Annotated in this window: 55 protein-coding genes and 5 pseudogenes (1 of these 60 cut by a window edge); 14 read left to right on the forward strand and 46 right to left on the reverse strand. The window is 37.2% G+C overall.

From position 1 onward, the window contains the following. The first annotated feature begins 25 nt into the window (after nucleotides 1-25). Nucleotides 26-469: a DUF1269 domain-containing protein gene (locus NML75_RS00590; RefSeq protein ID WP_223361914.1), complete on the forward strand. Its 444-nt coding sequence runs from the start codon at nucleotides 26-28 to the stop codon at nucleotides 467-469. Nucleotides 470-497: 28 nt separating this feature from the next. Next, a complete protein-coding gene (locus NML75_RS00595; RefSeq protein ID WP_071788307.1) occupies nucleotides 498-914 on the forward strand; it encodes a helix-turn-helix domain-containing protein in 417 nt (138 codons plus the stop codon). Nucleotides 915-1,005: 91 nt separating this feature from the next. On the opposite strand, the gene NML75_RS00600 is transcribed toward NML75_RS00595, so the two are convergent. The 4 genes from NML75_RS00600 to NML75_RS00615 form a co-directional block, all read right to left on the reverse strand. Then, nucleotides 1,006-1,734, reverse strand: a complete 729-nt coding sequence (locus NML75_RS00600) for an ABC transporter permease (RefSeq protein WP_006149384.1) — start codon at nucleotides 1,732-1,734, stop codon at nucleotides 1,006-1,008. Next, complete coding sequence (locus tag NML75_RS00605; protein WP_029689695.1) at nucleotides 1,731-2,480, reverse strand: ABC transporter permease; 750 nt, start codon at nucleotides 2,478-2,480, stop codon at nucleotides 1,731-1,733. The genes NML75_RS00600 and NML75_RS00605 overlap by 4 nt, the downstream gene beginning before the upstream one ends. 5 nt (nucleotides 2,481-2,485) lie before the next feature. Beyond that, on the reverse strand, nucleotides 2,486-3,397 hold the full coding sequence (locus tag NML75_RS00610; RefSeq protein WP_006149382.1) for an ABC transporter ATP-binding protein: 912 nt from the start codon (nucleotides 3,395-3,397) through the stop codon (nucleotides 2,486-2,488). A 153-nt stretch (nucleotides 3,398-3,550) separates the two neighbouring features. Then, entirely contained in the window at nucleotides 3,551-3,691 is a 141-nt protein-coding gene (locus NML75_RS00615) for a type A2 lanthipeptide (protein ID WP_006149380.1), read from the reverse strand. Between the two features lie 180 nt (nucleotides 3,692-3,871). On the opposite strand from NML75_RS00615, the gene NML75_RS00620 reads away from it, so the two are divergent. Beyond that, entirely contained in the window at nucleotides 3,872-4,570 is a 699-nt protein-coding gene (locus tag NML75_RS00620; RefSeq protein WP_006149379.1) for a response regulator transcription factor, read from the forward strand. Nucleotides 4,571-4,572: 2 nt separating this feature from the next. Beyond that, nucleotides 4,573-5,937, forward strand: a complete 1,365-nt coding sequence (locus NML75_RS00625) for a sensor histidine kinase (protein WP_254731198.1) — start codon at nucleotides 4,573-4,575, stop codon at nucleotides 5,935-5,937. Nucleotides 5,938-6,142: 205 nt separating this feature from the next. On the opposite strand, the pseudogene NML75_RS00630 reads toward NML75_RS00625, so the two are convergent. The 3 genes and pseudogenes from NML75_RS00630 to NML75_RS00640 form a co-directional block, all read right to left on the reverse strand. Beyond that, nucleotides 6,143-6,283: pseudogene (locus tag NML75_RS00630) on the reverse strand (ClbS/DfsB family four-helix bundle protein); the annotation flags it as partial. A gap of 69 nt (nucleotides 6,284-6,352) precedes the next feature. Beyond that, nucleotides 6,353-6,970: an SAP domain-containing protein gene (locus NML75_RS00635; RefSeq protein ID WP_006149376.1), complete on the reverse strand. Its 618-nt coding sequence runs from the start codon at nucleotides 6,968-6,970 to the stop codon at nucleotides 6,353-6,355. A 78-nt stretch (nucleotides 6,971-7,048) separates the two neighbouring features. Further along, nucleotides 7,049-7,156 (reverse strand): annotated as a pseudogene (locus NML75_RS00640) (conjugal transfer protein); the annotation flags it as partial. 278 nt (nucleotides 7,157-7,434) lie between these two features. On the opposite strand from NML75_RS00640, the gene NML75_RS00645 reads away from it, so the two are divergent. Beyond that, nucleotides 7,435-7,836 (forward strand): XRE family transcriptional regulator, encoded by a 402-nt coding sequence (locus NML75_RS00645; protein ID WP_254731461.1) that lies wholly within the window; start codon nucleotides 7,435-7,437, stop codon nucleotides 7,834-7,836. 219 nt (nucleotides 7,837-8,055) lie between these two features. Here NML75_RS00645 and NML75_RS00650 read toward each other — a convergent pair whose 3' ends face one another. Next, nucleotides 8,056-8,595, reverse strand: coding sequence for a DUF6609 family protein (locus NML75_RS00650; RefSeq protein ID WP_254731200.1), 540 nt, complete (start codon nucleotides 8,593-8,595; stop codon nucleotides 8,056-8,058). A gap of 543 nt (nucleotides 8,596-9,138) precedes the next feature. On the opposite strand from NML75_RS00650, the pseudogene NML75_RS00655 reads away from it, so the two are divergent. Together NML75_RS00655 and NML75_RS00660 are read left to right on the forward strand one after the other, a co-directional pair. Further along, a pseudogene (locus NML75_RS00655) lies at nucleotides 9,139-9,981 on the forward strand (aldo/keto reductase). 303 nt (nucleotides 9,982-10,284) lie between these two features. Continuing rightward, complete coding sequence (locus tag NML75_RS00660) at nucleotides 10,285-11,430, forward strand: low temperature requirement protein A (protein ID WP_254731203.1); 1,146 nt, start codon at nucleotides 10,285-10,287, stop codon at nucleotides 11,428-11,430. 662 nt (nucleotides 11,431-12,092) lie between these two features. Here NML75_RS00660 and NML75_RS00665 read toward each other — a convergent pair. The 3 genes and pseudogenes from NML75_RS00665 to NML75_RS00675 form a co-directional block, all read right to left on the reverse strand. Further along, nucleotides 12,093-13,181 (reverse strand): AI-2E family transporter, encoded by a 1,089-nt coding sequence (locus tag NML75_RS00665; protein WP_049551477.1) that lies wholly within the window; start codon nucleotides 13,179-13,181, stop codon nucleotides 12,093-12,095. 9 nt (nucleotides 13,182-13,190) lie between these two features. Next, on the reverse strand, nucleotides 13,191-14,480 hold the full coding sequence (locus NML75_RS00670) for a DUF308 domain-containing protein (RefSeq protein WP_254731205.1): 1,290 nt from the start codon (nucleotides 14,478-14,480) through the stop codon (nucleotides 13,191-13,193). 607 nt (nucleotides 14,481-15,087) lie between these two features. After that, a pseudogene (locus NML75_RS00675) lies at nucleotides 15,088-15,771 on the reverse strand (hypothetical protein). A 231-nt stretch (nucleotides 15,772-16,002) separates the two neighbouring features. Here NML75_RS00675 and NML75_RS00680 point away from each other — a divergent pair. After that, a complete protein-coding gene (locus NML75_RS00680; RefSeq protein WP_074324530.1) occupies nucleotides 16,003-16,536 on the forward strand; it encodes a hypothetical protein in 534 nt (177 codons plus the stop codon). 180 nt (nucleotides 16,537-16,716) lie between these two features. Here the strand turns inward: NML75_RS00680 and NML75_RS00685 are convergent, their stop codons facing one another. The 13 genes from NML75_RS00685 to rpsL all read right to left on the reverse strand — a co-directional run bounded on the left by NML75_RS00685 (nucleotide 16,717) and on the right by rpsL (nucleotide 33,725). Then, nucleotides 16,717-17,280 carry an ABC transporter substrate-binding protein gene (locus tag NML75_RS00685; protein ID WP_254731208.1) on the reverse strand — a complete coding sequence of 188 codons (564 nt, stop codon included), beginning with the start codon at nucleotides 17,278-17,280 and terminating at the stop codon, nucleotides 16,717-16,719. A gap of 187 nt (nucleotides 17,281-17,467) precedes the next feature. Then, nucleotides 17,468-18,505 carry a tRNA preQ1(34) S-adenosylmethionine ribosyltransferase-isomerase QueA gene (gene queA, locus NML75_RS00690; protein WP_254731211.1) on the reverse strand — a complete coding sequence of 346 codons (1,038 nt, stop codon included), beginning with the start codon at nucleotides 18,503-18,505 and terminating at the stop codon, nucleotides 17,468-17,470. Nucleotides 18,506-18,533: 28 nt separating this feature from the next. Continuing rightward, the gene (locus NML75_RS00695) at nucleotides 18,534-19,442 is read right to left on the reverse strand and encodes a LysR family transcriptional regulator (RefSeq protein ID WP_036756668.1); all 909 of its coding nucleotides are present in this window, start codon (nucleotides 19,440-19,442) and stop codon (nucleotides 18,534-18,536) included. A 141-nt stretch (nucleotides 19,443-19,583) separates the two neighbouring features. Beyond that, nucleotides 19,584-19,814 (reverse strand): GlsB/YeaQ/YmgE family stress response membrane protein, encoded by a 231-nt coding sequence (locus NML75_RS00700; protein ID WP_006153144.1) that lies wholly within the window; start codon nucleotides 19,812-19,814, stop codon nucleotides 19,584-19,586. A 9-nt stretch (nucleotides 19,815-19,823) separates the two neighbouring features. Beyond that, complete coding sequence (locus NML75_RS00705) at nucleotides 19,824-21,065, reverse strand: aminopeptidase (protein ID WP_254731214.1); 1,242 nt, start codon at nucleotides 21,063-21,065, stop codon at nucleotides 19,824-19,826. Between the two features lie 128 nt (nucleotides 21,066-21,193). Continuing rightward, nucleotides 21,194-23,104 carry a DUF262 domain-containing protein gene (locus NML75_RS00710; RefSeq protein WP_254731217.1) on the reverse strand — a complete coding sequence of 637 codons (1,911 nt, stop codon included), beginning with the start codon at nucleotides 23,102-23,104 and terminating at the stop codon, nucleotides 21,194-21,196. Next, nucleotides 23,098-24,408: a DUF262 domain-containing protein gene (locus NML75_RS00715; RefSeq protein WP_254731220.1), complete on the reverse strand. Its 1,311-nt coding sequence runs from the start codon at nucleotides 24,406-24,408 to the stop codon at nucleotides 23,098-23,100. Before NML75_RS00715 ends, NML75_RS00710 begins: the two co-directional genes overlap by 7 nt. A gap of 7 nt (nucleotides 24,409-24,415) precedes the next feature. Beyond that, nucleotides 24,416-25,366 carry a helix-turn-helix transcriptional regulator gene (locus NML75_RS00720; RefSeq protein ID WP_254731223.1) on the reverse strand — a complete coding sequence of 317 codons (951 nt, stop codon included), beginning with the start codon at nucleotides 25,364-25,366 and terminating at the stop codon, nucleotides 24,416-24,418. Nucleotides 25,367-25,381: 15 nt separating this feature from the next. Next, entirely contained in the window at nucleotides 25,382-25,885 is a 504-nt protein-coding gene (locus NML75_RS00725; RefSeq protein ID WP_254731225.1) for a DnaA ATPase domain-containing protein, read from the reverse strand. A 69-nt stretch (nucleotides 25,886-25,954) separates the two neighbouring features. Then, on the reverse strand, nucleotides 25,955-30,349 hold the full coding sequence (locus NML75_RS00730; protein WP_254731228.1) for a PolC-type DNA polymerase III: 4,395 nt from the start codon (nucleotides 30,347-30,349) through the stop codon (nucleotides 25,955-25,957). A gap of 113 nt (nucleotides 30,350-30,462) precedes the next feature. After that, entirely contained in the window at nucleotides 30,463-32,544 is a 2,082-nt protein-coding gene (gene fusA / locus NML75_RS00735; protein ID WP_254731231.1) for an elongation factor G, read from the reverse strand. Between the two features lie 277 nt (nucleotides 32,545-32,821). After that, entirely contained in the window at nucleotides 32,822-33,292 is a 471-nt protein-coding gene (gene rpsG / locus NML75_RS00740) for a 30S ribosomal protein S7 (RefSeq protein ID WP_004250722.1), read from the reverse strand. Nucleotides 33,293-33,311: 19 nt separating this feature from the next. Then, nucleotides 33,312-33,725 (reverse strand): 30S ribosomal protein S12, encoded by a 414-nt coding sequence (gene rpsL, locus NML75_RS00745; protein WP_001142332.1) that lies wholly within the window; start codon nucleotides 33,723-33,725, stop codon nucleotides 33,312-33,314. 342 nt (nucleotides 33,726-34,067) lie between these two features. On the opposite strand from rpsL, the gene NML75_RS00750 reads away from it, so the two are divergent. Continuing rightward, a complete protein-coding gene (locus NML75_RS00750; protein WP_024054283.1) occupies nucleotides 34,068-34,508 on the forward strand; it encodes a LytTR family DNA-binding domain-containing protein in 441 nt (146 codons plus the stop codon). Then, the gene (locus NML75_RS00755; protein WP_254731234.1) at nucleotides 34,505-34,963 is read left to right on the forward strand and encodes a DUF3021 domain-containing protein; all 459 of its coding nucleotides are present in this window, start codon (nucleotides 34,505-34,507) and stop codon (nucleotides 34,961-34,963) included. The genes NML75_RS00750 and NML75_RS00755 overlap by 4 nt, the downstream gene beginning before the upstream one ends. Nucleotides 34,964-35,002: 39 nt before the next feature. Here NML75_RS00755 and mutS read toward each other — a convergent pair whose 3' ends face one another. After that, nucleotides 35,003-37,537: a DNA mismatch repair protein MutS gene (gene mutS, locus NML75_RS00760; protein WP_254731237.1), complete on the reverse strand. Its 2,535-nt coding sequence runs from the start codon at nucleotides 37,535-37,537 to the stop codon at nucleotides 35,003-35,005. 46 nt (nucleotides 37,538-37,583) lie between these two features. After that, nucleotides 37,584-38,030, reverse strand: a complete 447-nt coding sequence (gene argR / locus NML75_RS00765) for an arginine repressor (protein ID WP_247913194.1) — start codon at nucleotides 38,028-38,030, stop codon at nucleotides 37,584-37,586. A 153-nt stretch (nucleotides 38,031-38,183) separates the two neighbouring features. On the opposite strand from argR, the gene argS reads away from it, so the two are divergent. Together argS and NML75_RS00775 are read left to right on the forward strand one after the other, a co-directional pair. After that, entirely contained in the window at nucleotides 38,184-39,875 is a 1,692-nt protein-coding gene (gene argS / locus NML75_RS00770) for an arginine--tRNA ligase (RefSeq protein ID WP_254731240.1), read from the forward strand. A gap of 279 nt (nucleotides 39,876-40,154) precedes the next feature. After that, the gene (locus NML75_RS00775; protein WP_004250711.1) at nucleotides 40,155-40,403 is read left to right on the forward strand and encodes a hypothetical protein; all 249 of its coding nucleotides are present in this window, start codon (nucleotides 40,155-40,157) and stop codon (nucleotides 40,401-40,403) included. A gap of 34 nt (nucleotides 40,404-40,437) precedes the next feature. Here NML75_RS00775 and NML75_RS00780 read toward each other — a convergent pair whose 3' ends face one another. The 13 genes from NML75_RS00780 to NML75_RS00840 form a co-directional block, all read right to left on the reverse strand. Beyond that, a complete protein-coding gene (locus tag NML75_RS00780) occupies nucleotides 40,438-40,647 on the reverse strand; it encodes a hypothetical protein (protein ID WP_004250709.1) in 210 nt (69 codons plus the stop codon). A 70-nt stretch (nucleotides 40,648-40,717) separates the two neighbouring features. After that, on the reverse strand, nucleotides 40,718-41,185 hold the full coding sequence (gene nrdI / locus NML75_RS00785; RefSeq protein WP_004250707.1) for a class Ib ribonucleoside-diphosphate reductase assembly flavoprotein NrdI: 468 nt from the start codon (nucleotides 41,183-41,185) through the stop codon (nucleotides 40,718-40,720). Nucleotides 41,186-41,260: 75 nt separating this feature from the next. After that, nucleotides 41,261-41,791 carry an ABC transporter permease gene (locus tag NML75_RS00790; protein ID WP_004250706.1) on the reverse strand — a complete coding sequence of 177 codons (531 nt, stop codon included), beginning with the start codon at nucleotides 41,789-41,791 and terminating at the stop codon, nucleotides 41,261-41,263. Nucleotides 41,792-41,852: 61 nt separating this feature from the next. Then, nucleotides 41,853-43,139 carry a response regulator transcription factor gene (locus tag NML75_RS00795; protein ID WP_254731243.1) on the reverse strand — a complete coding sequence of 429 codons (1,287 nt, stop codon included), beginning with the start codon at nucleotides 43,137-43,139 and terminating at the stop codon, nucleotides 41,853-41,855. 2 nt (nucleotides 43,140-43,141) lie between these two features. After that, the gene (locus tag NML75_RS00800; RefSeq protein WP_254803997.1) at nucleotides 43,142-44,815 is read right to left on the reverse strand and encodes a sensor histidine kinase; all 1,674 of its coding nucleotides are present in this window, start codon (nucleotides 44,813-44,815) and stop codon (nucleotides 43,142-43,144) included. After that, on the reverse strand, nucleotides 44,793-45,407 hold the full coding sequence (locus NML75_RS00805; protein ID WP_006153070.1) for a YesL family protein: 615 nt from the start codon (nucleotides 45,405-45,407) through the stop codon (nucleotides 44,793-44,795). The genes NML75_RS00800 and NML75_RS00805 overlap by 23 nt, the downstream gene beginning before the upstream one ends. A gap of 630 nt (nucleotides 45,408-46,037) precedes the next feature. After that, nucleotides 46,038-46,244 (reverse strand): CsbD family protein, encoded by a 207-nt coding sequence (locus tag NML75_RS00810; protein WP_004250682.1) that lies wholly within the window; start codon nucleotides 46,242-46,244, stop codon nucleotides 46,038-46,040. A 36-nt stretch (nucleotides 46,245-46,280) separates the two neighbouring features. Next, entirely contained in the window at nucleotides 46,281-46,910 is a 630-nt protein-coding gene (locus NML75_RS00815) for an Asp23/Gls24 family envelope stress response protein (RefSeq protein WP_254731246.1), read from the reverse strand. An 11-nt stretch (nucleotides 46,911-46,921) separates the two neighbouring features. After that, nucleotides 46,922-47,092 carry a DUF2273 domain-containing protein gene (locus tag NML75_RS00820; RefSeq protein ID WP_004250679.1) on the reverse strand — a complete coding sequence of 57 codons (171 nt, stop codon included), beginning with the start codon at nucleotides 47,090-47,092 and terminating at the stop codon, nucleotides 46,922-46,924. An 11-nt stretch (nucleotides 47,093-47,103) separates the two neighbouring features. After that, nucleotides 47,104-47,667, reverse strand: coding sequence for an alkaline shock response membrane anchor protein AmaP (gene amaP / locus NML75_RS00825; RefSeq protein WP_254731249.1), 564 nt, complete (start codon nucleotides 47,665-47,667; stop codon nucleotides 47,104-47,106). 85 nt (nucleotides 47,668-47,752) lie between these two features. Beyond that, on the reverse strand, nucleotides 47,753-47,992 hold the full coding sequence (locus NML75_RS00830) for a GlsB/YeaQ/YmgE family stress response membrane protein (RefSeq protein WP_006149342.1): 240 nt from the start codon (nucleotides 47,990-47,992) through the stop codon (nucleotides 47,753-47,755). Between the two features lie 426 nt (nucleotides 47,993-48,418). Further along, nucleotides 48,419-48,757, reverse strand: a complete 339-nt coding sequence (cadX, locus tag NML75_RS00835; protein WP_225749960.1) for a Cd(II)/Zn(II)-sensing metalloregulatory transcriptional regulator CadX — start codon at nucleotides 48,755-48,757, stop codon at nucleotides 48,419-48,421. 11 nt (nucleotides 48,758-48,768) lie between these two features. After that, nucleotides 48,769-49,383, reverse strand: a complete 615-nt coding sequence (locus NML75_RS00840; protein WP_302851143.1) for a CadD family cadmium resistance transporter — start codon at nucleotides 49,381-49,383, stop codon at nucleotides 48,769-48,771. Between the two features lie 28 nt (nucleotides 49,384-49,411). Here NML75_RS00840 and NML75_RS00845 point away from each other — a divergent pair, with 28 nt between their 5' ends. Then, nucleotides 49,412-49,597, forward strand: coding sequence for a FanG protein (locus tag NML75_RS00845; RefSeq protein WP_134805420.1), 186 nt, complete (start codon nucleotides 49,412-49,414; stop codon nucleotides 49,595-49,597). 190 nt (nucleotides 49,598-49,787) lie between these two features. Here NML75_RS00845 and NML75_RS00850 read toward each other — a convergent pair whose 3' ends face one another. The 7 genes and pseudogenes from NML75_RS00850 to NML75_RS00880 form a co-directional block, all read right to left on the reverse strand. Then, entirely contained in the window at nucleotides 49,788-51,053 is a 1,266-nt protein-coding gene (locus tag NML75_RS00850) for a tyrosine-type recombinase/integrase (protein WP_254731255.1), read from the reverse strand. 89 nt (nucleotides 51,054-51,142) lie between these two features. Continuing rightward, nucleotides 51,143-51,403: a helix-turn-helix transcriptional regulator gene (locus NML75_RS00855; protein ID WP_070494005.1), complete on the reverse strand. Its 261-nt coding sequence runs from the start codon at nucleotides 51,401-51,403 to the stop codon at nucleotides 51,143-51,145. After that, nucleotides 51,400-51,615, reverse strand: coding sequence for a hypothetical protein (locus NML75_RS00860; protein ID WP_254803999.1), 216 nt, complete (start codon nucleotides 51,613-51,615; stop codon nucleotides 51,400-51,402). The genes NML75_RS00855 and NML75_RS00860 overlap by 4 nt, the downstream gene beginning before the upstream one ends. Nucleotides 51,616-51,621: 6 nt before the next feature. Next, nucleotides 51,622-52,188: pseudogene (locus NML75_RS00865) on the reverse strand (replication protein); the annotation flags it as partial. A gap of 879 nt (nucleotides 52,189-53,067) precedes the next feature. Next, nucleotides 53,068-54,144, reverse strand: a complete 1,077-nt coding sequence (locus NML75_RS00870) for an AAA family ATPase (protein WP_254731257.1) — start codon at nucleotides 54,142-54,144, stop codon at nucleotides 53,068-53,070. After that, nucleotides 54,144-54,458 carry a hypothetical protein gene (locus tag NML75_RS00875; RefSeq protein WP_139658322.1) on the reverse strand — a complete coding sequence of 105 codons (315 nt, stop codon included), beginning with the start codon at nucleotides 54,456-54,458 and terminating at the stop codon, nucleotides 54,144-54,146. The genes NML75_RS00870 and NML75_RS00875 overlap by 1 nt, the downstream gene beginning before the upstream one ends. Before the next feature lie 81 nt (nucleotides 54,459-54,539). Continuing rightward, the gene (locus tag NML75_RS00880; protein WP_254731260.1) at nucleotides 54,540-55,076 is read right to left on the reverse strand and encodes a hypothetical protein; all 537 of its coding nucleotides are present in this window, start codon (nucleotides 55,074-55,076) and stop codon (nucleotides 54,540-54,542) included. Nucleotides 55,077-55,258: 182 nt separating this feature from the next. On the opposite strand from NML75_RS00880, the gene NML75_RS00885 reads away from it, so the two are divergent. Next, nucleotides 55,259-57,671, forward strand: partial view of a DNA methyltransferase gene (locus NML75_RS00885; protein WP_254731263.1) — the 5' portion only. It continues 371 nt past the right edge of the window; the window shows 2,413 of its 2,784 coding nt (coding positions 1-2,413); the start codon lies at nucleotides 55,259-55,261; its stop codon lies off the right edge, out of view.

Below are 57,671 nucleotides of genomic sequence, written 5' to 3' on the forward strand. Positions count from 1 at the left end.
TAACGTCAAAGATAGCTTTGATTTGATGAATTCCCTAGGAGATGATTATTTCGAAGGCGGATTAATTGGTAGTTTAATCGGAATTTTAGGTGGACCACTAGGTGTTCTCTTTGGTTTTGCTACTGGTGGAGCAATTGGCGCCTCCGTTGGTTCAGACAAAGAATTGATCAATTCGGCATTAATTACAACCGTTAGTAAAAAGTTGACTAATGGCGAAGTAGCTATTATTGCACTTGTACAAGAAAATGATGAATCTGTTTTAAATGCTATTTTTGAAAAGTATCAGGTTGACATTGCTAGATGGGATGTCGCTACTGTTGCGGCAGAGATAGAGTCAGCTCTCAAAATTCAAGAAGATTTAGAGCATCAAGCTAAAGCTCGCTTAATTGCGGATAAAAAAGAAGCTCGTCGTGAAAAATTTGATAAATTGAAAGCTAGTATTAAAGAGAAATTTTCGAAAAAAAATTAACAGACTGAAGAGACTGAGGTAATTAGGAATCGGTAAACAGTCCATCTCTGATTACGAAAAACAAAAAAGCTATCCTACCTTTGCAAATTTGGATAAGATAGCAGAATATTTTAATGCAACTCCAACCCAACTCTTTGGAACGAGTAAAGAGATTGAGTTAGAAAAGAGTGTTCTTGAATCTAATGAATACTCTGATAAAGTAAGTGAAATCTTAAAAGCTGTTAAATACATCGAGCATTTCCTACATACTGATGGACAGTACTTAGAGGATTTACTTTACCTAACAAGAGGCAACCAACTATACACAGAAGATGGAAAAGAGTTGTATATTGATCCAACTTCTCAGAAAAGAACACTTCATACCCAATATGAACCTGGTTTTATTGAAGCAAGAGATAAATCTCCACTAGAACTCTTAATTGAAAATAAGGAGCTATTAGATTAAATAAAAAAAGCGAGTTTTAGGCTCGCTTTTTCTATGAAGTATAACTTCTAAGGACTTTGTCTTCAATCTGAGACCCCTAAGAGTCTTCGCATTACTTATGCAATTCTTTATTACTCAATGTATGAAAAATCCCCCACAGAAGAATATTTACAATGATAAACAGCAATATTTCCACTAAATTAAAGTCTATCAAATTCCGTGACCGCATTGCCACCATAGCTTGGGAGTAGGGATAGATTAAAGATAATTTATCAGATACAAAAATCATCATGAATCCTACGAAAGTACCAATAGAACCAATTCCCACAGATTTACTAAAAACACGAGTTTTAGCTGTCACAAAAAACTGTACTGCCATCATACTAATTGTTCCAAAAATCCCCAATAAATCCCACTTAAGGTAGGTGAACAAATTAGAAATTTCTAAATGAATTAGGTGAGCACTGACATAAAAAATACCAAACAAGAACAACTGTAAAACAGCAATAAACAAGATAATTACTATTTCTTTTGCCAACAATAATTTCCCAAGACTGACATTATTAGCTCTGAGAAATTCAATATTTTTCCTATCAAACTCTTTTCCTAACATCATGGCTACATAAATGCTGACCAAAATCGGAAAGAAAAGCTGGCTATAATAGAAGGTCAATTGTCCCCATAAAACAGGCACTTTTTCACTTTCTGCAACCATAGAATAAGCTGCACCTAAGTAAATACCAAGACCAATCAGGCTACAAAAAGCTAAGAAGAAAATACCAATCATCAACATGGAAAATTTTTGGGTTTTCCGCCATTCTACTGATAGATAAGACATCATAGCTTGCCTCCTTTCTTTTCAACTAGATAGAGAGATAAGAAGAGATAGATTAGGGCTATTGGCAAATATGTAAAGAGTTTAAATCCTAGGTTTGTCGCCAAAACATAACTCACTTGACTGGCGACTTTCTGGTAATCCACCAGAGACAGATATGCTATACCACCAAATGGGAAAATCAGCTGTAGAAAAGCTGTTGCATGACCAAATCCAACTCCAAGAAATCCTCCGAAAATCCCTAATGCCATTATCAATGCCTGCTTTTTCAGTAAAAACTGCAAAGTCAAAAACAGACAGGTTAAGACAAAAGATGCTAGCAAGAAAATGACGATTTGCCAGAGGATTAGGCTAACAGGCATTTCTAGACCAGAAAAGTTTGCAATCAACTGGACTACTACTCCCTCCAAAATAGCGAGAAAGGTCAAAACGAACATAGTCAGGCCAAGCTTACTCAGAAAGATATGCCGTACATTTTCACCATTTGCCAAAAGCAGTTTGAAAGTGTTGCCCTCCTTCTCGTTCTTGACAATCCGGGATACAAAGAGAGCAATCACGATAGGGAGAATCAAGCCATTTACTTCTTTTATCATATAGAAAATTAGGTTAATCTGGTGCATGTCTGGATTACTTAGGTAACGTGTAGCGGCTGCAATTGCCCAAGCAAATCCGACTCCCATAACTAGTATGATAATGAAGAAGGATTTGGTTCGTTTTGCCTTGAGCAATTCAATAGACAAATTATTCAACATAAGACTCACTCCTTGGTTAAGTTGAGGAAGATAGATTCCAAGGTTTCTTGTTCTTGCTTCACTTCATAAATTGGAACTTCCTCGACTATTAAATCTCGTAACAAACTAGAAATCTGCTGGTCGGCAAGGTTAGTCAGCTTGAGTTTATCCTCATGTATTTCTAACATCTTGCACGGATAACCAAATAACACTTGGCTAATGGCTTCACGTCGACCTCTAAAATCCCCACGCACTTCCAGCCATTTATTGGACTGAATTTTACGAATTTCTCCCTCGTAAACCAGTTGACCATGATTGATAATCCCTACACGGTCAGCGATATGCTCTACTTCAGAAAGGATATGGGTAGAGATGAAGACAGTAATGCCCTGTTCTTTTGCCAACTTGATAATCAGTTCCCGAATTTCATGAATCCCTGCTGGGTCTAGCCCGTTAGTTGGTTCATCCAGTATCAACAAACGCGGTTTCTTGACTAAGGCAAAGGCTAAAGCCAAACGCTGTTTCATACCCAGAGAATAATCTTTAACCAATTTTTTCTTGTTTTTAGGTTGATCTAACCCAACAATTTTCAAGGTTTCCTGAATATTTTTCTTATCAAATCCAAGGATTTTTTGGAAAACCAAGAGATTTTCATAGCCTGTCAAATTAGGATAATAAGACGGTTCTTCAATCATAGAGCCAATCTGATTAAGATACTGCTTGTCCGTACCTATGGATTGACCGAACACTTCAATATCCCCAGCTGTACGAGAAATCAAAGACAAAATCATCTTCATGGTGGTTGTTTTCCCAGCTCCATTTGGACCTAGAAAACCATAAATCTCACCTTGTTGAACTGATAAGGAACTAAGGTTAACTACCTGAGTGTCCTTAAATTCCTTTTGTAAGTTTTTTATCTGTAAAACATTACTAATCATTATGAACTTCCTCCATTAAACTAAAAAATTTTCTATAATTTTGATTTCCATGAATCAAATTATCATGAGTATCTTTGATAACATCTCTACTACTCTTATCAACAAAAATGATAGAATCAACATAATTCACAATATCTAATTGGTGAGTCACTATTACCATTGTTTTGTCTGAATAAAATGGATTTGGATTACTCCACCACCAGCACCAAGAACGTTATCAAGTTCTTCAAGAGTCAATTCTTGAAGAGAATTCATTGCTTCAATCTCAACGAGATTCATTTGTTGTTTAACCATTTGGAAATACCTCACTGATTAAAATTAATTTGAGAAGTATCTCTATCTAGGTTATGTCTTTATTATAGACATGCTAGATTAATTTTAAACTAAGCTAACCTTAATTTTACATTAAGATTAAAGTATTTTTCTTTTTTTCACTCTTTTAAATGGTATAATTTAAATAAGCGAGGTAAGATTATGAGTTTCGAACAACAACTCCTGAATAAGCACATCCTTATCATTGATGACGACAAAATTTTAAACTCTTCCATAAGAGATATTCTCACTGCCTACGGATTTTCCAATCTAACATCAGCCTATGATATAGAATCTAGTTTGGACATGATTGAAATAGAGCAGTTCGACCTTTTCCTTTTGGACATTATGCTACCCGATGGGGATGGCTACACATTAGCAAAACATATCCGAAAAAAAGGCGATACTCCTATCCTCTTTCTGACTGCCAAAAATAATCCTGAAGATGAGATAGCTGGTTTCAATGCTGGTGGTGATGATTATATCATGAAACCCTTCATTCCAAAAAATCTTATCTATCGTATTATGGCTCTGCTCCGTAGAAGTTATAAATCAGAACAGGAAACAATACAGATTGGACAGACTTTGGTGAGTTTTCGGAATGCAACAGTACAAAAAAATGGAGCAGAAATTTCTATTACGCCAATTGAAATTCAGATTTTGAAAAAACTTTACGATAATAAAAATTACATCGTTTCAACCGAATCTCTCTGTGATACGATTTGGGGAGTGGATAGCTTTGGTTATGAAAACTCTTTGACTGTACATATTCGGAAAATTCGAGAAAAAATAGAAGAAAATCCTTCAAAACCTCAATATTTAAAGACAGCTAAAGGGCTAGGATATAAATTGTTATCATGATTATGAATCAAACCAAAATTTTAAGGTATTCACTAAAGAAATTTATCTTTTCTTCCATCATTATCTTTATTACCAATATTATTCTAATTGCCAGTTTTGTTTTCTACATTAGTAAAAAGCAAACTGCTACTGAGACTGTGAAAATAATTTCTGAACACATTACCATCACAAATAATAACGTCCACATACCTGAAAATGATATTTCTAGTCTAAAAGAACAAAAGTTATGGCTCATGGTATTGGATAAGCAGACTGGAAAACAAGTGTACGAACAGTATAAACCTACAGAAGTTCCTTCGCAATTTGACTACGGGGACATTTTACAGTTTTCTCGCTATTATCTTTCAGATTATCCTGTTTTTAGTCAGATAAAAGGTGGATACATCATTGTTGTTGGTTTTCCAAAAGATAAAATTGCTCGTTATAGTTTTAATTACTTAGATATAGATAGTCTCCGCCTGTTTCCACTAATAGCATTTGGAGTATTGCTTTTCAACTGCCTTTATTTCGCTTTTCTTTACTACTATGGCGTGACGCATATCAATCGTAAAATTGTGCCTCTTGTAACTGCTATTCAGAATCTCCCATATGGTTTAAAAAATCCAATAAATTCTATATCAGAACTAGAATATCTTACAACTGCAATTAATCAAACCGATACTCTACTCAAAGAGAATGAAGTCTTTAAAGAGCAATGGATTTCAGGTATTGCACACGATATCAAAACACCTCTTTCTGTCATCATTTCTAACGCGTCCTTGTTAAATGATTCTGAACTAGATACACAGTTTAAAAAACATATTCGTCCAATATTGACGGAATCCTATTACATCCAAAATGTTTTAAATGACTTAAATATAGTAGCTCGCCTTTCATCCGGTCATCTTCAATTAAATCAGACTGAAACAAAAATTATCCCCTTCTTCAAAGACATTCTCATCCATATTTTAAATCAAGAAATCTGGAATGAATTTGAATTTGAATTTGATTACGATTATTCACTTGTTAATCAATCTATCATGATTGAGCAGTTTTTAATCACAAGAGTTATCCATAATATCATCTACAACTCTGTTTTACATAACGAAAAGGGTTGCACAATAAGAATCCACTTATACAAAAAAGATACAAATGTAATTGTCGAAATCAAAGATAATGGACAGGGAGCTTCACCAGAAAAAATTGCTGAACTTAATGAATTATCTTTTAAAAACATTGATATTTCTAAAATTAGAACGACTGGAATTGGGCTAAAAATTTCAAAACAAATTGTTGATTTGCATCAGGGTTCTATTTCGTTTGCTAGTATCCAAAATGAATTCTTTGAAAGTATCATTTCACTTCCAATTTTCAACATTACCAATTAGCCAAAAAATGGAGAAGAACCATTAGAGTTTTCTCCATTTTATTCATCTTTAGTCTAATCATTGAGTATTATAGGCTTTTAAACCAAATTCCGAGAATACATTTGAAATAAAAAAGAATGCTGATAAATCAACATTCTTTTTAAGTATTATTTGCAAAAAACAAGATATTTTGTCTGTTTAGCTACCAAAAAGATACCATATCTGCTTATTTTTTCTTACAATTTTTTTGATGTGCTTTTAATTTCTTCATCGCCCAATCATAATGACTTGAAGTAGTGCTTACAAAATACGAACCAAGTACACTTCCTCCTACCCACTTATAGACATCTTTTGAAAACAATTCTTCTCCTAACCTACAATATTTGTACAAATTTTATAGGTTTCATCTAATAGAAACTTATAACTTGGGATTTGTTTACTTACAGTACGCCTCTATTTTATCCTCATATTTTTTCAAAAGTTCCCGTGAATATATTTTTTCATTTTTTGAATCTCTAACTTCTTTCCAAAGGATAGCTGCAGCTTTTAACTTGTTAGAATAGTATTCGCTAAATTCATCTGCACAAAAATCTTTTAAAAATTGGTTCCATTGGCAAACTGAATTATCATATTTGGCATAGTCTGATTCTCCATAGTATATTTTAATCATATCTTGGATTGTAAATTTTATATCGTTATCCCTTTTTACTTTTCGCCAAGCTGTTGCCATATCAGCATTAAATTTAAACGAATTAACGCCTATTACCTCTGAAAAATATTCTCGAAATTTTTGGTTAAAAGAAAATCCGCATTCAAGTAACGGTGTATCTAATGTTATAACTTCGGATTGATTTTTGTTTCCTTTGCTCAAAAATTTTTCTATCCTATTTCCCTTAAAATATTGTTCTATAATATGATTCAGCTCCTGTTTTGTACATCTATACTCCAATCCAAGAGATTTACAAATTTGTGAAAGTTCATCTCGATACCAGTAGTATCTGTTAAATTCTTCAAATGATTTTATATCTCGAAAATCAGGTCTATTCTCTTTCAAATGCTTACCTCTACACCTTCAAATTTGTCTTATTATACCATATTTATCCCTGTCACATAAAGCTATAACAGAAAAATATTACAATCTTGTAATTACTGTATTTCTATTAAGCTTAACTTTGCCTTTTCTCTTGATATAGTCTTCAATATCAAACACATTCTTTTTATCTAATTCTTCAAGCAACTTCTAATTGAGTAAATCCTGTTTCTAATAGGAAACCTTTATGAGTCATTCGTTTTTGCCCCACTTTTGCCCCATTTTTAAATTCTGACATTGAAAATACCTAAAAGTATTTCCCTAAAATCAGCTATATTTCAACATTTTTGTTTATTTTCAATATGAAAAGTTCTTACAAATCCATGTAGGGGGCATATAAACAACAGGAAAAAGCCTTGAAATCAAGGCTTTTTTGTTGTTCTAAAGTAGGTTTATCCCCCATTTTTTTATGAACTGCCTTTCCAGACATCTCTGATTATGAAAAACAAAAAAGCTATCCTACCTTTGCAAATTTGGATAAGATAGCAGAATATTTTAATGCAACTCCAACTCAACTTTTTGGAACTAGTAAAGAGATTGAATTAGAAAAGAGTGTTCTTGAATCGAATGAATACTCTGATAAAGTAAGTGAGATCTTAAAAGCTGTCAAATACATCGAGCATTTCCTACATACTAATGGACAGCACTTAGAAGATTTACTTTACCTAACAAGAGGCAAACAACTATACACAGAAGATGGAGATGAGTTGTATATTGATCCAACTTCTCAGAAAAGAACATTTCATAACCAATATGAACCTGGTTTTATTGTAGCAAGAGATAAATCCCCACTAGAACTCTTAATTGAAAATAAGGAGCTATTGGATTAAATAAAAAAGCGAGGATAACCTCGCTTTTCTGTTGTATAATCTTATCTTCGAAAGCCGTTTTCCCGACGGCTTTTTTGTTAGACTAAATATGTCAGAAGGAGGGAGAAATATGATTTCACAAGCTAAGTATTTTGAGCAAAGAAAAACAGTAAACCTTTTTCCGATTTACTGTTCCTCTGTTATTCTTATTAAGTTGCTAGTTCAACAAACAATTGGGATTTATTGCTTCGTTGCTTTAGAAAAAAATAACAAATAAACTCCAAATATAAATTTAATTATTGCATCAATATAGGCAAATAGTACCAAAGGGACATCAGAAAAAATATACCCCATGATAATATTAATAGTGCACATAATTCCTAATAAAATCATTGATTTTCCATGTACAAAATATAATGGGAAAAAATGCAATGCTGTGACTAATAATGCCCCCAACCATATCAATCTCCAATTCTCCGTAACAAAAAATGAACCGCCTAAAAAAACCATTAATATAAACAGAAATATTATTGAGTATTGAGAAACCTTATTTTGAAATTTAGTCGATGGTCCAGTGGATAGTTTTTTTAGTAAGTCTTTATTCATATTAATCGTAAAAAAGAAGACTATATAACCACTAGTAAACACTTGCATATTTATAATTTGTTGTCCACCTATTAAGGTAGCAACTGCGATAACTACGGCAACCGCAATTAACCACAAACCGCAAGATTTTTTATTATTAAATTCTAACTTTTCGTTTTTTTCATATCCTAACATTCGCCGAAAAACCTCTCTAAATTCTAATTTATTTGTCTATGTTACTTAATATTATAGTATGTTTTAGGCATTTTTTCTACTGCCAGATTTCATACTCACTCGCTACTACTCCCCATTAGAATGTATTGGCATTTACTATAAAAGGGAACAGAGGTTCATACGAAGTCTTCTGGCAATATCCGTTAGTGATACCTTCTCAGTTAGAAGTTGAGCATCCTTTTGTCGGACAAGGTTAGAGATTAGGAAACCTTTATGAGTCATTCGTTATTTTTGCCCCACTTTCGCCCCATTTTGAAATATTTACATTGAAAATACCTAAAAGTATTTCCCTAAAATCAGCTATATTTCAATATTTTTGTTTATTTTCAATATGAAAAGTTCTTACAAATTCATTCTCTTCCCAAGTAATAATATCTCCAAAGGCTGTTACGAACAGAGGAAAAAGAAGTAAGGAACTATTCATAATAATAGCCGTAGCAAATTTTTGCATTTTTGCCTTATCTTTTTTAAGATAGTACTATTAAAAAAGGAAAGGTGAAAATCATGGAAACATATACACTTGCAAATGGGGTTGCTATTCCTAAAATTGGTTTTGGAACTTGGCAAATTGCTGAAGGCGAAGAAGCCTATAACAGCGTTAGCTTCGCACTTAAGGCGGGTTACACACATATTGATACCGCACAAATTTACGGTAACGAGGTTTCCGTAGGTAAGGCGATTGCTGATAGTGATTTGGCACGTGAGGATATTTTCCTAACCACCAAACTTTGGAATGATAAGCACGATTACGAGTTGGCTAAGACTTCTATCGATGAGTCTCTCGAAAGACTTGGTGTGGATTATTTGGATCTTTTGCTTATCCATTGGCCTAATCCAAAGGCGCTTCGTGAGAATGATGCTTGGAAGGCTGGCAATGCGGGTGCATGGAAGGCTATGGAAGAAGCTTACAAAGAAGGTAAGGTGCGTGCTATCGGTGTGTCTAACTTTATGCAACATCACCTAGAAGCTCTTATTGAAACAGCTGAAATTTTTCCACATGTCAATCAAATCCTCTTGGCTCCAGGTTGTGACCAAGAAGACTTAGTTGCCTATTGCCAAGAGCGCGATATCCTTCTTGAAGCCTATAGTCCACTAGGTACAGGTGGCATTTTTGGAAATGAAGATGTTGAAGCAGTGGCTGAACGTAACGGTAAATCTGTGGCACAAGTTGCTCTGCGTTAGAGCCTTCAAAAAGGTTTCTTGCCACTACCTAAGTCTGTGACACCTAAAAATATAAAAGCTAACTTGGATATCTTCGGCTTCGACTTATCAGAGGAAGATATGGCGGTCTTGGATAAGATTCAAGGCATCAAAACTCAGGATGATCCTGACACAGTTAATTTTTAATAGGATTTTAAGCAACTCGTCAGGGTTGCTTTTTAGCGTGTTTCTTTAGATTTGCTATGATGAAACTATCATTTTTTATTTATAGATGGGAGTTACGTAATGGAGTCTCGAAATCTTTTGCCTCAGAATACACGTACTTCATTATCAATCGTCAAACACTCCGCCTGTAATCTGGTACATGAGGTAAATGTGCTCCAAGGTTTTGACAATTCGCGCCACATAAAGTTATTTAAGCATCTCCTTTTCTCTCATTACCATTTTCTGTTATAATAAATTGTACTTCTAAAATAGAAAGGTCTTAAGATGACAACTCTTATTAAACATAAACGTGTAGAATTTTCAGAACTTTTTTATGACTTAGTTTTTGTTTTTGCAATTTCAAAAGTAACTACTTTAATCGACCATCTTCATAACGGTATTTTGACTTGGAATTCTTTCCTTGATTTTTTCATTGCTATTTTGTTTCTCATCGATTCCTGGATGATTCAAACCGATTATACCAATCGCTATGGAAAGAACTCTTTATTTAACATAGTAATCATGTTTATCAAAATGGGAATTTTACTCTTTATAGCCAATATGATTGGACCTGATTGGCAACAATATTTTCATTATCTCTGTTGGGCTATTGGTACATTAACCCTTACCTTATTTTTTCAATATTTGGTTGAATTTTTTAGAAAATCAACCGATGATGCTAATCGGGAAAGTATCAAAAGTTTTCTATGGATAACAGGTCTAGGAAGTTTAGGAGTCTATCTAGCAGCTCTTCTTCCTATTTACCTTAGAGTCTATATCTTATTTGCTAGTATTCTGCTAACATTTATTATGCCAAGTATCTTGCTTAATAAAGATAAGCATTACCAGGTAAATCTCCCCCATTTAATCGAGCGCATCTCCCTTCTTGTCATTATTATGTTTGGAGAGATGATTACGGAGCTAGCTAACTTCTTTACAATCGAGAATTTCTCGATTTATTCGGTTCTTTATTTCATTATTATGATTTCTCTGTTCTTGTTTTATTTTGGTCAATTCGACCATGCTATTGATGAAAAATCTAATCAAAAGAGACTATTTCTAATTTACAGTCACTATCCTATTTTCATTGGACTTCTTATGATGACCGTTTCGATGAGTTTTCTTCAGAATCCTGAAGCTAATCGTCTCTTTGCAACCAGCTTCTCTTATATCGGATTTGGCCTCTTTCAAGCTGCTGTCCTAGTAAATGGGCCCTATAACAAACACTATCTTCGCTATTCGAAAAGTTACTACTGTGTCCAAGCGACACTCTATCTGGCTGCCTTGATTCTCTCTTTGCTTTTCGCTTCTAATCCTATAACAGTGTTGAGTATTGCAACCATTTTAGCTCTAGCTATAGCCATTCATTTTATTTATTTTTATATGACACAGAATAAAAAATATTCCAAATCTAACTGGGGGATATTTTAATGAGTTTATAACATTAAAAAGCTTTGGGAACCAAGGCTTTTTTTTCATTAATTTGTTTTTCCATTTTATCCTCCGATTTGAACTCGCACTGACATTTATTTATAACAACACTATATATCTAGTATGGCATAATCATTAGGTATTATAGGTTTTCAAACCAAATGTGAGTCATTCGTTTTTGCCCCACTTTTGCCCCATTTTTAAATCCTGACATTGAAAACACCTAAAAGTATTTCCCTAAAATCAGCTATATTTCAACATTTTTGTTTATTTTCAATATGAAAAGTTCTTACAAATTCATGCAGGGGGCATCTAAACAACAGGAAAAAGCCTTGATTTCAAGGCTTTTTTGATGTCAAATAACTTTTTGTAGCAAATCATTATAAAGGTTTTCCAACCTTATCAAACTTATCATTTATTCTCAATCAATTGCTAGCAATATTTGATAAGACCAACTGTTTTTTACAGTACAGAGCTAGTCTATAATTAACTAAACTATACTAATTTGTGCCCATATTACATGGCCAATCCGCATAGAGATTAAAATGGGCTATTATGAATTCATAAATTTTCGCAACAGAACAAGAGCAAGTCATTTAGAAATAAAAGAGAAGAGAATCTTTCACTCTCTTCTTAGTATATCTTATTAAATTCAGTCTTTCTCAATCTACCTGATTTTCCTTTGCAACGACAAATTCTTTAACCAATCGATAGATAACAGCAAATATCGGTGTAAAGAATATCATCCCAAGTAAGCCAAAGAGATTGCCTCCAATACTAGCAGCCGCAAGCGTGAAAATAGCTGGCAAACCAATAGACTGACCTACAACTCTAGGATAAATAAGGTTTCCTTCAATCAGCTGTATAACTTGATATAGAAGAAGAGAAAGTAAGGCTTGAGTAGGACTCACTGTGAAGATAAAAATCGCTCCCACAACACAAGCAATCATAGGCCCTACATAAGGAATGAACGATAGCACTCCTGCAAAGATACCTGTCATTACTCCATAGGGTATCCCAAACACGCTGTAACCAACCGCTATCATAACTCCTATGATAACTGCTTCAATCAGCTGACTCATCAAAAATTGGTCATAAGTCTCTAGTGCTACTTGTCCAATGTAAGTCAACTTTATCACCACCTTCTCTGGAAGAAAAACTTTTAGAAGTCGACTCGTCATCGCTGCCAAATGTTCCTTACTGGATAAAAATAAAAAGGTGAAGACTATAATCAAAAAGGCATTCATCAAACTTGAAAAAATATTGCCGATATTACTAGTCAGACCTGATAAAAAACCTATCAAAGCTTGGCTAATAGAACTAGATTGTCCCTGTATGCCTGATACGATAGTTGACAACATGTCTTTGGTTACAAATTCCGAGCTGCCTAGCAATTTCCCAAGTTGAGTCAGGACTGTTGAAAGGACTGTTCCCAGCTGACTAATAGTCTGGGCTAGGGTTGGCAGCACCAAAACCAAAAGAGCAATCACGATTAAGATAAGAGCTAGGAAAACAAGTACCATGGCAATCGGACGACGCAACTCTGCCTTTACCTTCAATTTAACTAAGTACTGTTCAATTTTTTTCATAGGAACATTAAGCACAAAAGCAATAACAGCACCATAAATCAAGGTTGATATTACATCAAAGAGAGAGATTGCTCCTGATATAAAGCTCGATGCATTCAGAATTACAAGAGCAACCAGCCCTATAAAAAGTATTAACGGGGTGTATTTTTTTACTAAGTTCATAAATTCTCCTTAATAAACATGTTTAGATACGACTATACTATTTGGTTTTTCAAACTCTCGATTAAGGTAGGCTTGGTAAGTTCCTGGAGCGATAAATCCTTTGGGTGAGAGGATATCGGTGCCAGCCTGACCGACTATGGTATCAGCCAAGAGCACACAGTTTGTAGATAAGACAAAGTAGGATTTAAACTTAGATTTGATAAATTTATAAAGTTCCCCATCTGTCTCATGTCTGATTTTATAAGCGTAGGTGTAGTCTTCCTTACCATCACCTGTCATGATTTTATCTGCACTTGGCTCCCATGGAATCGTCAGTTGTTTCAATTCAGCCAACTTTTTCTGAACTGCTTTTTCCATTTCAGGCGTCAAATCTATCCCATAACCAAAAAGCGTTTTTTGACTCTCACGTTTACATAGGTCAATGTACTTGTCACGATCACAGAAATATAAGACACCATCTCCTACCATGCCAAATAAGGTCTCAGAAGACGGATCATAGTTGCCATAAGAAATAACACGGCCTTGATAGCAGATATCCACATGACCAATTGCCGAAAACAGAGAGGTCTCAGCTGTATGAACAAAAATTTCAAGCTCCGCTGTCTTACCAGACTTCACCATTCCAAGATGGATATCCTCTCTCTCATCAGCATTTTCCTGCATGAATTTGTTGATTTTTGCTAAAGTTCTTGCAGGGATGAGAGCGGCTAGGACAATAGGTAAGCTAATTCTAATGCGACGTTTGAGATGGTTTTTCCCAATTTCCTCCTCAAACAAGAAACCATCACGGATATTGGACACACCATAAAGGAAAAAATAAGCCCCTAATACAAAGAGTTGAAAGACAGAATTTCCTGTAGAGGACAAAAGACTAGTCCCACCAAGAAAAACTAGTACGAGTCCATCTAGTAAGAGACGAAAACGAGGTCGAATTTTGTTTTTGCGGTAGAGAACATAGGTGACAAGGTTAATACTAGCATGAAAAATCTGATAAACTCCAATCACAAGAGCCAAAATATAAATCGGCACATCCGTCGCAAGATTGGAGCCAAGCAAATATCCCAGCACTAACAATTTAACCAGTGCAACTCCCAAGGTGTCCGTTGACTGACTTTTTTTGAAAATACGTAATACTAAATCTAAGACCGTTGCTATCCAAGCTAAAAACAGAACCAGTCGAATAACCGTCACTGGCAACCAAGTTCCCGTGACCATCAAGATAAGACCTAGCAGAACAAACAAGAAACCCTGAACAAGTAATTTCTTACCTGTCAGACCTAAAGAAAGAATTTTTTCCATAAAAGACCTTTCAAAAATAATAATTAAGCCCTTTGATCAAATTGACTGGTAAATAGCTGACGGCACAAACAGCCTGTGCCAGCAAGACATGGCGACTGACTGTAGCAATGTCACCATCTTGTCTTTTGCACTTCTGAAATTTGTTTTATTGAGTCGAAATCAGAGCTTTTAAAAACTAGCTAAACTTGAAAGCTAACCACAATTGCTAGATAAAAAAGGTGCAACCAATCCTTCTTGTAAAGGTAGGAAAGAATTATATCCATTCCATTAATTATTTATATATTACCTATTGTGACACAATACTCACTATAATTCAACTTTTTACCTATTTAAAACCATAAAGCCTACATAACTCTTTGAAGAGAACAAAAATCTGAATGTAATAAGATAGTACCCATTACCCATATTATAATTAGATTATGAATTGAAGCTTTTTGGAACTAAAATTAGGAATAATTGAGAAAGTAGGGAGGGAAATTTTGCTTTTACCCCATTTTGAAATAATTTCATTTTAGATTTTTCTAAGTTTCTTTCAAAGAGCCTGCAGGGGGCATCTAAACAACAGGAAAAAGCCTTGATTTTAAGGCTTTTTTGTTTATCTAAGTATTTAGGATACACCACCAAAGACAGTTTCCCAATGTTCCACTTCTTCCTTAAATCGTACTTTTCCTTGGCTGTATAATCTCATAATCTTCACAAAGCGAACTGGATTGTTTTGGTTGTACAAAAGAAATACTGCAAAGAATAACAAGCCCGCAAACCACAAACCATAGCCTTCATCAATCGGTTGACCAAATTTTAGAGGAAGAGTCAAGAAATACAAAAAATAATAGATAGACACTATATTTACTACAAAGCGAGCAAATCGATAAGGTAAAGCAGACAGTTCTCTGGGATCAAACTGGTTTTTCACAAATAAATTATGAGATGCGGCATAATAAAAGACCTTCTCTGTCGTTGACTAAGCCTTTCGAACATTTTTATAGAGCCCTCGTTCAAGTATGGCAACCAAGAAGGAAAACTGCAGCAACCAAAATAGAAAAATGCAAGCTAGACTAAACCAGTTATAGACACCAATAAACTTGAGGGAAAAGAAGCCCGAGATTGCAGGCCCACCTGCTAGTAAGAGAATTACCAAGTCAGGAATAAAGGCATTCGTGTCACCAGCTTTTTCAGTATTGAGCAACCTACTCTTTGGAGCAACTAGAGCCTCTCCTGTCTTTTGGTCATAATAAACAGCCTGTCCATCACATTCGCCGATAAAGACACGACGGCGTCCGAGAAAAAACATACATACCTCTTTCTATTTATGAAAATATGTTGTCAAAGTTTGGATTACATTTATCCTAGTATTCCACATTCCATATGCTAGTTCATAGGATAACTAAGGTTGCAAATTGCTAAAAGGTTGACAGAACTTCGCTCCATAGGATATGATGGGAATACCTAGAATTTTATCTCTGCACGACCTATACGCCTTCTACTGAGCGTTGGTGAGTTCAATTCTATATTTGGAGGTTTTATGAAAATCTATTATTCAAAATTTGTCGGTGTCGGCTATCTAGTCTTTGCGGCGGGTGTATTCTTTCAATTTTTCTTTTTCCTCGCGCATGGATTGATCGACTTTTCCCAGCTTAGTCTTCTTACTGTGGTTCCAACCATCCTCTTTTTCGCTGCTATCTATTCAACGATTGCAGGCATCAAAAGACTTTCTAGTCGTAGGCTCTCCTTTGAATTCACCTTTGAAGGTATTTACGTCTATCCTGGGTTATTCTTCTCAAAAGAAATTTTCATCCCAAAAGAAGAATTGTTGCGAGCATCGTATGTTGAAGTGGATGTCAGTGACCCCGACCATGTCAACAGCAAGGCTTGCTATTTAGATTTTGACCTGAGAGAGGTGACCCAGCTAGAAGATATTTCTAAGTCAAACGTCATCATCGATACAAGTGTTCTGATATTGCGTCTCGCCCTTAGCCTCTGTCGATTTAGAGAGGAAGAAAAAGCCGAGTTGGCGACCTATCTAAAAGAAAACTACGGAATTGATTTCTTATATTAGCAAGTAAAGAAAGCCCTGATGTAGGGCTTTTTTGATATTATCCTTATTATCTTTCACTTTAAAGTGGACTTGTTCATTATCCAACTTAAACGTCATGTATAGTTGAATGATAAAAAATTTATGCTTTGAGAACATAGAAAAGCAAGGACATTTCACCACCCTTACTTCTGATTGATGTTCTTAGTTACGGTAAAACTGGTTATCTTTGTCACTTACAGATTGACCGATAGACAAGACATCTTGGCTACCGTCTGTACCTGTCACTTCGTTTTGGACTCCGGCTGGGGTAAAGATCAGTCGTGCCCCTTGTCCACCACCGACAAGATGAATACCTGTTGAGTAGTAGCCATCTTTTTCCACTACTTGACCCATCTCGTATTTAAAGGTTCCATTTGCGCTTTGGATTGTTACAATTCCATCTGCTGTGACTGTTGCAGTTGTTCCCGCGTAGTTTTCCCAAGTTCCTACAAATTTAGCGTAAGCCTCTTGTGATTTTTTCTTATCTTCCTTTTGTTCTGCTTGAGTGGTTGTAGCTTCTGTCGCACTATTTGTTTCTGACTTCTGCTCCTCTTTTTGGCTTACTTCAGTTTTACTTGCGGACTCTGTAGTCACCTTGCTTGTTGTTTCTTTTTGGTTTGAAGCTGAAGTGTTCTTGTTAGTCTTTCCACCACAGGCAGCCAAGGTCAAGGCAGCCAACAAGGTCAGGACTGATAGGCTCGTATAGCGCAATGTTTTGTTTTTCATAAAAATCTCCTTTGAAATAGATACAGATAAAAGTAGCTCGTCAGATTTTGCATATATTTGACGGCTGTCTCGTAGTCTTCAGTGTATCATTTATTTAGCTTTAATTCAATAGCTATCTGATATCAAAAAAAAGGCTAATCCAAGTAGGAATTAGCCCTTTTATTTCTAGTTTTGATTTGCTCGTTTTTTAGTAGATAAACATGGCATCGCCAAAGCTAAAGAAACGGTATTTCTGATCGATAGCATGCTGGTAGGCTTCGAGGACCAATTCACGGCCTGCAAAAGCTGAGACAAGCATGACTAAGGTAGACTTCGGCAAGTGGAAATTAGTAGAAAAAGCATCGACAACCTTCCAGTCATAGCCTGGTTTGATAAAGATATTAGTCCAGCCAGAGTCGGCTTGGATCTGTCCGTCAAACTTGCTTCCGATAGTCTCTAGCGTACGGATAGAGGTTGTCCCCACAGCAATGACACGGCCACCATTTTCCTTGACCTGACGCAAGGTCGCTGCGGCTTCCTCAGACAATTGGTAAAACTCAGAGTGCATCTCGTGTTCATCCAAATTATCTACTGAAACAGGCCTAAAGGTCCCAAGTCCAACATGCAAGGTCAGGTAGACTAGGTGAACACCTTTTTGCTGGATTTCTTCCAGTAATTCCTTGGTAAAATGCAGGCCTGCAGTTGGGGCAGCAGCTGAGCCACTCTCCTTGGCATAGACTGTCTGGTAACGTTCTCGGTCATCCAATTTTTCGTGAATATAAGGAGGTAGCGGCATTTCTCCAAGACTTTCAAGTACTTCTAGGAAAATTCCTTCATATTCAAAACGGACAATACGGCCACCATGGGTCAATTCCTCAGTCACAACCGCGCTTAGTCGGCCATCTCCAAAAACAACTCGGGCACCAACCTTGAGACGTTTGGCTGGTTTTGCCAACACTTCCCATTCGTCTCCTGCTGTATTTTTCAAGAGTAAGAGTTCAACGTGGCCCCCTGTTTCTTCTTTTTGACCATGAAGTCGAGCTGGCAAGACACGGGTATCATTCATCACCAGGGCATCACCTGGCTCTAGCATCTCAATAATAGAGTGAAAGTGGCGATCTTGAAATTCTCCAGTTTGGCGATTGACCATCAAGAGTTTAGAGGCATCGCGCTTTTCCAAAGGAGTCTGAGCAATCAATTCCTCCGGCAAGTGAAAATCAAAATCATTTGTATTTAATGTCGTCATTCTTCTTTTCTCTTCTCATTTATTCAAATTACTTATCAAAGCGAACTTCTTCAAGTAGGTACTCGATGAAGCGTTCACCCATCTTAGACAAGCTAGTTTTCTCATGCTGGATATAAACCAGTTCAATAGGATCATCAATATCAAGTGGAATCGAAACGATATTGTCTCCATTGAGGTTACTATTAAGGATACCAGTTGCGATGGTATAGCCGTCCAAACCAATCAAGAGATTGAACAAAGTCGCACGGTCACTAACAACGATGGATTTCTTGTGGTGTTCCTGAGACAAAATCTCCTCTGAGAAATAGAAGGAATTATGGGTACCTTGGTCATAGCTCAAGTATGGGAAGTCTTCTAGATCTACCAATCGCACCTTGTCTCTCTTAGCAAGAGGGTTGGTCTTGCTGACAAAGATATGGGGTTGGGCTGTAAAGAGATGGTGGGCAACTAGATGGTTGTCGTCTAACATCTTTGAAAGAACGTCCCGGTTATAGCTATTTAAAAAGAGAACTCCCACTTCACTTCGGAAGTTCTTGACATCATCGATAATCTCCCAAGTTCTGGTTTCACGCAAAAAAAGCTCGTACTTTTCCATATCGCTTTTCTTGAGCAAGGAAACAAAAGCATTGACTACGAAGGCATAGTGCTGCGAAGACACACTAAAAAGCTCGCGATGAGCGATTGGATTCTTATAACGTTCTTCTAGAAGTTGCGTTTGTTCGACAACCTGACGGGCATAGGATAGAAACTCCATCCCATCACGTGTAAGGGTAATTCCCTTAGGATTTCGGATAAAAATCTCAATTCCCATCTCATTTTCTAGGTCACGAACGGCATTTGATAGACTCGGTTGTGTAATGAAAAGTTGCTTGGCAGCCTCATTCATCGAACCAGTCTCTACGATTTTGATAATATAGTGTAATTGTTGAATTCTCATGTTTTTATTGTACCATACTTGACGCAATATAAAAAGAACCAGTCACTGAAAGCCAAGCTAGTCGTATATCAGTCTTTTTGCAGCTCATAAAAAAGAGGTTGGAAGATTCCCAACCTCTTTATCTGTTCTAGCAAGTTAAAACTAGCTGTCTTTTCTCCAAAAGATGGCTAATAAAATCATGGCTCCTAAAACTGATGGGATAATAGCCGTATCAGCTAAGATAGGCCCCCAAGTTCCAAAAAGCATTTGACCCAGGAAAGCACCAATCCAACCCAGGAACATTTTCCCGAAGCATCCCATCCGTTCTCCACGATTGGTGATAGCTCCTGCTAATAGTCCGATCAAAAGACCGACAAACATACTTCCAAGCATAGTTTCTCCTTAAATTGCCCAATCTCCATTGCGGAAGAGTGGTACGCGTGTTCCATCCTCACGGATACCATCGATATCCATTTGGTTCGAACCAATCATAAAGTCAACGTGAACATCTGAACGATTAAGTCCTGCAGCTTCCAGCTCTTCTTCGCTCATCTCAGCTCCACCAACAACGCTCGTTGCATAGGCTGCACCAATAGCCAAGTGGTTAGAAGCATTTTCATCGAAAAGGGTGTTAAAGAAGGTAATCCCTGACTGAGAAATTGGACTTGGATCTGGTACCAAGGCACATTCACCCAAGGCACGCGCACCAGCATTCTTAAAGACGAGGTCCTTCATTACTTGATCACCCTTTTCAGCTGTGATATCAACGATTTGACCATTTTCAAAAGTCACCTTGATGCCTTCGATAATATTTCCATTGTAGCTAAGAGGTTTTGTAGAAGTGACATAACCATCTGCGCGACGGAAGTCAGGAGCTGTGAAGACTTCTTCTGTTGGCATATTTGGCAGGAATCCTTCGCCTTGAGCATTGATCGCTCCGGCAGATTCCCAAACGTGGTTCTTCGGCAAGCCAAGTGTCAAATCAGTTCCTGGTGCTGTGTAGTGAAGAGCTGAGAATTGCTCTTTATTCAGCATTTCCGCCTTGCTCTTGAGGATAGCAGCATGTTTTTCCCAAGCCTTAACTGGATCTTCTTCGTAGATACGGCAAGTCTTGAAGATTTGGTCCCAAAGGAGGTCTACTGCTTCTTCGTCACTCGCAGCATTTGGAAAGACTTTCTTAGCCCACTCAAGTCCAGCAGCGGCTGCTACAGTCCAGCTAACCTTGTTAGATTGAGTTGCGATACGCATTGGCTTCATCGCAATTCCCATAGCTTTGGCAGAAGCTGAGAGCTTTTCAGCATCCACTCCGTTCAAGGCACCTGGGTCAGAAGAACGAACACCGAGACGACTTGCTTTGTTTTCAAGAAGGTAGCTCATCTCAGCAATCTTGTATTCTGGTACATTGTCCAAACGCTCCATCGGCGCGTGAAGGAATTTCTCACGGTTTACAAAGTCATCTGCCCATTGAACGATAACTTCGTGCGCTCCAAGTGCATAGGCTTCTTTGACAATTAAGTGAGCCAACTCGCGTTGCTCCACATCGATAGAGAGAGCCAAGGTATGACCAGGTTGCACGTTAACTCCGTTTGCAACCAAAAGCTTAGCGTATTTTTCTAGATTTTCTTTAAAATTTGGTAAAACCATTCTGTTTTCTCTTTTCTATTTTTATTTCAAATCTTTGAGCATATTTGCCTTACTCAAAATTCTTCCCTTACTAGTATATCACATATATTAGCATTTTAAAAAACAAGCTCATTAAAGCTTGTTTTTATTTAGATATCACAAAATTTTTGAATATATCTTTTTATCTCTTTCTCCAAAGATTGAATCTCACAAATATCCCATCTATTTTTTTTAGAAGTTATCTCTGCCATCATTTGTAATTTTAAACTCTGACGTTTGAAGATATCCTCTCTCTTCCATTGTGCTAGTTTAGACTCTGGATAGGAATTACCGAACTTAGAATTCTGACTATCTGTAATGATACAAAGATTGCCAAAGGAATGTAAAAACTCAGCAGGTAATTGGCTCTCTCCATCATGTCCATTGGGATTCTGAGGATACCAATGTTCTACGGAGCGACGATAAGCAAATCTAAAATCTTTAAACTCAATATCGTAATCTTTCTTCAATTCTTCACGATTTTTCCATAAAACATAATCTACAAAGTTAAAAGCATAAACAGGAATTGCCCCATATTTTTTGATACTTTTATCTTCGGTAAACAATCTTTCCTCAGCATATCTCACTGCCATTTTTTCAAGAAAATCCTTAAACTGACTAGCAAATTCTACTTGATTTAACTCTTCAATATGCTTGTAGAGAAATTGTAAAATCTCATATAACCAACGACTGTCACGATTGGCCGTGAAGGTCACAGCAAACATAGATTGAAGCATTAAAATATCATCATTGAACTTTTCAAAAGAATTTTTATCATAATAATATTGAACAAATAAATCTCCTCTAGTTTTATTATTATAATCATTCCGATAAACTTTCTGCAGAAACCAATCATTTTCTTGTCTTCTATTATTAGTCTCTTGTGACATTCGTACGATTAAATTATCAAATATAAATTTTAATTTCAATAAATTCCTAATAAATAATGTAATATCTTCTATGTTTGTATTAACACTAGTTACATTTTCAAATGTTTCTAATAATTTCTTATCATCTAGCTGTATATCAGAAGGGGATACATTCCCAAATGTTATATAATATACGAAAAATAAAAATGTTTCAAAGTTTATAATCGTTCTGTATTTTTCCACTTCATTCGTATGTGATATTACTTTAACTGTTGTAGATTCTTTATTTTCTATACTAGATAATAAAGATTTCTTATTAGTTGACTGAACTTCTATTTGACTTAAGAACTTATCAATGTTTAAAAGAAAGCTATTCTGATAATTATTTCCTTTAATCCAATTCAAAGGAAATATTTTTTCTCTTTCTGCATCAGGATGCTTTTTCTTTGCTTTTTTTGTAAATGCATTGATTACAGGCTTATCAAATTCTGCACAGGCATCCCAAATTCTTGCGAACTTTTGAGCCATTTCTTGATCTGTACCGAATTTAGCCATCATTTGCGCCTTGAGAATCTCATGAGCCTCTAGTTGTTCTCCTCGAGAGTTGAAACGTTCGAAATAAAGATTCAAATCTAAATCTTCAGGAAGTATACTTCGAAAAATAATAACTTTCTCAAAAAGATACTCGATGAAAGACTGAGGATTAAGCTGGCGCTCCTCTAGCACTTTTTTCAAGGCCTCTTTAGCATGTCCATAACCTCTAGTCAGCTCATTTTCATCATCCTTTGAAATTTTTTGCTTGATAAATAGTTTTTGAATATTCTCATTTGATTTCTTCCGAGCTGGGAAGGTAAGATTGACAGATTTCAATCTATCAAAACCAAACTCATGCTTCAAAGCTAAGGCAATCAAATTAAGAGCTGTTGTTCGTTGTTGCCCATCTATGATTTTGAAAATGTCATTCTCTTTATTAACGACTAATGTTCCAATATAATAATTGTCTCTATCTTCTTGAAAAGCATCTGCTACGTCGTTCAATAACTGCTCAATTTCATCATAAGTCCAAGCAAAATTTCTCTGATAAAGAGGGATAGCATAGGTATCTTCATTTAACAAACGATTAACTGATAAGCTTATATGTGTTTCTACCATTTATCTTTTTCCTCTTCTATAATCTTGTCCACAGTATAATTTTCAAATAATTCTCTATCTATCTTGATCATGAAATCATTCGGAGTAACAGCATGGGATAAAAGTTGAAATAGCTTTTGAGCCTCTTTTTGTCTAAAACTTCCACCAGCAGCATATTTCCCTACCGTTGCATCATATATAGCTTTAGACTTAACTCGAGGGTAATAAGACCAAATAAACAAGGTCTCTACTATCTCCTTTGATAGCTCATCTTTTCCAAATCTCTCTGCGAAAAGCGAGCAAATGTTTAGGAATATATTGTGACACTTGAGATAGCGCCCTTTTGAGCTATTGTAAATGTTCAACATACCTTCTGGGTAAGCTACATTTTTTTCTCCCTCTTCAGGCTCATCGGAAAATCCTAACCTTTCATTTAAAAAATCTTTATGATCTTTAATAGTTTCATGAGCAGATTCAATATACTCAAAAAATTTACTTCCGTCAATGATTGGCATAGTAATTGAAAGAGGAAATTTTTCAATATGACGATACAATTCTAGGTATGGAAAGTTCTGATTCAAATCAACGCCTTTAAAGTCGTCAATATAATCCTCTGTAAATCGTAGATAAGAGCCATAACGCTTGTTTGTTAATCCTGTTTCTCCCCTAGACCACCGTCTCATACAAAAAAGATGTTTATCAAATAACTCTTTGAGACTTAAATCTTTATCTTCTACAAATTGCTCCCACTTTTCAACAATCTTTTCATCTTCTGAATCTTGCTTGCGAAGATGATAGGCTTTGAGCAAATCATGAGGTTCTAAAGATTTTCCACGATTATTCTGAGAATCAAATAACTGAAAGGCCTCTGATAATCGTTCCTGTGGCATAGTAATCACAGAGACAGAACAATTTTCCAATAAAAATTCGCAAATATTTTTGGCCTCCTTTTCGCCAACCAATTGAGTCAAATTTTCCCACTCATTATAATTTTCACTCGCATGATAGCAAGATAGCTCTCCAAATTCAGCACCTAAAAGTTGATTAGCGCCTTCATAATCCTTTAACTTTTCTAATGAATGAAGAAACAAGGAAATAGAAATTAGCCGTTGCTGTCCATCGACAATATCTAAGTATCCATCATTTTCATGCAAGATAACAGAACCAACCTGATATTCCTTTTTCCCCATAGCATCTCGTAAATCATAAAAAAGATTACGTATATGTTTTCTGTTCCATTTATATGGTCTTTGATAAGAAGGAATCCGCAAATTCCCTTTTTTCAATAGTTCTCCAACCTTTTTAGAAGTAAATTGAATAGTCATTTTATCCTCATCTATATTTATCTATCATTTCTTGAACTGTTTGCTTCATATCCTCTACTAAAATCCGAGGAGATAAAACAGTAACTGCTTCCCCTTGCCCCAGCAACCAGCGTTTAAGCCCCGGTGTGTGCTGACTTTCAAATTTAAAATGAGTCCAATCACCATTTTTCCCAACTATTTTTGCATTTGGAAATTGATCCATCACAATCGTCGGATCGTACAAATACTCGATCTCAATACTGATTTTCTTCCCGATAAAAGCATCTACTCTCTCGTTACGAATGTCGCCATCTCTAAATTTATCTCGATAAGAAATAGAGGGTTTCTCTATACCACTAAGAGACCATGACTGGATACGATCTACTCTTAAAGTAATATAAGTAGCATGTTTCAACTGGTAAACAACTAGATAGAAATAATGACTATCATAGTAAAGAGAGACTGGCAAAACAGTCTGCCTCTTAGAAGATTCAGAATAAGGTTTTTGATAGATAATATCTAGAACCTGTTCATGTAGAATAGCCTCCGATAAATTCCAAATTTTCTCTATTCTATCTTGTTGATCCGTTAAGGCAGCATAATTAAGCTTTTCACTACCAATAATCTGCTCAATTTCTTTCTGATCATCACCAGGAACTAAAACTAGTAATTTTTTTAATAAGCTGTCAATTTCTGTTCTGTTAAGTGCTCGATTTTCTAATAAAATCTTTGAAATAACTAGAATATCTTTTTTAGAAAAAATTGACTTACTTGATAAACAGTACTGATTCGTCTTACGACTATAAATCAAATCTCCACTATAATTGTGGCAACTAGATAAGATATAACGCAGAAGTGAAAAATCTCTCTGTATCGTCTTTTCACTAACCATAAATTCCTGAGCTAATTGCTTTTTTACTAACGGAGTCCCAAACTGTAATCGTAAAAAAATCGTTAGTAGTCTTTCTTGATCATTCATCTGCAGTCCTTCTTATTATTTTTCAAGCGATGTTAGACACGCTGTCATCCCCCATTTAAAACGCACAATCAAACGAGATTGAACATTTTTCAATTGATCTGGTTCAGAGTCACTAGATAAAACCATTTGCTTATCCTTAACATGTAGAGAATTAAAGAGATTAAAGAATTTTTCTTGAATCATATCATCTTTTTCTCCCAATATCTGGATATCATCAACGATAAGAAGGTCTAATTTTGCATCTCTAACTTTTTGTATTTCTAGCTCATTTTCTAATAAGTTTTCAGCAGAAATATATTTTACTCGCTTTTCTGGATTGTTCTCAAGAACCTTATTTCCAATTGCTTGAAGGAGATGTGTTTTACCTGAACCCGGTTTTCCATAAATATAAAGTGGATTATATTTTAATCCTAGGTTCTCTATTACTGCTAAGGCACCTTTCTTTGCTAAATCATTACCATCTTTTTCTATAAAATTTTCAAATCGATAATTGTTATTTAATCCTGTATTGTACATCATTTAAACCTCTTTCTTTATTATACTATAAGTATACTAAAATAGATGGACAAATATTGTCCATCTATTATCTTAAAACAAATCATCAAACAGACTCAACTGGTTGTCCTCTGGCATATTACCGAGAATTCCCATTTCGTCCATCTTTTCAACCAAGGTTGATGAGAGTCCACCACGCTTGCGTAGTTCGGTTTTAGAGAGGAATTCTCCCTCTTGACGAGCACGAACCAATTGCTTGGCAACGTTCTCTCCTAGACCATCCATAGCGACAAATGGTGGGATGAGGGTGTCTCCATCAATGATAAATTCAGTCGCATCACTGCGATAGAGGTCCAACTTGCCAAATTTGAAGCCACGTTCCCACATCTCGTTGACGATTTCAAGCGTTGTATAGAGGTCGATTTCCACGTTGGAAGCTTCATTGTTCTTGCGCTTCTCAGCAATTTCTTGCATCTTGCGTTTGATAGCTTCCAAGCCTGCACCCATGGTCTTGATATCAAAGGCCTTGGCACGGATGGAGAAGTAAGCACAGTAATAATAAATCGGATGGTGAACCTTGAAGTAGGCCACGCGAAGGGCCATCATAACGTAGGCTGCCGCATGGGCTTTAGGGAACATGTACTTAATTTTCCCACAAGATTCGATATACCACTCAGGTACATTGTTAGCCTTCATAGCTTCGATATAACCATTGCGCTCTTCTTCTGAGATTTTAAGCCACAATCCCTTACGTACACGCTCCATGATGGTAAAGGCCATCTTTGGATCCAGGCCAGCGTGCATGAGGTAAACCATGATGTCATCCCGACATCCGATAACGGTTGATAGGTCCGCAATTCCAGCCTTAATCAAGTCTTGGGCATTTCCCAACCAAACGTCGGTACCATGAGACAGACCAGAAAGCTGAAGTAACTCCGCAAAGGTCGTCGGATGAGTTTCATCCACCATTCCGCGAACAAAGTTGGTCCCAAACTCTGGAATTCCAAGCATACCGGTCGAAGTGCCGATTTGTTCAGGTGTCACTCCCAGGATATCTGTACCCGAGAAGAGGGCCATGACACCAGGATCATCCATAGGGATATCATTTGGATCAATGCCTGACAAGTCCTGGAGCTTGCGAATCATTGTCGGATCATCATGTCCAAGGACATCGAGCTTGAGGACGTTCTCATCGATATCGTGGAAGTTAAAGTGAGTGGTCTGCCATTCAGCAGTTACATCATCTGCAGGATACTGCACTGGAGTAAAGTCATAGACATCCATATAATTAGGGATAACAACGATTCCTCCTGGGTGTTGACCGGTCGTACGTTTAACACCAGCAGCTCCTTGGGCTAGGCGCTCAACTTCGGCTTCTCGGTAGAATTTGCCATAGTCACGCTCGTAACCCTTGACAAATCCATAGGCTGTCTTAGCAGCCACCGTACCAACCGTTCCTGCACGGAAGGCATATTCTTCCCCGAAGATATCACGAACATCCAAATGTGCGCTCGGTTGGTCTTCACCTGAGAAGTTCAAATCGATATCAGGTACTTTATCCCCATCAAAACCAAGGAAGGTCTCGAAAGGAATATCCTGGCCATTTTTGCTGAGTTTGTAGCCACAGTTTGGACAGTCCTTATTGGGCATATCAAAACCTGAACCGTAAGAACCATCTGTGATAAACTCACTGTACTGACACTGACCACAGACATAGTGAGGAGAGAGCGGATTGACCTCGGTAATTCCAATCATGGTCGCAACGAAACTAGATCCAACAGACCCACGGGAACCAACCAAATAACCTCGTTCGTTGGAACGATGCACTAGCATCTGTGAAGCCAGATAAATTACGGCGAAACCATTCCCCAAGATAGAGGTCAATTCCTTTTCAATCCGTAGATCAACGATATCAGGTAGTGGATTTCCATAGATTTCAAAAGCTTTTTTATAGGTTAACTCGGCGACCGTTTCTTCAGCTTGGTCAATGAACGGTGTATATAAGTCGCCTTTAACAACCTCAACAGGCTCAAAGATTTCTGCCATGGCGTTGGTATTTTCAATGACAATCTTGCGAGCCAAGTCTTCCCCTAAAAAGGCAAATTCATCCAACATTTCATTAGTTGTTCTAAAGTGTGCCTTTGGTAGCGGAGCTGGTTGGGCAGCTTCTCCATGACCGATCGTTCGGTTAATCATGGCTCCCTGACCTAGACTACGGACGATGATTTCTCGATAAATTTCATCTTCAGGTTCGATATAGTGGACATTTCCTGTCGCAAGAACGGGCTTACCGAGACGGTCTCCGACCTCTATCAAACTCTTGATAATAGTGTGGAGCTCCTCCATATCCTTGACCTGCTCTTTGGCAATCAGAGGTGCATAGATAGCCGGAGGCATCACCTCGATAAAATCATAGTATTTGGCTACTTCGACTGCCGCATCTACACCTTGTGATACGACTGCATCAAAGACTTCCCCTTCTGTACAAGCCGAGCCCAAGATCAAACCTTCTCGATGGGCATCTAGTACCGTACGTGGAATCCGTGGAACTCCTTCAAAATACTGGGTATTAGAGAGGGAAACTAGCTTAAAGATATTTTTCAAGCCCACTTGATTTTTCACATAGATGGTCGCATGCTTGACTCGAGCTTTTTTATAAGAATCCGGACTGATTAAATCAAGGTTTAATCGTGCTAAGTCCGTCACACCGTGTTTTTCTGCTACTTCTTTGATAAAGATAAAGAGCAGACGACCAGTTGCTTCCGCATCATAGTTGGCCATATGGTGGTGTTCTAGAGCTACGCCAAAACGTTTGGTTAAGGGACCCAAACCATGGCGTTTGTACTCAGGATAGAGATTTCTAGCGAACTCTAGCGTATCGATGACAGGTTGAGTAATTTTTGGAAGACCGTGACGCTCATAGTTGGCATTCATAAAGCCAACGTCAAAGCTTGCATTATGGGCTACAAGAACGGTACCTTTACAGAATTCTTGGAATTCTTTCAGAACTTGAAGCAAAGGTTTAGCATTTTTTACATGATCATCAGTAATCCCTGTCAATTCAGTTGTAAAGGCTGATAAGGGGTGCCCAGGATTGATAAATTCATCAAACTCAGCAATGATATTGCCCTTATACATCTTGGAAGCCGCAACTTGAATCAAATCATTATAGATAGCTGATAGACCTGTCGTTTCTACGTCAAAGACTACATAGGTAGCTTCAGAAAGGTTCATCTCAACTTCGTTATAAACGATAGGAACACTATCCTCAACGATATTGGCTTCCATCCCATAAATGAGCTGAATACCAGCTTTCTTGGCTGCCTTATAACCATGAGGGAATGACTGCACATTGCCGTGGTCTGTGATTGCTACTGCTTTGTGGCCCCATTTTGCTGCTGTTCCAACGATTTCTTCGACCTCAGGAAGAGCATCCATGGTCGACATGTTGGTATGGGCATGAAACTCAACGCGACGCTCACCTTCTAGCATCAAGTCCTTACGTTCATAGTGGACTACTTCCTGCACATCTTGCACATTCATGGTCAAATCTCGTGTGAAATTATTGACCTCGACATTTCCACGAACACGGAGCCATGAATTTTTCTTAATGATGTCAAACTTCTGAGCTTCTTCTTCGTTTCGGACCCATTTTTGCATGGAGAAACTAGACGTATAGTCCGTCATCTTGAAATTAATCAAGACACGACCCGTTCTAGTCACTTTATGCTCCACATCAAAGACAACCCCTTCAAAAACCAGTCGATTTTCTTCGGTATTGACCTCAATCATTGGAGTTACCACTGCCTTGTCGAGTTTAAGCTTAGCAGCTGCCTTCTTGGCTTGGAAATCAAAGACAGGTTTGTCCTCAACTGGAGGAGGCGGTGCCATCTGTTCTAACTGTTCCATAGCTCGAAGGGTCTCATCATTGGCAGCCTGAACAATCATTTGATTTTCAGAATGGAAAGCTTCCTGCTCTTCCTTTGTCAAATCTTCATTTTTCTCTAAGTAACATGTAAACTTAGGAAAACCAAAAAGTTCCAGTTGTTTGCTAAGATTTGGCAGATGATTTTTGCGAAAATGCTCTGTATCTGCTGCTTCAGAAGCCTCAATAATCAACTGATCATTTTCAAACCGAACCTGAAAATCCTGATACATGGTCCGAAAACCTTGACTAGAACAAGGGCCATCTGAAAAAGCCTCCCGATAGTAGGCCTGTAAAAGCTCTCTTGAAAAAGTTTGATCTTGCGTTTTAATTTCGAAAGTCGCTTGATTTCCTGTTTTTGAAAATTCTTCTTTCAATCCCTTCTTCAATGCTAAAAAGAGTTCAAAGGGGAGGATATTCTCAAATACAAAACGAAACTCCCAAATGTTACTTTGCTTATGTACAATAACTTGTTCAATTTCAGCCTGGGAGAAGGCCTCATGATTTCTTATCTCAGCAGGGATACCCAACTGATTCATTAAAATTTCAAAAGTGGTTGACATCCATTTTCCTCACAATATACTCCTTCTATTTTACCATATTTGAGGCAATTTTAGCTATTTCTACCAAACAGAAAAAGAAGCCACAAAGTGACTTCTTTTAAAGTGACGGTGAATTATTCTTCACCTTTGTTTTTCTTAATGATTTCTTCTTGTACTGACTTAGGTACATCTTCGTAGTGGTCGAATACCATCATGAATGTACCACGTCCTTGTGATGCAGAACGAAGAACTGTTGCGTAACCGAACATTTCAGCAAGTGGAACGTAAGCACGAACGATTTGGCTGTTACCGTGAGCTTCCATACCATCTACACGTCCACGACGAGCAGTTACGTGACCCATAACATCACCAAGGTTTTCCTCTGGAACAGTGATTGTTACAAGCATCATTGGCTCAAGGATAGCTGGTTGTGCAGTCTTAGCAGCTTCTTTAAATGCAAGAGATGCAGCGATCTTGAAGGCAGTTTCAGATGAGTCGACATCGTGGTATGAACCATCGTAAAGCTTAGCTTTAACGTCAACCATTGGGTAACCAGCAAGAACACCGTTAGCCATGGATTCTACCAAACCTTTTTCAACCGCTGGGATAAATTCACGAGGAACCACACCACCGACGATTGCGTTTTCGAATTCGAATCCTTTACCTTCTTCGTTTGGAGTAAATTCAATCCATACATCACCGAATTGACCTTTACCACCAGACTGACGTTTGAAGAATCCACGTGCTTGAGTAGAAGCGCGGAATGTTTCACGGTAAGATACTTGAGGAGCACCTACGTTCGCTTCAACTTTGAACTCACGACGCATACGATCAACAAGGACGTCAAGGTGAAGCTCACCCATACCAGAGATAACTGTTTCACCAGTTTCAACGTTAGTTTCAACGCGGAATGTTGGATCTTCTTCAGCCAATTTTTGAAGGGCGATACCCATCTTGTCTTGGTCTGCTTTAGATTTTGGTTCAACCATCAATTGGATAACTGGTTCTGGAACGTTGATTGACTCAAGGATGATTTTAGCTTTTTCATCTGTCAATGAGTCACCAGTTGTAGTGTCTTTCAAACCAACGGCAGCAGCGATATCACCTGAGTAAACAGTGTCGATTTCTTGACGGCTGTTAGCGTGCATTTGAAGGATACGTCCGATACGTTCACGTTTACCTTTAGATGTGTTCAATACGTATGAACCTGATTGAAGAACACCTGAGTAAACACGGAAGAATGTCAAACGACCTACGAATGGGTCAGTCATGATCTTGAAGGCAAGAGCTGCAAATGGCTCTTCATCAGATGCTGGACGAGTTTCTTCTTCTTCAGTATCTGGGTTGATACCTTTGATCGCAGGGATATCAAGTGGGCTTGGAAGGTAGTCGATAACTGCATCAAGCATCAATTGAACACCCTTGTTCTTGAAGGCAGAACCACAAAGTACTGGGTAGAATTCAACGTTGATAGTCGCTTTACGGATACCAGCTTTCAATTCCTCGTTAGTGATTTCTTCACCTTCGAGATATTTCATCATCAATTCTTCATCAGTTTCAGCAACTGCTTCAACCAATTTTTCACGGTATTCTTGAGCTTGGTCAAGGTATTCAGCTGGAATATCTTCTTCAAGGATATCTGTACCAAGGTCGTTAGTATAGATTTCAGCTTTCATCTTAATCAAGTCGATGATTCCACGGAAGTCATCTTCAGCACCGATTGGCAATTGAATTGGGTGTGCATTTGCTTGAAGACGATCGTGAAGTGTGCTTACTGAGTAAAGGAAGTCAGCACCGATTTTGTCCATTTTATTGGCAAATACGATACGTGGAACCCCGTACTCAGTTGCTTGACGCCAAACTGTTTCAGTTTGAGGCTCAACACCTGATTGTGAGTCAAGAACTGTAACCGCACCGTCCAATACACGAAGAGAACGTTGTACTTCGATTGTGAAGTCCACGTGTCCTGGTGTGTCGATGATGTTTACGCGGTGGTTGTTCCATTGAGCTGTTGTTGCAGCAGATGTGATAGTGATACCACGTTCTTGCTCTTGCTCCATCCAGTCCATTTGAGACGCACCTTCGTGAGTTTCACCGATTTTGTGGATTTTACCAGTGTAGTAAAGAATACGCTCAGTTGTAGTTGTTTTACCAGCATCGACGTGAGCCATGATACCGATATTACGAGTTTTTTCAAGTGAAAATTCGCGTGCCATGAGGTTTGTTTCTCCTATATTTTTTATTTCTATTCTATTATAACACGATTTCAATAAAAACGGATAGGCAGGACCCACCCGTTCTCAATGTTTATCTTGTTTAGTTGGTTTCAACTTGTGAGATGGGAAGTTGAATTGTACTCGGGCTAAAGTTAGTTAGCCGATTTGAGCCGGAACGGGATGCTGTGTGAAAAAGATAAACTTCCTTGTATTCGTCGAATACTGCGTCAGTTTCCTATTTTCACCTTGCATCCTTACCGTTCCTAGCATCATTTTATTACCAACGGAAGTGTGCGAAGGCACGGTTAGCTTCAGCCATACGGTGAGTGTCTTCACGTTTCTTAACTGCTGCACCAGTGTTGTTAGCAGCATCCAAGATTTCTTTTGCAAGACGGTCTTGCATTGTGTGTTCACCACGAAGGCGAGCGATTGTTACCAACCAACGAAGTCCAAGTGTTGTACGACGTTCTGGACGAACTTCAACTGGGACTTGGTAGTTAGATCCACCAACACGACGTGCACGTACTTCAAGTACAGGCATGATGTTTTCCATAGCTGTTTCAAATACTTCAAGTGCATCGTTACCAGTAGCTTCTTTGATTTGCTCAAAAGCACCGTAAACGATTGAAGCAGCTGTACCACGTTTACCGTCAAGCATAACGCGGTTGATAAGACGAGTAACTAATTGTGAATTGTAAAGCGGATCTGGCAATACTTCACGTTTTGGAGCTCTATTTTTACGACTCATTTCTCTTTATCCCCTTTCCTTATGCTTTTGGACGTTTAGTACCGTATTTAGAACGGCCTTGTTTACGATCGTTAACACCTGCAGTATCAAGTGCACCACGGACGATATGGTAACGTACCCCTGGAAGGTCTTTTACACGTCCACCACGAAGAAGCACCACGCTGTGCTCTTGCAAGTTGTGTCCGATACCTGGGATGTAAGCAGTAACTTCGATAAGGTTGCTCAAACGTACACGAGCAAATTTACGAAGGGCAGAGTTAGGTTTTTTAGGTGTCATAGTTCCAACACGAGTTGCTACACCACGTTTTTGTGGTGAAGAAACGTTTGTTTGAACTTTTTTATGACTGTTGTAACCAACGTTCAAAGCTGGTGATTTAGATTTTTCTACTTTTGATTTACGCGGTTTGCGAACCAATTGGTTAATTGTAGGCATCTACATTCTCCTGTGTTTTTTTATTTTTGGTGATGATACACTTGGTGACAGCTATCATCTGTGTGTACTTTTGCAACATTTGTCAGCACGTCCCTGTACACTCTTGAGAGACCAAAAGTAAAAAGTACCGTCTAACATTGTACCACTTTTTTTCTATTTTTGTCAATATATTTCTTCTTATTTTTTGACTTCTTTACTCTAAAATCTCTTTGAAAACGGTCACCTACCAGATAGACTCTTCAACCGACCACATAGACAGAGCTTCTTGTATTTGTCGACAAAATGGTGTTTAATAGATTTGTAAGTAAGAGATCTCTATTACAACTTTATAAAGGAGAAATTATGAAACTCAGACTTGATATTGATCAACAATACACCGAAGAGCAAATCATCATAGAAGCACCTGCTTTGTCTTCAAAAATTCAAAAGGTTCAGGACTTTGTACAATCCCTGGATCAAAAGGAGACCATCAAAGGAAAATTCCAAGACCAGGTTTACTTGATTCAGATTAGTAAGATTCAGCGTGTATACATTGAAAATCGTAAGGTTCTGGCCGAAACGGATAGCCAAACCTATGCACTTGACATTCGTCTCTACCAAGCAAGTGAAATTCTACCTGCTTCCTTTATCCAAATTTCCCAATCCGAAATTGTCAACATTGATGCAATTAGTCATCTAAAACTAACCTCTAACGGCTTGATTGAAATTTATCTTAAAAACGAAAGTTTCACCTACTCATCTCGCCGTTACCTCAAAACTATTAAGGAGAAATTAGAACTATGAAAAAACAAGTATTCCACGATGCCACAACCGGTATCCTCATCGGCCTCACCCTATCTATTATCTTTTCTTTTATCTATTCACCAAGCAACTACGCACCTCTCAGCCCTGAATCTCCTGTTGGTCAATTCATGAGCAGTCATCAGGTTCACGGTGCTCTAGTTTTACTCTACTGTACACTTATCTGGTCAGCTATTGGAGTCCTCTTTAGTTTTGGTAGTCGTCTATTCGCTCAAGATTGGAGCCTTCTTCGTGCGACTGTCACTCACTTCTTCCTTATGTTGCTAGGTTTTGTACCTCTAGCAATCCTAGCAGGCTGGTTCCCTCTTCACTGGACTTTCATCCTCCAACTTATCCCAGAGTTTGCAATCGTCTACCTCATCATCTGGATTGTTCTCTTCAAGAGAGAATCAAAGAAGGTTGCCCACATCAACCAACTATTAGCTCAGAAAAAATAAGACCTAAAAACCCACTCCGTTTTGTGAGTGGGTTTTTGCTTATAATTTTTGTTTCAGCTCTAATAAGAGATTCATGGCTTGCATCGGTGTCATATTGTACACATCTACTTGGGCCAACTCTGCTAGGATAGGATTTTCTTCTTTTTCATCAAAGAGAGACATTTGCTCATTGACAATATTCCTTTGATTGATAGAAATTGGATTTTCCTGACTTTGGCTCTCTAGTTGAGTTAGAATCGCATCCGCTCTTTTTAGCAAATCTGCTGGCAATCCTGCAATCTTAGCAACGTGAATACCGTACGATTTGTCTGCTGGACCTGGTTCAATCTTATGAAGGAAAGTGACCTGACCATTTTGCTCAAGCGTAGCCACGTGTACATTTACTAGATGTTCAAGACTAGCTTCCAGACTGGTTAATTCATGGTAGTGCGTGGCAAAGAGAGTCTTGGCACCAATATGCTCATGGATATACTCGATAATAGACTGGGCTAGAGCCATACCATCATAAGTTGCGGTTCCTCGACCAAGCTCATCAAAAAGAATCAATGAATCCTTTGTCGCATGACTAATGGCATTATTAGCTTCCATCATCTCTACCATAAAGGTAGATTGACCTGAAACCAAGTCATCTGCCGCACCGATACGGGTAAAAATTGCATCAAAAATTGGCAGTCGAGCACTTTCTGCAGGGACATAAGAACCCATCTGAGCCATAACCGCTGTAATGGCTAGTTGACGCATGTAGGTTGACTTCCCGCTCATGTTCGGACCTGTAATTAGTTGAATGCTAGTATCTTCATCCATCTGGATACTATTGGGAATATAGGTCTGAGCTCCCATGACCTTTTCAACAACTGCGTGACGACCATTCTGGATATCAATCCGCGACTCTTGCCCAAACTCTGGTCGAATCAGGTGTTGTTTTTCTGCAACTACTGCCAAGCCTTGCAAGACATCGACAGCAGCAATTCCTTGAGCCAGAGCCTGTAGACGTTGGATATACTTGCCAACCTCCTCACGAATACGCATAAAGATTTCGTACTCTAGGTTTGCTGATTTCTCACGCGCCTCTAACATTTCTCCTTCGATACGCGCCAACTCCTCTGTCCCAAATCGCTCAGAGTTTTTCAGCGTAGCCTTGCGGAAAAAGTGAGCTGGTACGTTACCTAGCTGCGAGTTGGTTACATGGAAATAGTAGCCATCTTTTTTATTGTAGTCAATCTTGAGAGTATTGATGCCAGAGTTTTCTCTTTCCTTGACCTCAATCTCAGCAATCCAGCTGGTCCCTTCTCTCAGCACACGACGGTATTTATCCAAGGTCTCATCAAAGCCCGTTCGGATAATACCACCTTCGGTAATCACGTGAGGGGCCTCAGGAGCAATGGCTGCGCTAATGAGATTTTCCAACTCAGGAATAGCATCCAGTTGTTCAATCAGATAAGCGAGAGCTGGTTGCTCCATTCCTTCTAAAATGGCGCGAATTCGTGGAACACTTCCCAAGGTAGTCGCTAATTGCAAGAGGTCTTTAGGATTACTTTTCCCAAAAGAAACACGACTAGCCAGACGTTCGATATCGTAGACTCCCTTAAGGCTTTCTGTTAAATCACTGCGCTCAAAGAAATAATCCAGAAACACTTGCACAACTTCCTGACGTTCAAGGATACGTTCCTTATCAATCAAAGGACGTTGAATCCAAGAACGTAGAAGACGCATCCCCATGGCAGTCTTGGTTTCATCTAACAACCAGAAAAGACTGCCTTGTTTCTTACCTGAGCGAGCATTTTCAACCAGATCCAGACTAGCCTTGGTCGCATAATCCATCTGCAAGAAATCCTTGATTTCATAGCGGATAACAGGTTTTAAGTGATTCAACTCTCTCATCTGAGTCCGATGAACATATTGGAGGAGTTTACTGCTAGCTGCTTGCTCAACAGGAGCCAATCCTGAATCTAATAGATGTAGGTCTTCATAAGTTCCCTGTTCGTAGGAAAGAACTAGATTCATTTGACGACTGAGAATCTGCTCTTCTACTTCAGGCAAGTCATAACCAATCACCACTTCTCTCGCTTTGAGATTGCGGATTTCACCACAGACTAGAGAAAAATCTGATAGCCCCGTTACATAAAAATCACCTGTTACTAGGTCCATGTAGGCTACACCATATTGAGACCCATCACGATCAATAGCTACCAAAAAGTTGTTTTGACTATCTGGCTTACTACTATCAACCACTGTCCCTGGTGTAATGACCTGAACAACCTCGCGCTTAACAACGCCAACAGCTTGCTTAGGGTCTTCCATCTGTTCAGCAATGGCAACCTTGTAGCCACGTTCAACTAGAACATCAATATACTGTTGGGCAGAATGATAAGGAACTCCAGCCATGGGAATCGGATTTTCAGCATTTTTATTGCGACTGGTTAGTGAGATTTCTAGTATCTGTGCAGCATTGACTGCATCTTCATAAAACAACTCATAAAAATCACCCATACGAAAAAGCAAAAAAGCATCTGGATATTGTTTTTTGATATCCACATACTGTTGCATACCAGGTGATAATTTTTCAGTAGTCATTTACTCTCTCCTTGTAAAAACAGTCCTGAGAGAAGCTCTCAAGACCTTATCTATTTTCCATTAACTCTAGCAAGCGTTCTTCCATGACTTTAGCTGCATGTTGATCTTTACAGATAACCAACAAGGTATTCGCTCCGGCAACAGTACCTAAGATCCACCCATCTTTATTTGAATCTACTACATTGGCTAAAACGGATGCTTCTCCAAGTTTAGTGTGAAGAACCAAGGTGAATTCGGCTCTTGCAACACCCTCTAAGTGATGTGAAAGGAATTCGACCAGATCAATCTTCTCTGTCTCATTTGCTAGCACATAGTAAACAACATCGTTTTTCTTAACTTTGGTTAAGCCAAGCTCTCGCAAATCACGGGATAATGTCGTTTGTGTCACAAAGACATCACAGGCTTCCAATCGATCTTGAATTTCCTTTTGAGTGCCTAATTTTTCTTCTGTAATCATTCGCTTAATAAGCTGATGACGTTCTCTTTTTCTCATATGTTCCTCTCGAGTGCATATTTATAACATTTTACATTTTTTTAGTAAGAACATTATATCAAAAAAACTGGATATTTCAAAAAAATTCTCTTCTTTCCAAAAAAATGTAGTAAATTGTGTTAAAATAGTAGAAAAGCCCTAAAGGAGCCCTAAATGAATACAAAAGAATTGATTGCTAGCGAGTTGGCTAGCGTCATTGATAGCCTGGACCAAGAGGCTATTTTAAATTTACTAGAAACACCTAAAAACTCAGATATGGGAGATATCGCCTTCCCTGCCTTCTCATTGGCAAAGGTTGAACGTAAAGCTCCTCAAATGATTGCTGCTGACATCGCTGAAAAGATCAATAGTCAAGCTTTTGAAAAGGTTGTAGCAACAGGTCCTTACGTCAACTTCTTCCTTGATAAGGCTGCCATTTCTGGTCAAGTGTTACAGAACGTCATCACTGAAAAAGAGCACTACGCTGACCAAGAGATTGGTAATCAAGAAAATGTCGTTATCGACATGTCTAGTCCTAATATCGCTAAACCATTTTCAATCGGTCACCTTCGTTCAACAGTCATCGGAGATAGCTTGTCACATATCTTCCAAAAAATCGGCTATCAAACTGTCAAGGTTAACCACTTGGGAGACTGGGGCAAGCAGTTTGGGATGTTGATTGTTGCCTACAAGAAATGGGGTAACGAAGAAGCTGTTAAAGCTCATCCAATCGATGAACTTCTCAAGCTCTACGTCCGTATCAATGCTGAAGCTGAGAACGACCCAAGCTTGGATGAAGAAGCACGTGAATGGTTCCGCAAACTTGAAAACGGCGATGAGGAAGCTCTCGCTCTTTGGCAATGGTTCCGCGATGAAAGCTTGGTAGAATTTAACCGCCTTTACAATGAGCTACAAGTTGAATTCGATAGCTATAACGGGGAAGCTTTCTACAATGACAAGATGGACGCAGTTGTAGACATCCTCGCTGAAAAAGGACTTTTGGTCGAATCAGAAGGTGCCCAAGTTGTCAATCTTGAAAAATACGGGATTGAACACCCAGCTCTTATCAAGAAATCTGACGGTGCGACTCTCTACATCACACGTGACCTAGCTGCAGCTCTCTACCGTAAAAACGAATATCAATTTGCCAAATCTATCTATGTCGTTGGTCAAGAGCAATCTGCTCACTTTAAACAACTCAAGGCAGTACTACAAGAGATGGGCTATGATTGGAGTCAAGACATTGTCCATGTTCCGTTTGGATTGGTAACAAAGGAAGGGAAAAAACTTTCTACTCGTAAAGGGAATGTTATCTTGCTAGAACCAACTGTTGCAGAAGCCATCAGCCGTGCTAAAGCGCAGATCGAAGCCAAAAATCCTGAACTTGAAAACAAAGACCAGGTCGCTCATGCTGTTGGAGTTGGGGCCATTAAATTCTATGACCTTAAAACCGACCGTACAAATGGCTACGACTTCGACCTTGAAGCTATGGTATCCTTCGAAGGGGAGACTGGCCCTTATGTTCAATATGCCTACGCTCGCATCCAATCCATCTTGCGTAAAGCTGATTTCAAACCTGAAGCAGGTGCCAACTATAGCTTGAACGATGCTGAAAGCTGGGAAATCATTAAACTAATCCAAGACTTCCCACGTATTATTAAACGTGCAGCTGATAACTACGAGCCGTCTATCATCGCTAAATTTGCGATCAGCTTAGCTCAAGCCTTTAACAAATACTATGCCCACACTCGTATCTTGGATGAAAGCCCAGAACGTGACAGTCGCCTAGCCCTTAGCTATGCAACTGCAGTGGTCCTCAAAGAAGCCCTTCGTTTGTTGGGTGTAGAGGCGCCAGAGAAGATGTGATTCAGTACAAGAGACTGGAACTAAAGTTCCTAGTCTCTTGACGGCAATCGCTATAGGGTTATTTACTTAAACGCCTTACTAATGCATCCAAATAAATAATATCGACTTATTTGGATGCATGTCGTGATCTATTAAATTAATTTATTACTAAGCAAGCTAAGTAACTAACGCCAAATCCTATTTGGACTTTGGCTAGGCACCTACAGTACTATCACTCGAAAAATAAAAGAATTACTTTTATCTTACCACTTACTTCTTTATTACCTAGGGAGAATTTTTATGAGCCAGTATGCTTATATTCTAGTTGTTATCAGTCTTCTTTTTCTCTTTCTTGTCAATAAATATGAAAAAGAGAAACTTCAAAGACTGCTTCAGGATCAACTATTGAAAGATCCAGCTTTTCGTGCAACTATCAAAGAGAAAATCCAAACGATAGAAAATATCAATGATGTCATTGACTACATCAACAAAGGCTACCGTTTAGGAATTCCAATTGCAAAAGAAATCGTTGACGAAATTCGCAACTAAGAAAAAGACTCGAGATGACATTTCTCGAGTCTTTTTATTTATTTCTGACAGCTAAGATTCCTACCAGGATAACAATCCCTAAGGATACCATGGTTCCAACTGGTGCTACATTTTCATCAAAAATTTTCTCAGAGAACAATAGCAGAGCAATCGCTAATAGTAGCAAGGCACTGCATAGCATAATATCCTTGAAGCTTGGTTTGCGTTTTATATACTTTAAAAATGATCTCTGTAATTTACTCATTTGAACTGGTCTCTTTTGAAATAATTCTATGATCCATGGGATAAAAATCTAACCCAGCAACTCTATCCTCTTACAAGGATTCAAGTTCATAAAGCTCTGCAATAATCCCAGCAACCTTTTTGATATCTCCTAGCATTCCGCGCATTTCAAAGTCAGCTAGGACTGGAAAACCAAAGCGTTGGCTGTATTGCTTGGCGGTCAAACAGTATTGGTTGTTAAAATTGCGGTTACCCGATCCTACGACACCAAAACACTTGCTAGCATTATCACCATATGCGATAAAGTCACCTACCGGAGTGGTCAAAATTTCTACATCACCATTGTCAACCCCATTGCCACCTTCTAGGTAAGTCGGTAGAAAAGCCACATATGGGGTGCTCATCTCAAAGAAGTCTTCTCCTTCCTTGACCAAGTCTTTAATATGAATTTTTTCCACATCAATATTCGCATACTGCTCCAACAAATAAGCTTTCAAACGTGTTACAAAGCTCTCCGTGTTGCCGCTTAGACTGATATAAACTAAGGAAATTTTTTTCATCTTTTCCTCCCTCTTTCTCGAATCCAAAAAAATAACTACCAAGATTGTATCTTGATAGCTATCCTTTGTCAAATCTTAGGCGAGTTCTTCCTCTTGAGATTCTGTTAATTCTTTTTGCTGACGCCATATTTTATAGAAGACGATTCCCAAAAAGATAACATTGATGACGATGAAAATAATAGTGGTTGCTTTCGACATGACTTCCATTCCTAAACGTAGGGTGTCATCTTTAATCAATTGCATAGCATCTTGTAGATTCATATTGTCATGGACTAGTCCAACAATAGCTAGTAAGGCATATCCAACATAAGTGTAGTTAGCCAACTGCAAGTTCTTACGAATTAAGAAAACAAAGGCTACTACAACTAGGATAGCAGATAGAATAATGAGTATCGTGTTAAAAATAGAGTGAGATGACTCTGACACTTGGTGGGCATAGTTAACAGCATCTTCTATTTGTTGAGCACTAAGTGTCCCAACATTTTCTTGGCTAGCACGAAGGGCGTCCTTACTAGGTACTGGAGTGAATATTCCAACTACTGCCAAGGCTGAATTAATCGCTGATAAGACTAATAAAATCCATAGATAGATTGGTTTCTTTTTCATAAAAGTAACCTCCTCATAATTTTTAATTTATTATAGCATATTTTAACAAGTAAAACAAATCCTACAAGTTTACTTCCACCTGCTTACGGTATGCTTTCGGAGACTTCCCACATAGTTTTCGAAAGACCTTATAGAAATAGCCTACATTACTGTAACCAACCGTATAGCAAATATCCTCAATACTATCATTTGTAGATAGTAAAAGTTGCTGGGCTGCCTTGATGCGTTGCTTATTGAGAAGCTCAGCAAAGGTTGAATTGGTTTCCTTCTTGATTAACTGACCTAAATACACAGGATTGATAAAGAGATCCTTGCTGATATCCTTGAGAGAAAGTTCTTTTTTATAGTCTCTACCAATAACTTCAAGTACACTGACGACATTTTCATTCATACGATATTGACCAAAGAAGGACGTCAAGGTTTCCTTGGTATAAGCCACTAAATCTTCAAAGTTTGTAATGGCATGAATTCTTTTGACAATATCTGTCATATCATCTGCTTTCAAATGCTCAAAGAGATGGAAAACATCCATCACAAACTGAGTAAAGAGTTGCTTGGTAATGGACACCCTCGGTGTGTTTTCCAACACAATCTTCTCAAGCAAATTCAACTCTTCGATAATCTGCTGAAGATTGCCTTGGATAATAACTCGATAAATGGGTTCATAATAAGAAAAGAGGCTTTCAGATTGATCGAGATTTACAGTTCCATAGAAGAGTGCTTTTTCAACGTCAAATTTCCATTTTTCAAAGTTTGCCTGATAAGGTGACTCAAAAGGCATAACGAGTAAACCATCGAATTTCTGAGCTGCAATCACAATCTGCCAGTCCTGACCTAAAACATAGTAAGGAATGACAAAATCCCCTTGTTTCTCTTGGGAGAGTCCAATCCACCAGTTTTCTTTTTGAGACAGGTGTGCTTTAAATGCTTCGTCGTCTAACTTTTGACTTAACATTTCTGGCTCATGCACTTTCTCACGAAGTTGACCAAGGATTTTCTCAAGTAAATGCTCCAGTTCAACCTTATCAACTGGTTTGACAAGATAATCTACAACATTGAGGTTCATGGCTTTCTTGACATATTCAAATTCTTGATAGCCGGAAAGAAGAATATAGTAAGCCTCTGGCAAGAGTTCCTTCATTTCCCCAATCATTTCAAGTCCTGTCTTGCCAGGCATGTTGACATCAGAAATGACGATGTCTACAGGATGTTCTCGAACATAGTCCAAAGCGTCATCAGCATGATTGGCTGTTGCAACGACTTCCATATCCCATTTTTCAAAAGGGATCAAACGCTTAAGTCCTTCTGTAATCATGTACTCATCGTCAACTAATAGTACTTTATACATGTTTATCCTTTCTCTTCATCCTGAATGGTGATTCTATATTGAACACCTTTTTGTTCAGCTGATTCTACATTGATGTTATAGCGGTCTCCAAAGTAGAGCACAAAGCGTTCGTGGGTATTAACAATCCCAATAGACTGTCGTTGCCCCTTATAATCTGCTGTGTGTTCAAAGGTTCTTTGAGCCAGTTTAGCTTGAATTTCTGCTAGTTTTTCAGCAGACATCCCACGGCCATTATCGGTTACTAAGATTTCGACATAGCCATCTTTTTTCAAAGCCTTAATACTGATAACATTATCTGTTCTTCTGTGATCAACTCCATGGGCAAAATAATTTTCCACTAACGGTTGGAGGGTGAACTTTGGAATACGCATTTCTTCCAATTCAGGGTCAATCTTAAATCCATAGGCAATGGATTTTGGATAGCGAACCATACAGAGATAACTGTACTTCCGACAAAACTCCACTTCTTGTTTGAGGGTCGTTTCTCGCTCGTCAGAGATATTATTGCGCAGGAGACTACTGAACTCATAGATGATATCTGCTAGTTCATTTTGATTTTCCATCACTGCGTACATCCGCAAAAATTCCAGAGTATTGTACATGAAATGCGGATTAATTTGAGCTTGTAAGGCTCGCATGTTGGCATCTTTTTGATTGAGTTCCAGTTGATAAATATCGTGAATATTACTTTCTAGTCGATCCAACATATCATTTGTCGACTCAGCAATTAGTAGCAACTCCTGGTCCTTTTTATCTGTGTCGATTCTCTTGGTCTGCTCTCCCTTAGTAATGGCTTGGATAGAGTCCACCAAATCCACAACCTGACTTTGATAGTCAGAAAAAGTCCTTCTTAAGGTCATATATAAAATGATGATAAAGAGGGCGCTCAAACCTAAAATAAGTGCCGAACTCGCTAAAGTCCCACTCCAAACATAATCCTTTGGTACAGCTACTCGAACTTGATAACCATGGGCAGTTGTTCCTACCAACCAAGACTCATTCGTTCCTTTCGCTCCAATATAGAACATATCTGTTTCATATGGTGCAATGACCGTTACTGCAACAGGAATTGTTCCCCTAGTGTTGTCAATCGCTTTATAGAGGACTTCTGGTTCTACGGAAATATAAATGACTCCAAGAGCCTGGTCCGAGATGGGATCAGACACTGGAACAGCGAAACTATTGGCATCTGGTTTAAAGCTCTCAGCTGGAATTTTCTGTCCACCTCTGTTTCCTCTTTTGGAAACAAATACATCCGTTGAATCCTGTAGAACAATCGAAATACCTGTCACAAAATCGTTTCGCACGTATATATCATCGATATTTTCATAAATAGAAACGGAAATATAGGGTGACGCCTTGCGTTCTAACTGCCAGTAAAAATAATCCGGCGTACTGAGGCTAAAATACTTGTAAATCCCTTCAATCCGAGCTTGATTATCCACTAAACTCTGGGCTAGACGGGTTGACTCCCGATAATAGTATTCAACCTCATCAACTGTTCGAGCGAGAACACGCTGACCGACACGATTGGCTTCCCTTTCACGCATATCCCAATCTGCATAAGAAATCAAGAGAGCAAAGCAGGAAATGATGATAATCATCACCAGACTATAGATTCTTAGGAGTGAGTGGAGGCGGAATTGTTTGGTCTTATTTGGTTGCCAATTTTTCATGAATACTTTCATAAACAGGCTCCAATAAATCACTAATAAAGAAGTGCCACATCCCAATTCCTACAAAAGCGATGAGGGCTGGCATATAGAAGCCAATAATGGCTAACAAGACGCTACCAAGGAGAACCTTGGCCACTGCTGACAAACTCATAAAAATTCCGATAAAGGCAAGCTTTAGGGTGTTTTTATAGGATAATTCAAAGTAAACCTGCAACTTTAAAGATACCGTATAGGCCAAAAATACCAAGGCTACTAAAAAGATATTTAGAAAGGTTGCTGCCAAGTGGATAATGGTCTGGTTTGGCAACTGAATCATCAGATACAAGCCATAAATCAAGATCAAGTCAATCCCTATAAAGGTGTAGAAACTGAGATTACTTTTGACAAAATTGCTCTTAAATAAAGCCCATGCTTCCTTGAAACGATAAGCACGGTAAGAATAGCCATTTTCAGCAAATAAACTCATGAGAGTTGCACTAGCGGGTGCTATACCAAAGACCACTCCTCCTGCTAGTGTCAATAACCAAAAATAAGCCGTCGCAATCATCCCCAAAAAGAAACGATGAAAGACTAGCTCAATGAAATTTCCCACGGTTTGCCTCCAAAAATTTAATCTAGTTTTATTATAACATATTTCAAGCGCTCTCAAAAACAGAAGCAGTAAAAAGGGCAAGAGAATTTAACTCATTACTTTTTTAGAAGTAAGCTTGGAGTAGGGGTCATCCTTGTTAAAAGTGTACAAACACCAAACTATAAAAAATTACATTTATTGGTTTAACAATGATGTTTGTGCTATAATAAATATAGAAAGAGATACCGATTAATAATCAAAGAACAAAGGCTTTACCAGGGCAGATGGATATGTTTGAAAATTAGATAATTACTATTCAACTTAATTATTGGTTTGACAAAATAACGAAAGGAGTATGTACCATGACTACTCAAACTTTAAGCACTGTGTTGATGTGTGTTGCGCTTATATTGACTCTTTTCTCTGAAAAATTGTTCAAGCAACATGAAAAAATCGGAAAAATAATTTGCACTATAATCATATTAGTCGCTGTTTTGTTAATGCTGCTCTAAGTTATTTTAAGAATACAGGAATTTGTTTGTCCTGTATTCTTTTTTTCTCTATAAAACGTGCATTGATAAAAACGAATAACAAAAACACCCCCAGTTAGGGAGTGTTTTCAAGGAAAATAGTAAGATTACCTAAATTTTATTATTTAGCATCGTCTTTTTTAAAGATGTTTTTAACACCTTCAACAGCGCCTTCAATTGCGTCTTTTGCATCTTCAGCAACTTCTTTCACTTTAGAAGCAACTTTTTCAGCAGCTCCTTCGCTTTCAAGTCCTTTGTCACCTACCAATTTACCAACGCCTTCTTTAACAGCTCCTGCTGCTTGGTTGAATTTTTCTTCTGTAGACATAAGTATGTCCTCCTTTTATTTTTTCTAAATTAGTAATTATTGAACACGTGGTTCTGCTTTGGCTGCAGCATCTTTAACATTGTCAACGCCTTGGCCAACTTTTTCTTGAACGAATTCAGCGCCTTCACTAAGTTTTTCTTGTGCTGCTGCGACACCTGAACCGATACCAGATTTCACTCTAGACAATTGTTCTGACGCGAACTCACCTGTTGATTCTGCCACGTCAGTTACACGATCTTGAAGGCTAACTGAGTCTGCTTCATATTGTTCTTTAGTTTTGATGTCAACAACATTAACGTTAACTTCAACTACTTCTAGATCAGTCATTTTCGCAACTTCTGATACGATAACGTCTTTGATTTCCTTGTATAGAGTTGGAACGTTTTTTCTGTACTCTACGATAACGTTCAAGTCAACTGCTACTTGTTCTTTACCAACTTCAACGTTAACACCGTGTGTTACATCGTTAGTGTTAACAAGTTTTTCTGTAAGATTTGAGAAGAATCCACCGTCAACATGTAATAGTCCTGGGACTCTATCTAGTGAAAGACCGATGATTTTTTGAATAACTTTATCTTCGTAAGTTAATTCTCCGCGAACATCTTTAGAAACAACAACATCTTTTTTTTCAGTATTTACATTTACATTTTTTTCTACGTTTGACATATGAAACTCCTTTATTTATTTAAATAATTCTTCTGTACATAGTATCCCAACCAAATTCCTAGGGCTCCACAGATTAAAACGAACAATGTTTTAAAGAAACCGAAGGATAGGATGAAGCAGGCTAGAATAATACCTACTACACCACATAGAATTGGGTATTGATATTTTTTAAACCATTCCATTTTTTACTTCCTTACTTTACACGACTAACAATTTTCTTAGCTGCTTTTTGAGGGTCATATTCTTTCACTGAAACTTCCAGTTTAACCTCTCGATCAATACCAAAGAATTCTTTCAATCCTTGAGTGATTTCGTTTTGAACTACTTCAAATTTGTTAGCAATGTTATCTGAAAGAACAGCTGTACCTTCTACATAAACGAAACATTTCTTTTTCCGAGTATGTACCTGAATTTTGGGATTTTTGACTATCTTGTGTTCATCCAATAAACATCGAACAAACCCTTCAATAGCTGAATTTTTTAGTTTTAATTTATCGTCTTTAGTTCCAAGTTTTATTTCCAGATATTGTCTAGGATAAAACAGGATTACTAACATCCATAATAAAACTAAGATAGACAGGCCTAGAAGCCCCCAAAATACATATCTAGCGAGATAATATTCAAATGATGTCTGTCGCCAGCTCGGCAATTGAATCCCTAAATCACTAACCTGGTGGTAATCTATCAAAATAGGAAGGAAAATTGTCAAGATTAAAATACAGAAAATAAGTAATAGTATTTTCTTTGATTTTGACATATAAAATCCTTTCAATTAGTGCAACAAACCATAGCTTTACCCGTCATTATAAATTAAAAACTATAGTCTGCTTTCGAGTAAAACATTAACCTTTTTTACCCAAAAAGAACGATACCACAGAAACTACAATCACTGCACCAACAATAGATGGGATGATAGCCATACCAGCTAGTGAAGGTCCCCAAGTACCAAGGAGTGATTGACCTACTGATGAACCGATTAAACCGGCAAAAATATTAGCAATTACTCCCATTGAGCCACCTTTTTTAGTGATTGCCCCTGCTGCAAGGCCGATAAAGCCTCCTACAATAATGGACCACAACATAATATGCGCCTCCTTTCATAACCCAATATATCTGGGTTGATTATAGTATATCATAATATGAGAGCGTGCTCAAATTATATGCTCACGAATATGTGCTTTAATAAAATGTCTATTTTTAAAAACAATACAAAAACGCTCTAGTCATTTTGACTAGAGCGTTTTCCCTATATCCGAACATCTAATTTATTTCACAAAAAATGTAGTCATTCGGTTGATTTTTATTGCAATACATTGAAATTGGAAAAAAGAAAAAACGCTTAAAATAAGCGTTTTTCTTATGTATTGATTCGAATTGAATGCTTACTTCACTTCTATAAAAAGATTAAATAATTTCTATTTTAGCTGTTAGAAACATTGGTACATCAATGTTTTTAGAATGCTACATAATAAAAGGTAGAGTGGATGGTAGAGTAGTAAAAATAGTTGTTATCCTAGTTGATTAAAAAAATCTCTGATTTCCTCATCTTTTATAAAATAATATATAATTTTCCCCTCTCTTCTAGTATCCAAGACGTTTTGATTGGCTAGTTTACGAAGATGGTGGGAGGCAGACGCCATACTGAGATTTAGTAAACAGGCTATATCACATACACAGAGTTCTTCAACAGCAAGAAGATAAAAGATGATATTTATCTGTTTATTATCGGTAAACTTTGATAAAATACGAAGTGATTTTTGGACTTTTTCCTTTTCAAGGTAGTTCGTTGCGGTTGTAACATTTTGTTGATTAATAACATCCACTTGGCAGATACTATCTTTTTTCATAATTTTTTCTCCTAGCCGAACACAGTTCTTAGCATGTCAAAGCTGTTGTTTTCAATCAGGATATACATCCCCAATCCTAAATAGACAACGGCAATAAACCATCTGCTATATTTCTCCAAAGTTTCTCCAACAGAAGGGACTTGTGCCAATTTTTGGGCAGAAAAAACCAAGAGATAAATCATGACTAGAAAGGTAAGTAAAGCCACTATCAAATTCGCTAAATTTAAGGTAATAAAATATGGGACAAAAACACCAATATTGTCAGCACCACAACTTGCAAAAGTAATCATAGCAACTAGAAAAACCAGGTTTTTATTATCTTTGCGCAAACCATCTTTTGCAATAGCTTCTCCATCAGAATCTCCTAAAAGCAAAACTTTGAGTCCTAGGAAAATTGGAATCAAACCGAGCAAACCTAAAATCTCTTTACTAGGAATATAATTTAAGACAAATGCAAAAAGTAAACTTAGCAATATTAGACTAACAGAGCCTAGAAATTGTCCTAAATAGATGTTAATGATGTCCTTTCTGCTTTTTCTTTTGGCAAAAAATAACATTAGGATAATAAGTAAGTCTACGGCTGTCCCAGAATACAGGATTATTGAAGTAACAACATTTTGAATCATAAAATACCTCATTCAAATATATTTTTGAATGTATTCTAACATTAAACTTTGTAGATGTCAACTTCAGCTCCATCAAAATATAGATAAGAAGGTAGTGTACCAAACATTAAAAAGCCCTGCCATCGAAATGATAGCAGGGCTTAACTTCAATATCCAGATGATATATTTATCTAAAAAAGGTAGAGAAAAAGGTAGAGTTTGGACTGAAATATAGTGAAATGTATTGAAATTGAAAAAAGAAAAAACGCTTGAAATCAGCGTTTTTCTTATGTATTGATTCGTATTGAATGCTTACTTCACTTCTGTAAAGGTTGTGAATGTTATTTTAGCACCCTCTATACGCCTTCATATCAACGTTTTTAGATTATTCTACAGAAAATGTAGTCATAAATGTAGTCATTTTGCTATGCCGTCAATTTCGCAATTTCTTTGAGATAGATTTCAACTGCTTCCGCCTTCTTTTTCGGTGCCAATTCAGCGTAAGTGTCCATTGTCGTTTTAATCGATTTATGGTCCATTCTTATCTGGAGTTCTTTCCAGTTCGCACCAGCATTCAGCATCAAAGAAGCATGTGTATGACGGAAAAGGTGGAAACCATAGTTTGGTAATCCCAACTCAGTCAAACGCTTTTTAAGTGTTGCACGTTCATTTCTATCACACATATAGTTCCCGTAAATTGTCGGGAAAATTAGATCCACAGTTGGTAAATCATGACTCACAAAATAATCACTCATCTCAGCATGAAAAGCTTTCAAGTCATCTAAGACTTGTATCGGGACTGCAACTCTTCTGTTGCCAGCATCAGTCTTGGCACTGTTCTTACAAACAATCTCGCCCTTAATCTCAAGTTTCTTATTTCCAGCTTTCCACATTAGTGTTTTATTGACGATAATTTCATTAGCATCAAAATCCAAATCATTAATCGTCAAAGCTAAAAGCTCATTGATTCGAAGTGCAGAAGCTAGCAGCGTGTCGCAGATAACTTTGAATCTTCGATTAGCTCGTGTATCAGGTAAAGTATTCAGATAGTTCAGCCAAGTAGCCAAATCCTCTCCATGCAATACCATGATTCTCTCCTTTACCACCTTTGGTTTTGGAGGAATTTTCACTGTACGAGCGGGATTATTTGTTAGTTCAAAATTCGTGATCCCATAATCGAAAATATCACTAAGCTTATAGATAACTGCACCGAAATCTTTTGCATGGCCCTTTTTAGATTTTTTCATACCTGATTCAACTGACTTTTTAGATTGCTGGGCTAGCTTATTAACCCAAATCTGAATATCTGCAGATTTTATTTCTTCAGGCCTATATTCTCCAAACTTAGGGATGAGATAGGTATCAAGATAGCTTCGGACTCGGTTAATCGTATTCTGAGAAGTCACCCAAGTTACAAAACTGACAAACCAGGCTTCTGCTAACGACTCGAAGTTATTAATCAGCAAAGTCTCTTTTAGAGTTGAGCCCTTCGCTTCAAATTCAAGCCGAGCTTGAATGATTTTTCTATCAAGACTTTTTAGAGTCTTAGCAGTTATAGATGATGTAACTTTTTTTCCAGTCTTAACATCTACACCAATATACACACCACGTTGCGTATAGCTAATACTTCCATTACTCTTGGTAGTTTTAATGACTTTCCGATTGTTGTGAATGATAGTTTCTTTCTGCATAGTAGCCTTTCACGTTCGGATATATAAAAGGCTAAAATAACAACCTCACACTATTTATGTGATGTTACTATTTTAGCACATTTTTAAAATTAAGGAGTTAAATAGTTCAGCACATCTTCCATTTTGTAGTAAACAGTTCGAGTACCCTCGATAGGTGGTTCAAGACGCTTAAGACCTGTCTTCTCCCACGATTTCAATGTATTTGGTGAAATTTTAAGTATAGAAAGCAGCTCTTTCTGAGTTAGAATACTCACATTCTTTTGAATATCTTGCTGTTTCTGCATCATAGCAAGTAAACAAGTCAAAATCTGTTCAATTCGATTCAATATTAATAATTGATTTGAGGTCATCTATCCATCTCTTTGTCTTTCAAATGATTATTTTCTCTATGAGAATTTTGATTCCGTCGATATTCCTCATTCTTTTCTTTCAAACGTTTCTTTTCTCTGATATAATCCTGTTTAAGATAAAGTAAGTCGTCTTCTTTTTTCTTCTGTTGTTCTTTATTTTCACGATATTGTTTACGATAGTATGCCTCATCTTCTTTAATCTGTTTAATCATATAATCTTGTTTATTCTTATTATATCGGAGTGAATCCAACAATTTTACAAAAAAGAATGGCTTCTGAACAATTAATTTTAAAAGAATGGGCTCGTTTTTACGTGCATAATTTACTAGACTACCAAATTCTGTAAAATTCTATTCATTAATGATATCGATAGCCGTTTCTAAATAATTATCTTTACTGTTCTCAATAATAAACTGCTCAAGATCAAATCCACAACCTGCAACAATATCTTTAACATCGTACTGTGTTTTCTCCGGATTCTGAGCATGAGTCAAATAATGAAACATTCCGGTTGGGGACATAACAGCCTCAACATGCTTTGGTGTATTTAATTTTTCAGTCAGAAGCTCAGAAACTTGGCTTTCGCTCTTGAGCGAATCAAAGAAAAGCACACCATGTCGATGAGTTTTTTTAAATTCCCCAGTTTCTTCATTGATATCCTTATCATGCCATGGGCTAAGAACGAAAGGAACTCCCATTCTGTCAAGAATTTCTTTATGATTTTCAGGAGCGCTATCTTGATAAAGCAAGAAAGTCCACTTATTAGCACGTCTATTTTTAATCATAGATATTACCTCTTTTATTAATAAAATTTTCCCTATTATTTAAATCAATGAATTTTATACATGGGCTACCTCTATTTAACAATACAAAATATTGGTTGGTTCGTTTGCAACTTAACATCGTTTTTTCCTCACTGTATTTTCCAAATAAATATGATAATTTTCGTAAACCGACTTAACTTTTTGATCGTTGATTATTGATCCATAGTCGTAGTGATTTATACATATTGAATAATCCATGAAAACAGAGTGTTTTTGACATCCACTACGTGTGTCAAAAACTCTATTTTCACTATCTTTTCGAACCTTTGTAAAACAATTTATTCCCGATTCTAATCGGAGATGAAAAATAAAATTTGGGATTGCAATTCGAGATTTCTTCTTTTATATGTGATCCCATATTCCTAAAAATTTGCTGTGATTGCTGAGAAGTAGGATACTTTAGAACAACTACTACACTTTCATTTCTTACATCAACAATACTACCAGCAACAGATTTGTTAAAATCCTGTATAATTGAATTTTTTTGAAAACTATTTATACTAGTTGAGATAGTCTCATGTTGTATTAAAAAATAACGTAGTCTGATAGTTTGTTTCACTGATTCAAAATAGTTGGATATTTTGTCTGTTTTATATCTATCCGTCAGCTCAATTGTTAATAAAATTGAAAGAAGTAAAAACAGCATAATAACAACTAATAAAAATATCATAGAAAGCAAATACAATTTATTTTGTATTACGACAATTTTTCTTGAAAAAACTTCATTATTAAATAAAAGGATTAAAAGACGAGAAGTTATACTCAAGACAGTATTAAGAATTACAAAAACTAATAGATATCTGGATAGATTAAATGTCTTCTGAAAAAATGTCTTCTCCATTATAAAATTCCTTTCTTTGTAAAGTATGTTGGACATAACAACGGTAACACTTGATAGGGATGTTCGTTATCAATAACTTGAATCAAACCTGTACCCTTACCAATAGGAATCACAATACCTTCTGGGTCTAGATCTGGAAACAAAAATTGTGTTGTCTTTTGATTGATATTTCCAATTTGAATAAGTACATTCAATTGTTCGCGAACAGAAACTGGAATTGTGTTATGATCGAAACGCTGACCAACTAATAAAAGATGAACTCTAGTCGCTCGGCCCAATAGAGCAACTTGGGATAAGAGGGAAAAGAAAGATTCTTTTATCGTTTTATTGACACCTTCCGATAACGCTAGAACTTCGTCTATGACAATAGTTAAATGTTTAAACTCTTGATCTGGATTATCATAGAGAATTTCTTGACGTTCTTGGATAAGATTCAAACATGAACTAAGATTTTCATTTATCTCTGATACAAAATCTGATTTAGATCGATTTCTTTGAGGATGGAGAACAGGAAATCCATTTTCCCGGGCCCAACGACTAGGTGTATCAAACTTAGGATCCACAATGATTAAATCAGAAAAATTTTTCAGTAAACTTAGAAAATAAGTCAAAGCATATGATTTCCCTGAACCACTATTTCCTGCGATAGCTATAGAAGTTACTTTATTAAAATCCAGAGTTAGATTTTTCATTATTGGTACTGTGTTAATTTCTTGCTTCAAAACAAACTGATCTAAATCTGAAATTACAAGTCTTTCTGAAATTCCTACTTTCCAAGGGAAAAATAATCCTCTTTGAACGTGGATATCATCGGTTTCAAGAGCAACAAAGTAAGCAGAATTTTGTTTAAGTACTGTATATCGTGGATAAAGAGCAGCGTTAGCAATCAGAAAAATCTTCTGATAAAGTTCATCATCAATAATGAAACCTGCTGGTAGTCTTGGTATAAACAGAAAGCCATCTTGCATGATTGTCGTGTGAAAACTATTACTGTAGCTAGTTTCCCCCTGCATGATAGCTCCAAGCCCCATATTTAGGGCTTGGAGCAAGTATTGAGCAAGGTCTTTATCAGTCATTATTTAACCTCTTTGATTCCATTCGCACGAAAATAGACATTGTAGCCGACTTCGCAAGCCTCTAGATTATCAAAATCAACCATCGCTAAATATGGTGGAAGAGCAACTTCTGTTTCGAATTTGACTTGGAATGGTGGCAAGCCTTTCTGAGAGAACCAGGCCTTGTGTCCGATAATCTCACCAGTTGGCTGACTATCTTCAAACTTGATTTGCGGTTCAAATTCAGTACTTAGACAATGAATTGGTTGCTTCTGATCAACATATTGTTTAGCTGTATTGGCTGAATAGCCATTTTTACGATTATTTGTACGCATAAACGTACCTCCTTTTCTTAGATGACTACAGTTTATCAAACTTACTAATTCAAAACCGGCAAAATTTTTGCCGGTTTTGAATTATAATTCTGATAGCAGAAAAGCTAACTCAACTAACCAGTCGCTAATTTTCTCTGAAATTTCTAAAGATGATTCTTCATTTGGAAACTCTGGGAAAAAATTTAATAAACTTACGATAAATTTGTCAATAATATTTTTTTCAAAATTTTCAAATTTAATATCATTACACCCATATCTTCTATTTAAAAAATTAAATAGTTGTCGTCTGAGCGATGATTTTTTAAAATGTGAATCTGTTTTTAAAACTTCCAAGATTTCTGAAATAAGGCTCAAACAAAATTGCTCATTTGGAAAAAATAGATCTTTTGGTGTCTTAATTCCAAGACTCTCCTGAAATCCTGTCTGTGAATCTACTGTCATGTTTCGACTCCCTTTCAAAATCCCTCTAACTGTTCTATTATCTATACATTTTATATCTTCTTTAGAATATGCAAAAGAAATATCGTATTGACTTAGACCTTTCTTTTTCATTTCCTCTTTTAAATACTTTCCTAATATTTTTGAATATATTGGAAAAATGATTTCTTTATTTAGCATTTTACTACTCTCCTTTTTGGACAAAAAAAAAGAGCCATCCGACCGATGGCTCTTTGATTTTTTAATTTGCAGTAGTAGTATGCCACAAAAAACGATTTATAAAATTTCAAATTTTATAAAAAAACAAATTGATTATTTTTAATGGTATAATAACATCAAGTAGTAATATTATTGGAGATGAAATGGATATCAAGCAACAGAAGAAAAATGCCCAGGCGTTTATTAAACGTTGGGAAAATCGTGGGAACGAGCGACAAGATAGCCAATCTTTTTGGCTTGATCTACTTCAGTCAGTATATGGGATTGAAAAACCTACAGAATACATAAGATTTGAAAATACAGTTAAGATTGACAAAACAAGTTTTATTGATGGTTTTATTGATGCGACAAAGGTTTTGATTGAACAAAAGGGTTCTCACAAGGACTTAAATAAAGCTATTAAACAGTCTGATGGTACTTATCTAACACCATTTCAACAAGCTAAACGATATGCCACAGATTTACCGTATTCTCAAAGACCCCGTTGGATTGTAACATGTAATTTTAAAGAGTTTTATGTCTATGATATGGAACAACCAAACGGTGAACCCAAGGTCATTAAACTAGCTGACCTGGAGAAAGAAGCATATCGTCTAGAATTTCTGATAGATAAGACAAATGAACACCTAGAACGTGAGATGAAGGTTTCTATTGAGGCTGGAGAAATCGTTGGAGAGATTTACGAGGGGCTGCTTAAGCAGTATATCAATCCTGATAGTCCAGATAGTCTTCATGCGATTAACCAACTTGTTGTGCGTCTAGTATTCTGTCTTTATGCTGAAGATGCGGGAATTTTTGGACATCACATGATGTTTCATGATTACCTGGCTCGTTTTAGCAGCCGTGACTTCCGACGAGGGTTAATTGACCTTTTCTCTATCTTAGATACTCCGATTGAAGAACGAGATCCGTACTTGGATGAGGAGCTTCTTGCTTTTCCTTACGTTAATGGAGGGATGTTTGCTGAGAATAGGCTAGAAATTCCAAACTTTACGGATGAACTACGTGAGTTAATTTTGGAGCATGCTTCATCTAGCTTTGACTGGTCTGAAATTAGTCCTACGATTTTTGGAGCAGTATTTGAGTCTACACTCAACCCAGAAACACGTCGAAGCGGTGGTATGCACTATACCTCTATTGAAAACATCCATAAAGTAATTGATCCACTCTTCCTGGATGAACTAAGAGATGAATTGAATGAGATTCGTCAATTCAAGCAATTTAAAACTGTTGAACAAAGAGCTAAACAGTTTCAGTCAAAGCTATCTAGTCTGACATTCTTTGACCCAGCTTGTGGTTCAGGTAACTTCCTTACAGAAACTTATATATCCCTAAGACGTTTAGAAAATGAAGCTATTAAGCTTTATATGGGAGATACAGTAGCATTAGACTTAGGTCAAGACCTTGTTAAAGTGAAATTAAATCAATTTTATGGTATCGAGATCAATGACTTTGCGGTTTCTGTTGCTAAAACGGCCCTCTGGATTGCAGAAAGCCAGATGCTGGAAGAAACTAAAGATATTGTATTTGCGAATATTGATTTTTTACCACTCAAGTCTTACACTAATATTGTTGAGGGAAATGCTTTAAAGATTGATTGGGAAACAATTGTACCTAAAGATAGGCTGAGTTATATTATTGGGAATCCGCCTTTTGTTGGCTCAAAATATTCAACACCTGAACAAAAGAAAGATATGGATGTCGTATTTTCTCCCTACACTAAGAAATATAGAAAATTAGACTTTGTTGCTAGTTGGTACCTGTTAGCTTCTAAATTCATGGAAGGTACAAGTATCAAGAGCGCATTTGTATCGACCAACTCAATCATGCAAGGAGAGCAAATCTCTATTCTATGGCCACTAATCTTTGATATGGGTAATGAAATTGATTTTGTCTATAAATCCTTTATTTGGAATAGTGATGCAAACTTAAAAGCTCATGTTCATTGTATCATTGTAGGATTCAGTTCTACATCGGTCACAACGAATAAAGTTATTTATGATAATGGAAGTGAATCTAAAGTAAGTAATATAAATGCTTATCAGATTGAAGCTGAAAATATCTTTATAGAAAGTAGAAATAAGTCAATTAGTGGTGCTAAGCCAATGATTGCTCCAAATAAGCCATGTGACTATAATCATCTAAAAATTGAAGCCACGGAGTATGACGACTTTATCAAATCATCTCCTGAATCTGCAAAGTGGATTAAGCGAATGGTTGGTGCAAAGGAATTTATTCAAAATAAAGAACGCTATTGCTTGTGGCTTGTAGGAATCACACCTAAAGAACTCCGTTCAATGCCGATAGTTTTGGATAGAGTTGAAAAATGTAGAGAAGCTCGTATCAATGCGAATACTTCTGAATCATTAAAATTAGCAAATACACCAACACTATTTAGAGAGCAATTAAACCCTGATAAATATCTAATTATTCCTTGTGTTTCTTCTGAAAGAAGAAAATATGTTCCAATTGGTTTTTTAGATGATAAAACAATTCCAGTTATGGGAACTTTGATAGTGCCTGATGCAGATTTACTTGATTTAGGAATATTGACAT

This window comes from Streptococcus sp. CF4-3 (genome assembly GCF_024295385.1).
Classification (GTDB): domain Bacteria; phylum Bacillota; class Bacilli; order Lactobacillales; family Streptococcaceae; genus Streptococcus; species Streptococcus infantis_I.

Bases quoted from the DNA above. Each gene is read 5' to 3' on its own strand.
- NML75_RS00590 (WP_223361914.1), top strand. From the start codon at position 26: ATGAATTCCCTAGGAGATGATTATTTCGAAGGCGGATTAATTGGTAGT.
- NML75_RS00600 (WP_006149384.1), bottom strand. From the start codon at position 1,734: ATGATGTCTTATCTATCAGTAGAATGGCGGAAAACCCAAAAATTTTCC.
- NML75_RS00605 (WP_029689695.1), bottom strand. From the start codon at position 2,480: ATGTTGAATAATTTGTCTATTGAATTGCTCAAGGCAAAACGAACCAAA.
- NML75_RS00610 (WP_006149382.1), bottom strand. From the start codon at position 3,397: ATGATTAGTAATGTTTTACAGATAAAAAACTTACAAAAGGAATTTAAG.
- NML75_RS00615 (WP_006149380.1), bottom strand. From the start codon at position 3,691: ATGGTTAAACAACAAATGAATCTCGTTGAGATTGAAGCAATGAATTCT.
- NML75_RS00620 (WP_006149379.1), top strand. From the start codon at position 3,872: ATGAGTTTCGAACAACAACTCCTGAATAAGCACATCCTTATCATTGAT.
- NML75_RS00625 (WP_254731198.1), top strand. From the start codon at position 4,573: ATGAATCAAACCAAAATTTTAAGGTATTCACTAAAGAAATTTATCTTT.
- NML75_RS00650 (WP_254731200.1), bottom strand. From the start codon at position 8,595: ATGTTAGGATATGAAAAAAACGAAAAGTTAGAATTTAATAATAAAAAA.
- NML75_RS00660 (WP_254731203.1), top strand. From the start codon at position 10,285: ATGACAACTCTTATTAAACATAAACGTGTAGAATTTTCAGAACTTTTT.
- NML75_RS00665 (WP_049551477.1), bottom strand. From the start codon at position 13,181: ATGAACTTAGTAAAAAAATACACCCCGTTAATACTTTTTATAGGGCTG.
- NML75_RS00670 (WP_254731205.1), bottom strand. From the start codon at position 14,480: ATGGAAAAAATTCTTTCTTTAGGTCTGACAGGTAAGAAATTACTTGTT.
- NML75_RS00680 (WP_074324530.1), top strand. From the start codon at position 16,003: ATGAAAATCTATTATTCAAAATTTGTCGGTGTCGGCTATCTAGTCTTT.
- NML75_RS00685 (WP_254731208.1), bottom strand. From the start codon at position 17,280: ATGAAAAACAAAACATTGCGCTATACGAGCCTATCAGTCCTGACCTTG.
- queA (WP_254731211.1), bottom strand. From the start codon at position 18,505: ATGACGACATTAAATACAAATGATTTTGATTTTCACTTGCCGGAGGAA.
- NML75_RS00695 (WP_036756668.1), bottom strand. From the start codon at position 19,442: ATGAGAATTCAACAATTACACTATATTATCAAAATCGTAGAGACTGGT.
- NML75_RS00700 (WP_006153144.1), bottom strand. From the start codon at position 19,814: ATGCTTGGAAGTATGTTTGTCGGTCTTTTGATCGGACTATTAGCAGGA.
- NML75_RS00705 (WP_254731214.1), bottom strand. From the start codon at position 21,065: ATGGTTTTACCAAATTTTAAAGAAAATCTAGAAAAATACGCTAAGCTT.
- NML75_RS00710 (WP_254731217.1), bottom strand. From the start codon at position 23,104: ATGGTAGAAACACATATAAGCTTATCAGTTAATCGTTTGTTAAATGAA.
- NML75_RS00715 (WP_254731220.1), bottom strand. From the start codon at position 24,408: ATGACTATTCAATTTACTTCTAAAAAGGTTGGAGAACTATTGAAAAAA.
- NML75_RS00720 (WP_254731223.1), bottom strand. From the start codon at position 25,366: ATGAATGATCAAGAAAGACTACTAACGATTTTTTTACGATTACAGTTT.
- NML75_RS00725 (WP_254731225.1), bottom strand. From the start codon at position 25,885: ATGATGTACAATACAGGATTAAATAACAATTATCGATTTGAAAATTTT.
- NML75_RS00730 (WP_254731228.1), bottom strand. From the start codon at position 30,349: ATGTCAACCACTTTTGAAATTTTAATGAATCAGTTGGGTATCCCTGCT.
- fusA (WP_254731231.1), bottom strand. From the start codon at position 32,544: ATGGCACGCGAATTTTCACTTGAAAAAACTCGTAATATCGGTATCATG.
- rpsG (WP_004250722.1), bottom strand. From the start codon at position 33,292: ATGAGTCGTAAAAATAGAGCTCCAAAACGTGAAGTATTGCCAGATCCG.
- rpsL (WP_001142332.1), bottom strand. From the start codon at position 33,725: ATGCCTACAATTAACCAATTGGTTCGCAAACCGCGTAAATCAAAAGTA.
- NML75_RS00750 (WP_024054283.1), top strand. From the start codon at position 34,068: ATGAAACTCAGACTTGATATTGATCAACAATACACCGAAGAGCAAATC.
- NML75_RS00755 (WP_254731234.1), top strand. From the start codon at position 34,505: ATGAAAAAACAAGTATTCCACGATGCCACAACCGGTATCCTCATCGGC.
- mutS (WP_254731237.1), bottom strand. From the start codon at position 37,537: ATGACTACTGAAAAATTATCACCTGGTATGCAACAGTATGTGGATATC.
- argR (WP_247913194.1), bottom strand. From the start codon at position 38,030: ATGAGAAAAAGAGAACGTCATCAGCTTATTAAGCGAATGATTACAGAA.
- argS (WP_254731240.1), top strand. From the start codon at position 38,184: ATGAATACAAAAGAATTGATTGCTAGCGAGTTGGCTAGCGTCATTGAT.
- NML75_RS00775 (WP_004250711.1), top strand. From the start codon at position 40,155: ATGAGCCAGTATGCTTATATTCTAGTTGTTATCAGTCTTCTTTTTCTC.
- NML75_RS00780 (WP_004250709.1), bottom strand. From the start codon at position 40,647: ATGAGTAAATTACAGAGATCATTTTTAAAGTATATAAAACGCAAACCA.
- nrdI (WP_004250707.1), bottom strand. From the start codon at position 41,185: ATGAAAAAAATTTCCTTAGTTTATATCAGTCTAAGCGGCAACACGGAG.
- NML75_RS00790 (WP_004250706.1), bottom strand. From the start codon at position 41,791: ATGAAAAAGAAACCAATCTATCTATGGATTTTATTAGTCTTATCAGCG.
- NML75_RS00795 (WP_254731243.1), bottom strand. From the start codon at position 43,139: ATGTATAAAGTACTATTAGTTGACGATGAGTACATGATTACAGAAGGA.
- NML75_RS00800 (WP_254803997.1), bottom strand. From the start codon at position 44,815: ATGAAAAATTGGCAACCAAATAAGACCAAACAATTCCGCCTCCACTCA.
- NML75_RS00810 (WP_004250682.1), bottom strand. From the start codon at position 46,244: ATGTCTACAGAAGAAAAATTCAACCAAGCAGCAGGAGCTGTTAAAGAA.
- NML75_RS00815 (WP_254731246.1), bottom strand. From the start codon at position 46,910: ATGTCAAACGTAGAAAAAAATGTAAATGTAAATACTGAAAAAAAAGAT.
- NML75_RS00820 (WP_004250679.1), bottom strand. From the start codon at position 47,092: ATGGAATGGTTTAAAAAATATCAATACCCAATTCTATGTGGTGTAGTA.
- amaP (WP_254731249.1), bottom strand. From the start codon at position 47,667: ATGTCAAAATCAAAGAAAATACTATTACTTATTTTCTGTATTTTAATC.
- NML75_RS00830 (WP_006149342.1), bottom strand. From the start codon at position 47,992: ATGTTGTGGTCCATTATTGTAGGAGGCTTTATCGGCCTTGCAGCAGGG.
- cadX (WP_225749960.1), bottom strand. From the start codon at position 48,757: ATGAAAAAAGATAGTATCTGCCAAGTGGATGTTATTAATCAACAAAAT.
- NML75_RS00840 (WP_302851143.1), bottom strand. From the start codon at position 49,383: ATGATTCAAAATGTTGTTACTTCAATAATCCTGTATTCTGGGACAGCC.
- NML75_RS00845 (WP_134805420.1), top strand. From the start codon at position 49,412: ATGTATTCTAACATTAAACTTTGTAGATGTCAACTTCAGCTCCATCAA.
- NML75_RS00850 (WP_254731255.1), bottom strand. From the start codon at position 51,053: ATGCAGAAAGAAACTATCATTCACAACAATCGGAAAGTCATTAAAACT.
- NML75_RS00855 (WP_070494005.1), bottom strand. From the start codon at position 51,403: ATGACCTCAAATCAATTATTAATATTGAATCGAATTGAACAGATTTTG.
- NML75_RS00860 (WP_254803999.1), bottom strand. From the start codon at position 51,615: ATGATTAAACAGATTAAAGAAGATGAGGCATACTATCGTAAACAATAT.
- NML75_RS00870 (WP_254731257.1), bottom strand. From the start codon at position 54,144: ATGACTGATAAAGACCTTGCTCAATACTTGCTCCAAGCCCTAAATATG.
- NML75_RS00875 (WP_139658322.1), bottom strand. From the start codon at position 54,458: ATGCGTACAAATAATCGTAAAAATGGCTATTCAGCCAATACAGCTAAA.
- NML75_RS00880 (WP_254731260.1), bottom strand. From the start codon at position 55,076: ATGCTAAATAAAGAAATCATTTTTCCAATATATTCAAAAATATTAGGA.